The 57,671-nt window shown below is 65.7% G+C and carries 51 protein-coding genes (2 of these 51 running past the window's edge); 24 read left to right on the forward strand and 27 right to left on the reverse strand.

Translation table 11 applies throughout. The annotated features are described in order from the left end of the window. Window positions 1-899, forward strand: partial view of an MFS transporter gene (locus C8J40_RS07695; RefSeq protein ID WP_132896495.1) — the 3' portion only. It extends 307 nt beyond the left edge of the window; only the last 899 of its 1,206 coding nucleotides appear in the window; its start codon lies beyond the left edge, outside the window; the stop codon is at window positions 897-899. Between the two features lie 53 nt (window positions 900-952). Here the strand turns inward: C8J40_RS07695 and C8J40_RS07700 are convergent, their stop codons facing one another. Together C8J40_RS07700 and C8J40_RS20715 are read right to left on the reverse strand one after the other, a co-directional pair. Continuing rightward, a complete protein-coding gene (locus C8J40_RS07700; protein WP_132896496.1) occupies window positions 953-1,864 on the reverse strand; it encodes an acyltransferase domain-containing protein in 912 nt (303 codons plus the stop codon). Continuing rightward, window positions 1,861-2,163, reverse strand: a complete 303-nt coding sequence (locus tag C8J40_RS20715; protein WP_243693263.1) for a triphosphoribosyl-dephospho-CoA synthase — start codon at window positions 2,161-2,163, stop codon at window positions 1,861-1,863. Before C8J40_RS20715 ends, C8J40_RS07700 begins: the two co-directional genes overlap by 4 nt. 59 nt (window positions 2,164-2,222) lie before the next feature. On the opposite strand from C8J40_RS20715, the gene C8J40_RS20720 reads away from it, so the two are divergent. Further along, window positions 2,223-2,573 carry an FCD domain-containing protein gene (locus C8J40_RS20720; protein WP_243693284.1) on the forward strand — a complete coding sequence of 117 codons (351 nt, stop codon included), beginning with the start codon at window positions 2,223-2,225 and terminating at the stop codon, window positions 2,571-2,573. A 137-nt stretch (window positions 2,574-2,710) separates the two neighbouring features. Here C8J40_RS20720 and C8J40_RS07710 read toward each other — a convergent pair whose 3' ends face one another. Together C8J40_RS07710 and C8J40_RS07715 are read right to left on the reverse strand one after the other, a co-directional pair. Then, complete coding sequence (locus C8J40_RS07710; protein ID WP_132896498.1) at window positions 2,711-3,787, reverse strand: LLM class flavin-dependent oxidoreductase; 1,077 nt, start codon at window positions 3,785-3,787, stop codon at window positions 2,711-2,713. Then, the gene (locus C8J40_RS07715; protein ID WP_243693264.1) at window positions 3,784-4,614 is read right to left on the reverse strand and encodes an aldo/keto reductase; all 831 of its coding nucleotides are present in this window, start codon (window positions 4,612-4,614) and stop codon (window positions 3,784-3,786) included. Before C8J40_RS07715 ends, C8J40_RS07710 begins: the two co-directional genes overlap by 4 nt. A gap of 104 nt (window positions 4,615-4,718) precedes the next feature. Between C8J40_RS07715 and C8J40_RS07720 the strand changes: the two genes are divergently transcribed. From C8J40_RS07720 to C8J40_RS07730, 3 genes are all read left to right on the forward strand, one after another. Then, entirely contained in the window at window positions 4,719-5,807 is a 1,089-nt protein-coding gene (locus C8J40_RS07720) for a Gfo/Idh/MocA family oxidoreductase (RefSeq protein ID WP_132896500.1), read from the forward strand. Window positions 5,808-5,906: 99 nt separating this feature from the next. Then, window positions 5,907-8,222, forward strand: coding sequence for a TonB-dependent receptor (locus C8J40_RS07725; protein ID WP_132896501.1), 2,316 nt, complete (start codon window positions 5,907-5,909; stop codon window positions 8,220-8,222). A gap of 71 nt (window positions 8,223-8,293) precedes the next feature. Further along, window positions 8,294-9,469 (forward strand): MFS transporter, encoded by a 1,176-nt coding sequence (locus C8J40_RS07730; RefSeq protein ID WP_279432585.1) that lies wholly within the window; start codon window positions 8,294-8,296, stop codon window positions 9,467-9,469. Here the strand turns inward: C8J40_RS07730 and C8J40_RS07735 are convergent. The 8 genes from C8J40_RS07735 to C8J40_RS20215 all read right to left on the reverse strand — a co-directional run bounded on the left by C8J40_RS07735 (window position 9,441) and on the right by C8J40_RS20215 (window position 20,992). Then, window positions 9,441-10,448 (reverse strand): LacI family DNA-binding transcriptional regulator, encoded by a 1,008-nt coding sequence (locus tag C8J40_RS07735; RefSeq protein WP_132896502.1) that lies wholly within the window; start codon window positions 10,446-10,448, stop codon window positions 9,441-9,443. The genes C8J40_RS07730 and C8J40_RS07735 overlap by 29 nt on opposite strands. 185 nt (window positions 10,449-10,633) lie before the next feature. Then, entirely contained in the window at window positions 10,634-11,950 is a 1,317-nt protein-coding gene (locus C8J40_RS07740) for an MFS transporter (RefSeq protein WP_132896503.1), read from the reverse strand. Continuing rightward, window positions 11,947-13,743, reverse strand: coding sequence for an alpha-amylase family glycosyl hydrolase (locus C8J40_RS07745; protein WP_165911381.1), 1,797 nt, complete (start codon window positions 13,741-13,743; stop codon window positions 11,947-11,949). The genes C8J40_RS07740 and C8J40_RS07745 overlap by 4 nt, the downstream gene beginning before the upstream one ends. Before the next feature lie 199 nt (window positions 13,744-13,942). Beyond that, on the reverse strand, window positions 13,943-16,426 hold the full coding sequence (locus C8J40_RS07750) for a TonB-dependent receptor (RefSeq protein WP_132896505.1): 2,484 nt from the start codon (window positions 16,424-16,426) through the stop codon (window positions 13,943-13,945). A 153-nt stretch (window positions 16,427-16,579) separates the two neighbouring features. Next, window positions 16,580-17,602, reverse strand: a complete 1,023-nt coding sequence (locus tag C8J40_RS07755) for a LacI family DNA-binding transcriptional regulator (protein ID WP_132896506.1) — start codon at window positions 17,600-17,602, stop codon at window positions 16,580-16,582. 112 nt (window positions 17,603-17,714) lie between these two features. Next, a complete protein-coding gene (locus C8J40_RS07760; protein ID WP_132896507.1) occupies window positions 17,715-19,031 on the reverse strand; it encodes a nitrate/sulfonate/bicarbonate ABC transporter ATP-binding protein in 1,317 nt (438 codons plus the stop codon). A 17-nt stretch (window positions 19,032-19,048) separates the two neighbouring features. Then, window positions 19,049-20,794, reverse strand: a complete 1,746-nt coding sequence (locus tag C8J40_RS07765) for an ABC transporter permease subunit (protein ID WP_243693265.1) — start codon at window positions 20,792-20,794, stop codon at window positions 19,049-19,051. Window positions 20,795-20,851: 57 nt separating this feature from the next. Beyond that, entirely contained in the window at window positions 20,852-20,992 is a 141-nt protein-coding gene (locus tag C8J40_RS20215; RefSeq protein ID WP_165911382.1) for a hypothetical protein, read from the reverse strand. A gap of 288 nt (window positions 20,993-21,280) precedes the next feature. Here C8J40_RS20215 and C8J40_RS07770 point away from each other — a divergent pair, with 288 nt between their 5' ends. Beyond that, on the forward strand, window positions 21,281-21,559 hold the full coding sequence (locus tag C8J40_RS07770) for a metal/formaldehyde-sensitive transcriptional repressor (protein ID WP_132896508.1): 279 nt from the start codon (window positions 21,281-21,283) through the stop codon (window positions 21,557-21,559). Window positions 21,560-21,566: 7 nt separating this feature from the next. On the opposite strand, the gene lysA is transcribed toward C8J40_RS07770, so the two are convergent. From lysA to C8J40_RS07815, 9 genes are all read right to left on the reverse strand, one after another. Then, window positions 21,567-22,799 (reverse strand): diaminopimelate decarboxylase, encoded by a 1,233-nt coding sequence (gene lysA / locus C8J40_RS07775; protein WP_132896509.1) that lies wholly within the window; start codon window positions 22,797-22,799, stop codon window positions 21,567-21,569. A 20-nt stretch (window positions 22,800-22,819) separates the two neighbouring features. Then, window positions 22,820-23,083, reverse strand: coding sequence for a hypothetical protein (locus C8J40_RS07780; RefSeq protein WP_132896510.1), 264 nt, complete (start codon window positions 23,081-23,083; stop codon window positions 22,820-22,822). Beyond that, entirely contained in the window at window positions 23,080-23,583 is a 504-nt protein-coding gene (locus C8J40_RS07785) for a methyltransferase domain-containing protein (RefSeq protein ID WP_132896511.1), read from the reverse strand. Before C8J40_RS07785 ends, C8J40_RS07780 begins: the two co-directional genes overlap by 4 nt. Window positions 23,584-23,596: 13 nt before the next feature. Continuing rightward, window positions 23,597-23,860, reverse strand: coding sequence for a hypothetical protein (locus tag C8J40_RS07790; protein ID WP_132734429.1), 264 nt, complete (start codon window positions 23,858-23,860; stop codon window positions 23,597-23,599). Window positions 23,861-24,043: 183 nt separating this feature from the next. After that, window positions 24,044-24,367, reverse strand: coding sequence for a hypothetical protein (locus C8J40_RS07795; RefSeq protein WP_132896512.1), 324 nt, complete (start codon window positions 24,365-24,367; stop codon window positions 24,044-24,046). Between the two features lie 29 nt (window positions 24,368-24,396). Further along, window positions 24,397-25,923 carry an insulinase family protein gene (locus tag C8J40_RS07800; protein ID WP_207901161.1) on the reverse strand — a complete coding sequence of 509 codons (1,527 nt, stop codon included), beginning with the start codon at window positions 25,921-25,923 and terminating at the stop codon, window positions 24,397-24,399. Window positions 25,924-26,145: 222 nt separating this feature from the next. Then, entirely contained in the window at window positions 26,146-28,692 is a 2,547-nt protein-coding gene (locus tag C8J40_RS07805) for a TonB-dependent receptor (RefSeq protein ID WP_132896514.1), read from the reverse strand. A gap of 102 nt (window positions 28,693-28,794) precedes the next feature. After that, the gene (locus C8J40_RS07810; RefSeq protein WP_132896515.1) at window positions 28,795-29,424 is read right to left on the reverse strand and encodes a hypothetical protein; all 630 of its coding nucleotides are present in this window, start codon (window positions 29,422-29,424) and stop codon (window positions 28,795-28,797) included. Window positions 29,425-29,447: 23 nt separating this feature from the next. Further along, the gene (locus C8J40_RS07815) at window positions 29,448-29,720 is read right to left on the reverse strand and encodes a PadR family transcriptional regulator (protein WP_132896516.1); all 273 of its coding nucleotides are present in this window, start codon (window positions 29,718-29,720) and stop codon (window positions 29,448-29,450) included. A 240-nt stretch (window positions 29,721-29,960) separates the two neighbouring features. Between C8J40_RS07815 and C8J40_RS07820 the strand changes: the two genes are divergently transcribed. The 9 genes from C8J40_RS07820 (at window position 29,961) to C8J40_RS07860 (ending at window position 39,763) form a co-directional block, all read left to right on the forward strand. Beyond that, the gene (locus tag C8J40_RS07820) at window positions 29,961-31,310 is read left to right on the forward strand and encodes an alpha/beta hydrolase (protein ID WP_132896517.1); all 1,350 of its coding nucleotides are present in this window, start codon (window positions 29,961-29,963) and stop codon (window positions 31,308-31,310) included. Beyond that, window positions 31,310-32,845, forward strand: a complete 1,536-nt coding sequence (locus tag C8J40_RS07825; RefSeq protein ID WP_132896662.1) for a GMC family oxidoreductase — start codon at window positions 31,310-31,312, stop codon at window positions 32,843-32,845. The genes C8J40_RS07820 and C8J40_RS07825 overlap by 1 nt, the downstream gene beginning before the upstream one ends. 227 nt (window positions 32,846-33,072) lie before the next feature. Beyond that, a complete protein-coding gene (locus tag C8J40_RS07830; RefSeq protein ID WP_243693266.1) occupies window positions 33,073-34,032 on the forward strand; it encodes an alpha/beta hydrolase in 960 nt (319 codons plus the stop codon). A gap of 23 nt (window positions 34,033-34,055) precedes the next feature. Beyond that, window positions 34,056-35,126: an alpha/beta hydrolase gene (locus C8J40_RS07835; protein WP_132896519.1), complete on the forward strand. Its 1,071-nt coding sequence runs from the start codon at window positions 34,056-34,058 to the stop codon at window positions 35,124-35,126. Between the two features lie 160 nt (window positions 35,127-35,286). Beyond that, window positions 35,287-35,565 (forward strand): hypothetical protein, encoded by a 279-nt coding sequence (locus C8J40_RS07840; protein WP_132896520.1) that lies wholly within the window; start codon window positions 35,287-35,289, stop codon window positions 35,563-35,565. After that, window positions 35,565-36,014: a periplasmic heavy metal sensor gene (locus C8J40_RS07845; protein WP_132896521.1), complete on the forward strand. Its 450-nt coding sequence runs from the start codon at window positions 35,565-35,567 to the stop codon at window positions 36,012-36,014. Before C8J40_RS07840 ends, C8J40_RS07845 begins: the two co-directional genes overlap by 1 nt. Window positions 36,015-36,031: 17 nt before the next feature. After that, window positions 36,032-36,574: an RNA polymerase sigma factor gene (locus tag C8J40_RS07850; protein ID WP_243693267.1), complete on the forward strand. Its 543-nt coding sequence runs from the start codon at window positions 36,032-36,034 to the stop codon at window positions 36,572-36,574. Window positions 36,575-36,656: 82 nt separating this feature from the next. Further along, window positions 36,657-38,582, forward strand: a complete 1,926-nt coding sequence (locus C8J40_RS07855) for a copper resistance system multicopper oxidase (RefSeq protein WP_132896523.1) — start codon at window positions 36,657-36,659, stop codon at window positions 38,580-38,582. After that, window positions 38,579-39,763: a copper resistance protein B gene (locus C8J40_RS07860; protein WP_132896524.1), complete on the forward strand. Its 1,185-nt coding sequence runs from the start codon at window positions 38,579-38,581 to the stop codon at window positions 39,761-39,763. The genes C8J40_RS07855 and C8J40_RS07860 overlap by 4 nt, the downstream gene beginning before the upstream one ends. A gap of 52 nt (window positions 39,764-39,815) precedes the next feature. Here C8J40_RS07860 and C8J40_RS07865 read toward each other — a convergent pair whose 3' ends face one another. The 3 genes from C8J40_RS07865 to C8J40_RS07875 form a co-directional block, all read right to left on the reverse strand. Beyond that, entirely contained in the window at window positions 39,816-41,588 is a 1,773-nt protein-coding gene (locus C8J40_RS07865) for a chloride channel protein (protein ID WP_132896525.1), read from the reverse strand. Between the two features lie 316 nt (window positions 41,589-41,904). Then, window positions 41,905-42,753 (reverse strand): PhzF family phenazine biosynthesis protein, encoded by an 849-nt coding sequence (locus C8J40_RS07870; protein WP_132896526.1) that lies wholly within the window; start codon window positions 42,751-42,753, stop codon window positions 41,905-41,907. Beyond that, on the reverse strand, window positions 42,750-43,088 hold the full coding sequence (locus C8J40_RS07875; RefSeq protein ID WP_132896527.1) for a UrcA family protein: 339 nt from the start codon (window positions 43,086-43,088) through the stop codon (window positions 42,750-42,752). Before C8J40_RS07875 ends, C8J40_RS07870 begins: the two co-directional genes overlap by 4 nt. A gap of 103 nt (window positions 43,089-43,191) precedes the next feature. On the opposite strand from C8J40_RS07875, the gene C8J40_RS07880 reads away from it, so the two are divergent. The 6 genes from C8J40_RS07880 to C8J40_RS07900 all read left to right on the forward strand — a co-directional run bounded on the left by C8J40_RS07880 (window position 43,192) and on the right by C8J40_RS07900 (window position 52,174). Further along, window positions 43,192-44,589 (forward strand): PLP-dependent aminotransferase family protein, encoded by a 1,398-nt coding sequence (locus C8J40_RS07880; protein WP_132896528.1) that lies wholly within the window; start codon window positions 43,192-43,194, stop codon window positions 44,587-44,589. Between the two features lie 183 nt (window positions 44,590-44,772). Beyond that, entirely contained in the window at window positions 44,773-44,973 is a 201-nt protein-coding gene (locus C8J40_RS20220; RefSeq protein ID WP_165911384.1) for a hypothetical protein, read from the forward strand. A gap of 577 nt (window positions 44,974-45,550) precedes the next feature. After that, entirely contained in the window at window positions 45,551-48,763 is a 3,213-nt protein-coding gene (locus C8J40_RS07885) for a TonB-dependent receptor (RefSeq protein WP_207901162.1), read from the forward strand. 40 nt (window positions 48,764-48,803) lie between these two features. Next, window positions 48,804-49,613 carry a SapC family protein gene (locus C8J40_RS07890; RefSeq protein ID WP_243693268.1) on the forward strand — a complete coding sequence of 270 codons (810 nt, stop codon included), beginning with the start codon at window positions 48,804-48,806 and terminating at the stop codon, window positions 49,611-49,613. A gap of 65 nt (window positions 49,614-49,678) precedes the next feature. Continuing rightward, window positions 49,679-50,650, forward strand: coding sequence for a cupin-like domain-containing protein (locus C8J40_RS07895; RefSeq protein WP_243693286.1), 972 nt, complete (start codon window positions 49,679-49,681; stop codon window positions 50,648-50,650). Between the two features lie 9 nt (window positions 50,651-50,659). Further along, window positions 50,660-52,174 carry a tryptophan halogenase family protein gene (locus C8J40_RS07900; protein WP_132896530.1) on the forward strand — a complete coding sequence of 505 codons (1,515 nt, stop codon included), beginning with the start codon at window positions 50,660-50,662 and terminating at the stop codon, window positions 52,172-52,174. Between the two features lie 308 nt (window positions 52,175-52,482). Here the strand turns inward: C8J40_RS07900 and epsC are convergent, their stop codons facing one another. From epsC to C8J40_RS07915, 3 genes are read right to left on the reverse strand one after another with little or no spacing between them, the layout of a single operon-like run. Next, a complete protein-coding gene (gene epsC, locus C8J40_RS07905; protein ID WP_132896531.1) occupies window positions 52,483-53,436 on the reverse strand; it encodes a serine O-acetyltransferase EpsC in 954 nt (317 codons plus the stop codon). A 19-nt stretch (window positions 53,437-53,455) separates the two neighbouring features. Next, window positions 53,456-54,280: a PhnD/SsuA/transferrin family substrate-binding protein gene (locus tag C8J40_RS07910; protein ID WP_132896532.1), complete on the reverse strand. Its 825-nt coding sequence runs from the start codon at window positions 54,278-54,280 to the stop codon at window positions 53,456-53,458. After that, window positions 54,277-55,170 carry a fatty acid desaturase gene (locus C8J40_RS07915; RefSeq protein ID WP_132896533.1) on the reverse strand — a complete coding sequence of 298 codons (894 nt, stop codon included), beginning with the start codon at window positions 55,168-55,170 and terminating at the stop codon, window positions 54,277-54,279. Before C8J40_RS07915 ends, C8J40_RS07910 begins: the two co-directional genes overlap by 4 nt. 348 nt (window positions 55,171-55,518) lie before the next feature. On the opposite strand from C8J40_RS07915, the gene C8J40_RS07920 reads away from it, so the two are divergent. From C8J40_RS07920 to C8J40_RS07930, 3 genes are all read left to right on the forward strand, one after another. Continuing rightward, window positions 55,519-56,097, forward strand: a complete 579-nt coding sequence (locus C8J40_RS07920) for an ANTAR domain-containing protein (RefSeq protein ID WP_060525221.1) — start codon at window positions 55,519-55,521, stop codon at window positions 56,095-56,097. After that, the gene (locus tag C8J40_RS07925; RefSeq protein WP_132896534.1) at window positions 56,097-57,311 is read left to right on the forward strand and encodes a CmpA/NrtA family ABC transporter substrate-binding protein; all 1,215 of its coding nucleotides are present in this window, start codon (window positions 56,097-56,099) and stop codon (window positions 57,309-57,311) included. Before C8J40_RS07920 ends, C8J40_RS07925 begins: the two co-directional genes overlap by 1 nt. A gap of 349 nt (window positions 57,312-57,660) precedes the next feature. Then, window positions 57,661-57,671 carry the 5' portion of an MFS transporter gene (locus tag C8J40_RS07930; protein WP_132896535.1) on the forward strand. The gene runs 1,372 nt beyond the window's last position, so 11 of the gene's 1,383 nt are visible here — the first part of the coding sequence; the start codon lies at window positions 57,661-57,663; its stop codon lies beyond the right edge, outside the window.

Genomic DNA, 57,671 nt, shown 5'->3' on the forward strand with positions numbered 1-57,671 from the left:
CGTCGTTCAACCACGGCGCGTTCTTCGGCGTCGGCGCGATCGTTGCAGCCAGCCTCGTCCCGGCCGAGCGACGCGCGGGCGCGGTCGCGGCGATGTTCATGGGACTGACCATCGCCAACGTGGTCGGCGTGCCGCTTGCAACCTGGGCCGGTGATCATCTCGGATGGCGTTCGGCGTTCTGGGGGATCTCGGCGCTCGGCATCGCGACGATGGTGGCGCTCCGCCTGACGCTGCCGGCGCTGCCCGCGCCCGTGGGTAGCGATCCGATCGCGGAACTCCGCGTGCTGACGCGGGGACCGGTGCTCGGGGCGCTGGGCCTTACCGTCATCGGTGCGAGCGCGATGTTCACGGTCTTCACCTACATCACCCCGATCCTGCGCGAGGTGACTCACGCCTCGCTCGGCTATGTCACCGCGATGCTGGTGACGTACGGCGTCGGCCTGACGATCGGCAACTGGCTCGGCGGACGCTTCGCCGATCGCTCGGTCGACCGGACGCTAATCGTGACGCTCGCTGCGCTGGCCGCGATCCTCGTCGGGTTCGCGATGCTGATGCCGTTCAAGGGACCTACCGCGATCCTGATATTCCTGTGGGGCATCGCAAGCTTCGCGCTGGTCCCGCCGCTCCAGGTCCGGGTGATGCACGCTGCCGCGGACGCGCCCAACCTCGCGTCGGCGATGAACATCGGCGCGTTCAACCTAGGCAACGCGATCGGCGCAGCGGTGGGCGGCGGCGTGATCGCGGCGGGCATCGGCTATCCCGCCGTGGCGCTGGCGGGAGCCGCCGCCTCCGGGCTGGGCTTGGTCGCGGTGATCGTCGCACGGCACCGCGCGTCGAAACGCGATCGCCGACCGCCAGACGTGACGATCGAGGCGGCGGCTCGGTCTGCCAATGCCTGACGATCGGGGCTGGCTTCGCGCCCTGTGCTCGGGCGCGCTACCGGTCCCGGCGGTCACCGCGCCAGCCAGTCCCTGATCCCCGATACGCTGCGAAAATCATCGATGGCGCGGACCTCGAGCGCCGGATCGACCGCACGCACCATATCGGCAAGCGCGGTGCCCGGCCCGAGTTCGAGTATGCGATCGACACCGCGTTCGAGAACCGCCTCAAGGGTGGCCGCCCAGTCGACCATCGTGTCGATTTGCCCCGCCAATCCGGCGATGCCGCGCCCCCCGCTTACGATCGACGCGTCCGCGGCACCGATAAGCGTGCGGCCTCGCGCAGGTTTCGCGGGTTCCGAACTGTCCAGTGCGGCACGGAACGCTGCGACCGCGGTCGAAAGACGTGGCGTATGCGAGGCGACGTGTACCGCGATCGATCGCGCGGACGTCGCCCCCTGCTCCAACGCCGCGCTGCAACACTGCGCGACGTGGGCCCGCTCGCCACCGATGACGAACAGCAGATCGGGATTGACGATCGCGATGGCGCAGCCGAACCCGGCGACAAGCGCATCGACGCGCTCGCGTGGCAGACCCCGGATAAAGCCTAGCCCGTCGTCGGTACCGCTCGCGGCATCCATCGCTTCGGCGCGCGCGGCGGTCAGATGCAGCGTGCGTTCGGATGACCAAATCCCCGCAATGCCCCATGCGGTCATCTCGCCGACGCTGTATCCTGCGACGACAAACGGCATCGTCGGCGCGAGACAGGCCGCCGCAACGAGTCCGCGGGTGACGCAGAGGATCTGGCTCGTCCGGTTGGCGAACAGCGTCGCCTCATCTTCGGTGCGCAAAACCGTGAAGACGTCTCGCCCCAGCACGTCGCTCGCCTCGGCGAGGATCGGTGCGGCGCGCGGATCGTCGGCGAACAGGTCGAGCATCGCGCGATCCTGCCGGCCCTGCCCTGCGCAGAGAAGCGCGAGCGTCATAGCGCGTTGGTTTCGATGAACAGCGCCATCGCGAGCAGATCGGCACAACCGCCGGGGCTGAGCCGTCGTGCCGTGAACGCGTGATGGATCTTGATTGCACGCTCGCGCCAGTCGGCGGCGTCTACCCCCCCGGCGTCGAGGAACGCGCGCGCCTGCCGTTGCGCGAAGGCGAGCCCTTCTGCACCACCGCGGTAGAGGAGATTGGTGTCGTCGACCCCGACGATCAGCGCCATCAGCGCGTGGACGCGACAGGCTTCTTCGTCGGCGCTCCGACGTCGCGCTTCGGCGAGCGCGGGCAAGGCGATCCGGTAGAGCGAGGGAAAGCCGCCCGCCGCTTCGGCGCAGCCGCCTGCTCCCCATCCACGAAGCCAGCGAAGCGGCGGTCGATGCAGGCGACGTCGATGCGTATGATGCGCTCAACCGCGTTTTCCACGAGGCGATCTACCGCGCCGAGCACAACGACTTCCTGGCGGAGCAGGCGATCGCGGTCCGCATCCGCCTCAACGCGTTCCGCCGCATGCAACTGCGCCAGGACCGCCGCCTCGCCAAGTCACGCGCGGAACATGATGCGGTGATGCGCGCGATCGCCGAGGGCGACGGCGACGAAGCCGCGCGCCGGATGCGCGCGCACATGCTCAACGCGGCGAGTGCGCTCGACAGCTACATCGCGCATCAGGACGCGTTGCATATTCAACCGGCCAAAACCTGAGGTGAGCAATTCCTCGGCGTGCTGGCCCCCGTCGCCGCCCGCGCCCGGCGCCTGGGGATTAGTGCTGGAAACGCTGTAACATTCGCACGTTCGTGCCGCACGCTAGCCGGAGTCCGGCCATCGCACGGCGTCCTGACCTAGAGGGTGTTCGCGACCGATAGCGGCGCGTGCGTCATCCTGGGCAACACATGACGCGCGAACAGGTCGGCTTCCGCGGCGTGGGGGTAGCCTGAGAGGATGAACGCCTCGATCCCCATCTCCTGGTACATGGCGAGCTTGGCGAGCACCTGATCGGGATCGCCGACGATCGCGGCACCGCAGCCCGAGCGTGCGCGCCCGATGCCGGTCCATAGATTGTCCTCGGCATAACCATCGGCCGAAGCGCCTTCACGTAATGCCGCTTGCGCCGCGACACCGGCAGACCCGGAATCCAGCGACTTGGCACGGATCGCCGCGCCCTGTTCGGCATCGAGCTTCGAGAGCAGGCGATCGGCGTACACCCGCGCCTCGTCCTCGGTCTCGCGGACGATGACGTGCGCACGGTAGCCGAAGCGCAGCGTGCGGCCGTGGCGGGCGGCGCGTGTGGTCATGTCGGCGATGATGTCGGCGACCTTCTCGCGCGTGTCGGGCCACATCAGATATACGTCGCATTCCTTCGCTGCCGCCTCGCGCGCGTCCGGCGACAGTCCACCGAAATACAGCAACGGCGCCTTGCCCGACACGGTGCCGATCCGCGGCGGGTCGAGCTTCAGCTTCCAGAACTCGTCGTCATGATCGAGCGGCTCGCCGTTCAGCAGCGTCTTGAGGATGCGCATGAGCTCGACCGTGCGGGCATAGCGCGGGCCGGATGCCAGCGTCTCGCCGGGGAGGTCGGACGAGATGATGTTGATGTTGAGCCGTCCGCCGAGCATCCGGTCGATCGTCGCAATCTGGCGTGCGAGTTGCGGTGGCCAGCTTTCGCCGACGCGCACCGCCATCAACAGCGCCAGCCGACGGAGCATCGGCGCGATCGCCGCGGCGAACGCGGTGGTGTCGAGCCCCAGCGCATAGCCCGAGGGGAGCAGGATGTTGTCGTAGCCACCGGTCTCCGCCTGGAGGACGATGTCGCGGCAATGCTCCCAGCTCGATTGCAGCCGGGGATCGGGCACGCCGAGAAACTCGTAGTCGTCGTCGCACAGCGCCGAGAACCAGCTGACTTCGCAGGATTTGGTCACGGCAACGCCTCGCCGCGCGCCGCGACCAGGACATCGTACCAGTCCTGCCGGGTCCAGGTGATCGCGAACGCCTGCGCGAGTTCGGCGATCCGCGCCGGGTTCTGCGTGCCGACGATCGGGATCGCCCGCACCGGATGCGCCATGATCCAGCTATACGCGGTCGCCGCCCGGCTCGCGCCCGTCTCGGCTGCCTTGCGATCGAGCGCCGCCGCCACCCCTGCGCTGCGCGCGTCTGCGGGCACACCGAGCCGGCCACCGCCGAGCGGCGACCAGGCGAGCACCGCCATGTCGCGCTCCATCGCCTGATCGAACAGCCCGTTTTCGAGCGGTTCGAGGTGGAGTGGCGAGAACTCCGGCTGATGGCTGACGAGCGGAATGGTCAGGAACGACGCCAGCGCCTGCGCCTGCGCGGGCGTGTAGTTCGACACGCCGACCGCGCGCACCTTGCCCGCCGTGACCATATCCTCGAGCGCGCGCGCCGCTTCCTGCGGGTGCGTGAGGATGTCGGGGCGATGGATCTGGTAGAGGTCGACCTGCTCGACACCGAGCCGGGTCAGCGAGGCATCGAGCGCCTTCGCCAGATAGGCCGGACTGGAATCATACGGCAGCGGCGGGAGGATACCGCCCTTGGTGGACAGGACCATCCGCGCGCGCAGACCGGGCGAACCTGCGAAGATGCGGCCGAGCAGCACTTCCGCATCGCCGAACCCGCCAGCGCCGTCGAAACCGTAGATGTCGGCGGTGTCGAACAGCGTGACGCCCGCCTCGAACGCCGCCTCGATCAGCGCGCGTCCTTCGGCGACGCCGACTCCGGCGAACCGCCACATGCCCCAGGCTATCGGGCTGACAAGGATTCCGCTCTTGCCGAGGGGAATGGCTTTGGGTGTAGGATCAAGCTGCGACATCGCTGTCACGAATAGGGGTAATAGGCTTGGTCGAGCAAGTACGTTATGGTTTGGTCGGAACCGGCATGATGGGGGTCGAGCATCTCCAGAACCTGGCGGTCACCCCCGGCGCGGTGGTGACGGCGATCGCCGATCCGGTGAGCGCGTCGCTCGGCTGGGCGCGCGATGCGCTGGGTCCGCGCGGCGACGGCGTGCAGGAATTTGCCGATGCGGCAGCGCTCGCACGCAGCGGACTGGTCGATGCGGTAATCGTCGCGAGCCCCAACTATACGCACCGCGACGTGCTGGCGCCGCTGTTCGATGCGGACGTCGCGATCCTGTGTGAAAAGCCGCTGGCGACGACGCTGGAGGACGCGCGCTGGGTTGTCGACCGCGCCGCGCAGATGACGCGGCCGTTCTGGACCGCGATGGAATATCGCTACATGCCGCCCGCCGCAGCGTTCATCGACCAAGTGCATGGCGGCCGGATCGGGCGCTTGCGGATGCTGTCGATCCGCGAGCACCGCTTTCCGTTCCTGCCCAAGGTCGGCGACTGGAACCGCTTCAGCCGCAACACCGGCGGGACGATGGTCGAGAAATGCTGCCATTTCTTCGATTTGATGCGGCTGATCGTCCAGTCGGAACCGGTCCGGGTCTATTGCTCGGGCGCGATGGACGTGAACCATGTCGACGAGCGCTATGACGGCGAACGGCCCGACATCATCGACAACAGCTATACGACGGTGGATTTCGCCAACGGCGTGCGCGCGATGCTCGACCTGTCGATGTTCGCGGACGGCGCCGAGAACCAGGAGGAGATCACCGCGGTCGGCGATGCCGCGCGGCTTGACGTGTTGATCCCCGAGGGCGCGCTGGTGTTCAGCCCGCGCACCGGTTTCCTCAATCCGAAACGGGTCGAGCGTCAGGTGATCGCGGTCGACCAAACCGCGCTCGACGCCGGCAGCCATCACGGCTCGACCTTCTATCAGCACCAGAAGTTCATCGCTGCGGTGCGCGGCGAAATCGGCGTCGAGGTTACCGCGCGCGATGGGCTCATGGCGGTCGCGATCGGCACCGCAGCGGAGGTCAGCGCGCGCACCAAGCGCGTGGTGGAGATGGCCGAACTGGGGTTTTGAATGAAGCGGTACTTTGCACCCTCCAAGGCGAATTGGTGTATGACAGCGCAGGACACCGTTTAACCTACCATCGAAGTAGGAATTGTGGAGGGGACGCGCATGAAAACGCATTGGTTGCTGACGGGGGTGGCCTTGGCCGCGGGGCTGAGCGCACCGGCTTGGGCACAGGATGCGCAAGCGATCCAGGCCGCACCGGACACACCGAACGACCAGGCCACCGCCGGCCCGCCCGATACGTCCGTGCCGGGCGAGATCGTCGTGACCGCGCAGAAGCGCTCGGAGCGTCTGCAAGATGTCCCGGTTGCGGTCTCCGTGATCTCGGGCGCGCAGATCGCCGCGCAGGGCGCGGTGAACCTCGAAGGCGCGCAGTACCTCGTGCCGACGCTCAACTTCCGCAAATCGGGCACGACGATCAACCAGTCGCTGTTCCTGCGCGGCGTCGGCACCTCGACCTTCTCGGTCGCGGGCGAGCCATCGATCTCCACGGTCGTCGACGGCGTCGTCTACAGCCGCGCGGGCGAGGCGTTCAGCGACCTGATCGACATCGACCGGATCGAAGTCCTGCGCGGTCCGCAGGGCACGTTGTTCGGCAAGAACACGAGCGCCGGCGTCATCAACATTGTCACCCAGCGTCCCGGCAACGTGCTCGCCGGGTCGGTCGAGGGCTCGTTCTTCACCGGCAACGGCAACGAGTATCGCACCCGCGCCGCGCTCGACATTCCGCTGAGCGAGACGATCAAGAGCCGCTTCACCGGGTTCTACGGCAATTACGCGGGCAACATCCGCAACGTCGCGCACGATAACCGGCGCGTGAACGGGTACGAGCATTACGGCTTTCGTGGCATGGTCGTCGCCGATGCGACGCCCGACCTGACCTTCACGCTGATCGGCGACTATCGGCGGAGCAACGACGATTGCTGCGCCGAGGTCATCGGCACCACGCCGACCACAGGCCTAACCGCGAGCGTCCTGCCCGATCGCAACGGCAACAAGTCGCGCACGGTCAACCAGGACCTGATCACGCATACCGACGAAAAGAGCTGGGGCGTTTCGCTGCAAGCCGACGCGACGCTCGGCACGCAGACGGTGACGTACATCGGTTCCTACCGCGAATACGACAATACCGAGATCCGCGACGGCGACTGGCTCCCGACCGCGTATGTCGGCGCCAACCAGCTGCACGATTTCGGGCCGCAGACGAGCAACACCTTTACGCAGGAAGTCCGGATCGCGTCGCCGTCGAACCAGTTCTTCAGCTACGTCATCGGCGCATTCTACTCGCGCGCGGAAACCGAACGGACGTTCCGTCGCGACGACGTCGTCTGCACCGCTACGCCGACGCCGACCGTGCTCACCCCGTGCTCGACCGCGGGCACGACGGTCACCCGGCCGACCGGCACCGCGGTGTTCGGCTCGACCTTCAAGAACCTCGCCTTTTTCGGGCAAGGGGTCTTCAACCTGACCGATCGGTTCCGCGCGATCGCCGGCGTCCGCTATACCAGCGACCAGCTCGACGTCTTCCACAGCCGCGTCACCACGCTGGCGGGGCCGGGCATCAACCCAAGCTTCGGGCCGTTCGCGGGCAAGACGACCAATACCAACTGGTCGGGCAAGGGCGGCGTGCAGTTCGACGTCACGCCGCACTCGACCAGCTACGCGACCTATTCGCGCGGCTATAAGGGGCCAGCGTTCAACATCTTCTACAATCTCGGCGCGACCGGCACCAACGTCATCGATCCGGAGACCGCGGATAGTTACGAAATCGGCCTGAAGAACACGCTGTTCGGCGGCAAGCTGGTGGTCAACCTCGCCGCCTATTACGCCAAATATCACAATTTCCAGGCCAACAACCCGGACGTGGTCGCCGGCGTGCTCGTCACCCGCTTCACCAACGCGGGCGACATCTCGACCCGCGGCGGCGAGCTCGACCTGCTCTACCGCCCGGTCCGCGATCTCAACATCTCGGGCGGGCTCGCCTATACCGATGCGCATGTCGACCAGTTCAAGATCCCGACCAACGGCTCGACCACCGGCGTCGTACCCGCGGGCACGCAACTCGGCTACGCGCCCCGGTGGAAGGGGTCGCTCGGCGGCGACTACCGGATCCGCACGGGCAGCAGCATCGATTTCACGCTTGGCGCGCAAGGCTCCTACCAGTCCAGCCAGATCTCGCAGTTCGACGCGAGCGCCGCGATCCGCGACGCAACGACGATCAAGGCGTACGGCCTGCTCGATCTTTCGGCCGGCATCGTCGACGCGAAGGATGCATTCAGGATCATACTCCAGGTGAAGAACGTGCTCGACACCAGCTTCGCTTCGTCGATCGTCAGTGGCGGGCCCGGTGGCGCCTATCGCTACATCATCCCGCGCGAGGCCGATCGCTACGCCGGCATCACCGCAAGGCTGAACTTTTGACGGAAACGGTACAGAGCCCCACCCCGGCCCCCTCGCCCGTCCCCGCGCCCGCACAATCCAAGGCGCGCTGGGTGGTCGTGGCGCTCGTGTTCTTCGCGATCATGCTGAATTATGTCGATCGGCAGATCCTGGCGTTGTTGAAGCCGACGCTGGAACTCGAGTTCGGCTGGTCGGACCAGGATTACGGCAACATGGCGTCGGCGTTCCAGTTCGCCGCCGCGGTCGCGTTTCTCGGGACCGGCTGGTTCATCGACCGGGTCGGTCTCCGGATCGGCTTTGCGGCGGGGGTCTTCGTATGGAGCGTCGCCGGCATGGCGCACGCGTTCGTGTCGGGCGTGAGCGGATTCATTGGCGCGCGCGTCGTGCTCGGCGCGGCGGAGTCGATCGGCACGCCCGCCGCGGTCAAGTCCGCCGCGACCTATTTCGGCCCCAAGGACCGCTCGATCGCATTGGGGATCGGCAACACCGCGCCCAATGTCGGTGCGGTCATAACCCCGCTCGTCATACCGGCGCTGGCGATCGCGTTCGGCTGGCGCGCGGCGTTCCTCGTCGCCGGCGGCCTCGGGCTGGTCTGGGTCGTCGCGTGGTTCGCGTTCAAGATGCCCGCTGCGATCGCGGAAACCGGTGGCCCCGCGCCGATCCGCTGGATCGACCTGTTCAAGGACCGCCGGACGCTCGCCATCGCGGTCGCCAAGGTGCTGTCCGATCAGGTCTGGTTCTTCATGCTGTCGTGGCTGCCCGATCTGTTCCACCGGCTTTTCGGACTCCCGCAGGGTCAGGTCGGACTCCCCGTCGCGCTCGTCTATGCACTGGCGGCTTGCGGCGCGCTCTCCGGCGGCTGGTTGCCAACCCGGTTGATGGCGCGCGGCTGGAGCCTCGACCGTGCGCGGAAATCCACGCTGCTGCTCTATGCGCTGCTAATCCTGCCGGTGCCGATCGTGCTGTCGCTGCAAAGTCCGTGGACCGCGGCGCTGGTGCTTGGGCTCGGGCTGTTCGCGCATCAGGGGTTTTCGACCAACGTCTTTGCGCTGACCACTGACGTCATGCCGGCACGCTCGGTCGGATCAACGATTGGCATCGCCGCGTTCTGCGGCAATATGGGCTCTATCGGGATGATCCAGCTGTCCGCCTGGTCGCTCGGGCACGGGTTCGGCTATGCGCCGATGCTGGCGATCTGCGCGGTCAGCTATCTATTGGCGCTGGGGTTCATCCAACTGCTCATCCCGCGGATCGAACCGGCCCGGTAGAGTCGCGGCGGATCAGTTCGAACGGGACTTCGATCCGCTTCACCGCGAACTCGGCGGCGAGAAGCAGGTCGGCCGCCGCGTAGCCGAGCGTCCGCGTCGGCTGGCGGATCGTCGTCAGCGCGGGCCAGACGAAGCGCGAGATTGCGTCGTCGCCAAAGCCCGCGATCGACAGGTCGGCCGGCACCGACAGCCCGCGGCGGTGCGCGACGCTGAGCACGCCGGCGGCCATGTCGTCGTTCGAGGCAAAGATCGCGGTGGGCGGCAGGCGGAGCGCGAGCAGCGCCTCGGCCGCGTCGGCGCCCGATGCGAAGTCATAGTCGCCGGGGCGGACCAGGACGGGATCGAACGCGATCTCGGCTTCGTCGAGCGCGGCGCGATATCCCGCAAGTCGCTGCACGCTGGTCGCATAGCTCGCATGCCCCGAGACGAAGCCGATGCGGCGGTGGCCCAGCGCCAGCAGGTGCCGCGTCATCACGGTCGCGGCGCCGATATTGTCGATGAACACCGATGCGGTGAGATCGAGGTCGGTGCCCGGCGAGACGCGGACGAACCGGACGTTGCGACGCGCCATGAGCGCCAGCACTTCGGGATAGTCGGTAGCGGGCGGCGTCAGGATCAGTCCGTCGACACCCGACCCGTCGATCAGGCTCTCGATATCGTCGATCAGCCGGTCGGAATCATGGTCATAGGGCTGCGCGATCATCCGCACACCATCGAGCAGGCAGCGGTCGCGGATGCCGGACTGCATCTCGTACACGTAATAGGGGCTGGGATTGTCGCAGGCGAGCGCGATCTGGAAGCTGCGATGCCCCGCCAGCGTTCGCGCCGCCATGTTCGGCCGGTATTTGAGCGTCGCGAACGCCGCCGTCACCCGCGCGCGCGTCGCATCCGACACGCGTGCTTCGTTGTTCAGGACGCGCGACACCGTCTTGATGGACACGCCGGCAAGTCGTGCGACATCGTTGATCGTTGGCCGCACGCAGTCCCCTTCCCTCGCTGCCCGCGCTTCGGAAACTCCGGTCCGACATGCCGCGGGCTTAAGGCTGTACGGTCTTCCTATCGACCTTCCAGCCGCGCACCACGAAAATCCTTCGTTCTTGTCGACCAGGGTCGTCGACCATCGGTAATAGGATTGCAGGGCAGCCCTTGTGCGTGCCGATAATCTTACCGATCGGCGACAGCCCGCCTCGGCCCCCCGGCGTTCACGCGCAGCGTCGCGACCGTTCCGGCGAGCATCAGCGCCCCCGCAACGTACAGCATCGCGCGCGCATCGCCGCCCAGCAGCGACCGGTAGAATAACGGCACGGTCAGGCTCTCGATCATCATCGGCACGACGATGAACATGTTGAAGATGCCCATGTAGATGCCGAACCGCGCCGACGGGACGGTATCGGTCAGCATGACATAGGGATTGCCCATCATGCTCGCCCAGCCGAGCCCGATGCCGATCATCGGCAGGTACAGCCAGCCCTCGACGCCGATGCCGGGAATCGCCAGCATCGCCGCGCCCGACGCGGCGAGACATACCGCGTGGACGACGCGCGCGCCGTAGCGCTTCGTCACCGGGACCAGCATAAGCGCGCTGACGAACGCGACCGCGTTGTAGAATGCGCCGATCTGCCCGACGGTCAGCGCGGCGTCGCGAAACCCCTGGCTCGCAGGATCGGCGGTGCCGTGGAGCGAACGCGCCAGCGCGAACGCGATGAACTGCCAATAGGCGAACATCGCATACCATTGGCAGAGCATCGCGACGCCCAGTTGGCGCATTGCCGGCGGCATGTCGCGGATCGCGGCGACGACGTCGCGCAGCGCACTGCCCAACGTGACCTTGTCGGCCTGCATCGCCGCACGCTCCTCGGCAGACAGCGGCAGTTCGGGGACGCGGATCACCGACCAGACGATCGTCGACAGCGACAGCACCGCACCAACGAGGAAGGCGATCCGGGTGATGTCGGGAATGCCGTTGGCATCGACCGCATCCTTGTTCATCCCCCACCACACCAGCAGCGAGGGCGCGAGATAGGAGAGCGTCTGCGCCAGCCCGGTGAACGCGGCCTGGATCAGGAAGCCGGTCGGTCGCTGGTCCTCCGACAGCCGGTCGCCGACATAGGCGCGATAGGGCTCCATCGTGACGTTGTTGGCTGCATCGAGGATCCACAACAGGCTGGCGGCGACCCACAGGGCCGGGCTGTACGGCATCGCCAACAGGCACAGGCTGCACAGGATCGCACCAACCAGGAAATACGGCGTACGCCGGCCCAGCCGGCTGGTGGTCTTGTCGGACAGTGCGCCGATCAGCGGCTGGACAAGAAGGCCGGTCATCGGTCCCGCCAGCCACAATAGCGGCATCGACGCCTCGTCGGCGCCGAGATAGCCGTAGATCGGCGCCATGTTCGCCTGCTGCAAGCCGAACGAGAATTGCAGACCGAGGAACCCGAGGTTCATCTCGATGATGCGCGCCAGCGACAGACGGGGTTTCATGCGCGATCTCCCATGAGCCACACGGCCTGCCAGGGTGCGAGCGTTGCAGCCGCGGCGCTGCCGGACAGGCGGTCGGTGCCGGTATCCGACAACGGCACCGCACGATCCGAGAAGTTGAGATACACGCGATCGGTGCCGCAGCGGATCCCGAGCAGCGCCGGAACCGATGCATCGGTCGCCAGCAGGGTCGGTGCACCCGCTCCCGCACCGGCTACGCGCGCGGCACGCAACCGGGCGAGATCGCCGGCGATCCGCATCGCCGCGGGGGTATCGAGCGCGGACCAGTCCATCTGCGGCCGGTGGAGCCAGCGTCCCTCGTGCGCCCGGTCGGGGTCGTCGCGATACGCATAGTCGTTCAGCATCCCCACCTCGTCGCCCATGTAGATCGTCGCGACGCCGCCGCTGGCGACGGCGAGCGTGTTGAGCAACGCGATACGCCGGAACGCCGTCTCCCGCGATACGTCGTCGGTGGCCGCCTCGAGCCCGGCAAGCGACGCCAACGTGCCGTTGGTGCCGTGCAGCACCGAACCATCCGACTGGAACGGTACGCCGCGCGCCCAGCTGTCGCCCGCACCTTCGATGAAGTGCGCGGCGTCGGTCAGCCGCGCTTCGGGGTCGGAGTCGATACCGCGTAGATCGCCCAGTACCGCGCCCCAGCCGATATCGTCATGACAGCGCGCATAGGTCAGCCAGTTCGCACCATGCGGCAGCCCGCCGCTGACGTCGACGATCGCGGCGGGCAACGCCGCCGATTGCTCGGCCAACGCGACCCAGCCGGCGACCATCAGCGAATTATTGTAGACGAGGTGGCATTCTGGTTCGAACCCCTCGCCCTCGTCCGCGCCGAAATAGGGCGGCACGAACGCGGTCGGCACGATCGCCTCGGCCTTGAGCAAGGTCGCCGGCGCGACGATGTCGAGCGCAGCGCGCAACGCGCGGACGATGAAATGCGACTGCGGCAGGTTGCGGCAATCCGTCCCCGCCTGCTTCCAGAGGAACGCGGTGGAATCGAGCCGGAACGCCTCGAACCCGTGATTGGCGAGTCGCAGCATCGTGTCGACCATCGCCAGCATGACCTCGGGGTTCGCCCAGTTCAGGTCCCACTGGAACGGGTAGAACGTCGTCCAGACTTCGCCGCCCATCTCGGGCACGTGCGTGAAATTTCCGGGCGCGGTGGTCGGGAATACTTGGGGCAATACGGTTTCGCGCGCCGCCGCCTCGGCCTCGTCGAGGACGATGTAATAGTCGCGGTAGTGCGGATCGCCGGCCTTGGCCTTCAGCGCCCAGACATGGTCGTCCGCGGTGTGATTGAGCGCGAGGTCGACGCACAGGCTGATCCGGCTGGCACGCAGGCTGCCGCAGAGCGCCTCGACATCCGCCATCGTCCCGAGCGTCGGTTCGATGCTCAGATAATCCGCCACCGCAAAGCCGCCGTCGCTGTCGCCGGTACGCGCCTTCAACAACGCGAGCAGGTGGAGATACCGGACCCCCAGCGTATCAAGATACTCGACCTTTTGGGTCAGGCCGGACACGGTTCCGGCGAAGCGATCGACATAGGTCGAATAGCCGATCATGTCGGGCGCGACGAACCAGTCGCGATCGGCGATACGCGCGACGTCGAGCGCCTGCATCACCGGGGGGCGCTCGGCCATGCGGTCGCGGAGCACGGCCTCGATCCGCGACCACAAGGCGTCGCCGTCGTGCGTGGCGCCGTACAGCCGCTCGAGCTGACGACGCAGCGTGGTACCGTGCTGGCGCAGTCGGGTGTCCAGATCGGACGATGTGGTGGCCATGACGGTCACGCCCCCCGCACGAGACGGGCGGCGCCTGCCGGACCGAAGTCCCGGCATGACGCCCGACATGACGGGTGCAAGGCTGTCTGCTGTTCCAATCCGTCCACCTCGTATTCGCGCGGCAGGACATCGCCCGTGCAGCGGCAGTCTAACGATGGTCCCGGATGCCGTCCTTGGCATCCGGGGCCACGGCCTGTCATCAGAACTTCAGGCCGATCGTCGCGCTGATGTTGCGGCCGGGGAATGCCCGCGCGGTGTTGATGCCGTTCGTCGGCAGCGTGTCGGTCGCCAGCCCCAGCTCGGTGATCGCCAGTACGTTGAACAGATTCTGCGCATTGACCGATACATGGACCGCAGGCGTGATCGCACAGGATGCGAACGCACCGGTCAGGACATAGCCGGGCATCTTCAGCTGGTTGAGATCCGACGCATAGGACGACGTCGTGCCGATGACGTTGGCGCCGACGGTCAGCTTGTCCACGATGATCGACGGCGACGCCTGGAAGATCAGGTCCGCCTGGCGATACGGCGTATTCCCGTTCAGCGCTGGGGTCAGCTCGCTCTCGATGATGCGGGCGTGCGTGTAGGTCGCGCCGCCGGTCAGGTGGAACACGCCGTAGTCGACGCCCGCTTCGAGCTCGACGCCGTAGGAGCGGTAGCGATTGTTGATCGTGCGCTGCTGCGGGATGATGATCTCGTTCGACTCCGCGGTCGTCGCGCGGAAGCCGGTGACGTTGGCGAAGAACGGACCCGAGCGGAACTTCACGCCCGCCTCCTGCTGGTTGACGAAGTTCACCGCGACGTCGTCGGCGATGCTGCCGTCATCACGGACACCGCCGCCGAATAGCACGCGATCCGCGTTGAAGCGCGCACCGCGGCTGACTCGGGCGAACAGCGCGAGATCGTTCTTGATCTCGTAGTTCGCACCGACCGACCACGTGAAATAGTTCTTGCGATAGTTCACCGGCTTGGCGGCGGACAGGCTAACGACCGGGACGGTCTGTTCGGGAACCTGGATGACGCCGTCCTGATTGACGTCGAGCACGGTCAGCGCGTTCGACGCGTAAATGCCCTTCGCCTTCGAGCTGTTGTAGCGGACGCTGCCGTCGAGGTTGAGACGACCGGTCTTCCACGTCGCCGCCAGATACGGCGCGTCGATGGTGTAATCGACATCGTAATAGCGCTGGCAGCAATTGCCGTACACCGGCTCGCCATAGGCGATCAGCCCGTTCTGCGTAACCGGCTGGCCCGCGGCGTTGTAGACGTCGAGCAGCGCCGGCTCGTTGCCGTTGACCTCCTGCAGATAGCTGTTCCAGTGCCAGTCCATCTTCACCGCCTGGCGCGACTTGAAATAGCCTGCGGTGAGCGAGCCCGTGCCGAGGCTGCCGCCGTTGATGTCGCGACCGATCGTCAGAATGTTTGTGATGTTCGTGAAGTCTTCGAGCGTCGCATTGAACAGCAGCGAGTTGCTGGCCAGGCCGTTGCCGTTCAGCGCCGCCGGGTTGGCGATCGTCTGACCGGCATTGGGACCGGTGGCATAGCGCAGCGTGGCGCCCGCGCCGCCGATCGAGTTCGCGAACGACGCGGCGGTGTTCACGTTTGCTGCGTAAGGCGAGGTGAAGCCGCCCGAATTCTTGGCGTAGTTGAACTTGTCGTCGAACGTCCAGCCGCCGCCGAGATCGAACGACGCCTCGCCGCCGATGCCGCGCACCTTGGTCCGATAGCCATCGGCGATATCGGTGCGGATACGGCGACCGTTCAGGCCGACCGACAGATCCGAGCGGAAGTTCGGCGACTGGAGCGTGTCGCTCTTCGGGTTGAAGTTCGCAAACCCACCAAACTTCGGATCGCTGTTCGTGCCAGTGTTGCTGACCGGGACCGGGATATAGACCGGTGCCTTGTCGTCGAGATACTTGGCGTTGATCCGGACGAAGCCGTTCGAGAAGGTGCGCGTGACGTTGGCCTTGATCTGGCCGCCCTTCTCGGCGTTGTAGCCGATGTCCTTCACGCCGTCGCCGATCCGGTAAAACCCGCCGACATGGAAGCTCCAGTCGTCGCCGATCGGGGCACCGTAATCGGCGTCGATCCGGGTCCGATCGAAATCGATGCCCTTGGTCAGCGAAATGTTGCCGCCCGCGGTCTTACCGGTCTTGCTGATGAAGTTGATGATTGCGCCCGGCGCGTTGCTGGTGAAGGTCGATGCCGAGCCGCCACGGACGACCTCGACGCGCTGGACGTTGTTGTCGGGGCGCACGAACGCGTCCGCGGTCGCAAACGCGATGTCGCCGAAGTCGAGGACGGGCAAACCGTCTTCCTGAAATTGGACGAACTTGGCGCCACCGCTGGCGACCGGCAGGCCGCGCACCGCGATGTTGGCATTGCCTTCGCCGCCCGAGGCCTCGGAACGCAGACCGGGGATGTTGCGGACTAGATCGGCGCTGCCGAGCGGCGCGGCCTGGGCGATCTGCGTCGCGTCGAGCGCGCTGACCGTGATGCTGGTGGTGAGACGACGCTCGGGGCGCGAGGTGCCGGTCACGACGATGTCGTTGCCGGCCTCGGCGGTGTCAGTGGTGGTTTCGGCAACCGGCGCAGGCGCCGATGCGGGCGCGACCTGTGCGGCGGCGGCAAAGGGCAAAACCGTGCCGAGCGCTGCGCCGACGAGCCAATAGGATGCTGTCTTCATATACCCTCTCCTGCAGGATCCGCCGTAACCGCGGACTGATATGCAGAGCCGGTATGCGCCAATGCAATGGATTGCAACAATCGATTGCGGTGCGGTGGTCAAACGTTTTCGGTGTGGCTTTTTCGCATCATTATTACTGGCAGTAGGCGGCGGTCAGGCTGAATCGCGCAGGATCAGATCGGCCGGCATGACGACCGATGGCGCGTCTTCGCCCCCCAGTCGGGCAAACAACGCGGCGATCATCGCTGATGCACCCTCCTGAATGTCCTGGCGCACCGTCGTCAGCCGCGGGACGATCGTGCTGGCAAGCGGCAGATCGTCAAACCCGATCACGGGCAGGCCACCCGGTACCGCAATGCCACGGTCCGCGAGCACCCGGATCGTGTGCATCGCGATGACGTCCGACGCAGCGGCGATGCCGTCGATCCTGCCGCGGAGACGATCGAGATGGCCCGCGATTTCGTCCGACATCACATCGGAGGCGAGATGGGTGGCGCACTGGATCGGTTCGCCCAGCCCGGCCTCCTGCGTCGCCTGTTGCAGCCCGGCGTAACGCTCGCTCAGTTCGAGCGTGCGGATCTCGCCGAAGAACGCGATCTGGCGACATCCGCGTTCGATCAGCCGTCGTCCCGCACGCAACCCGCCGGCGCGGTTATCGACGCCGACGGCACAATGATGCTGGCCTTCGATATGGCTGCCCCAGACCACCAGCGGCCGATAGCGCTGCGCCACCCGCTCGATCGCCTCGAACTGGTCCGACTGCCCGATCAGCAGCACGCCGTCGAGCATGCCAGAGTCGACGATCCGCTCGAGCCAGTCGCTCGCATCCGGGATGACCCGCGACAACATGATGTCGTACCCGGCCTCGGTCAGTGCGTCGGCAAGATACCCCAGGATCGCCATGAAGAACGGATCGGACACGTGCTGGCGGCGCTCATGGCCGAGCGGCACGACGACGCCGATCACGTTGGTCTTCTGCGTCCGCAATCGGCTCGCCATCTGATTGAGGCGAAAATCATGCTCATGCGCCAAGGCCTGGATACGCGCCCGCGTTTCCGGGTTCACGAGCGGATTGTCCGCCAAGGCGCGCGATACCGTCCCCGGGTGCACGCCCGCCAATTTGGCAAGATCGCTGATCGTTCGTGGTTTGGTCGACGGAATGATGGGGTCGGTCATCCCGTCTTATACAAACGCCTCTCCGAGCAACCCAACTGAAAACGGGTACCCGAGGCTCATGCCGTCCCCGCGGTCCCTTGAACCGCCACGCGTACCGCAGCGAACCGCCGGATCACACGGCATCGTCTAGGCTGAAGCGGTCCGCATCCTCGTCATACGCGAACACCTCGGCATAACGGCCCCAGTGCGTCACCGTCCGCAACGTCTCGTCGGCGTAATCCTCCGACATATGATCCTCCAGCTCGTCGCGGAACCGGCGCGCGGGGGCGACATGCCCGCTACGCTCGTCGAGGATCCGGCGGATGTGCTGCGCGAGCGGGACATGCGCGAGCAACGCCTGCGCGAACAGCGCTTTCCGCGCGTCGACATCGGCCTGCGCATAGCGTCGCGCGGCCGGCGTCAGCAGGATATCGGCCCCCTGCAACTCGGCGAACCGCAGCAACTGGAGCGTCTCCGCCATCGGGAACAGATCGTCGACCTCCAACTGAAGCTGATCGGCGAGGTCGGCCATCGCCGCGCGACCGTCGAACGGGCTGGCGTCGACTTCCTCGATCAACCCGGCGAGCGCGTTGGTCGAAACGCGCGGCAACACCATCTGGATACCGGTGCCGGGGAACAGCCCGTCGCGGACCGGCTCGACCGGCGCACGCGCGGTCATCTGCGCGTAGATGTCGTCGACCAGCTTGCGGAAGGCGGGATCGAGCCGGTCGCGGGGCTGCGGCAGCTCGACCTTGATCTCGGCAGCGACGCGGCCGGGGTTGGACGAGAACACGAGGATGCGGTCGCACATCAGCACCGCCTCCTCGATATTATGCGTGACGATCAGAATCGACTTGATCGGCATCCGCCCTTCCGCCCACAGATCGAGCAGGTCGGTGCGCAAGGTCTCGGCGGTCAGCACGTCGAGCGCGGAGAAGGGTTCGTCCATCAACAGCAGCGACGGATTGACGACGATCGCGCGCGCCAGCCCGACGCGCTGGCGCATCCCGCCCGACAGTTCCTTGGGATAGGCGTTCTCGAACCCGTCGAGGCCGATCAGGTCGATCGCCGCCAGCGCGCGGGTGCGGCGCTCGTCCGCCGGAACGCGCTGCGCTTCCAGGCCAAGCTCGACATTCTGGAGCACGGTCAGCCACGGGAACAGCGCGAAGGTCTGGAAGACCATGCTGATCGTGTGCGCAGGCCCATCGGGGACGTCGGCGAAGTGCACGCGGCCCTCGTCCGGCCGGATCAGCCCTGCGATCGATCGCAGCAGCGTCGACTTGCCCGAGCCCGAGCGACCGAGCAGCCCGACGACCTCGTCCTCGTGCAGCGTCAGGCTGACGTCGTCGAGCACCGGCGCTCCGCCATCGCCGCGGCCATAGCGATGACTGACATGCTCGACCCGAACGAGCGGGCGGCTGGCTGGGGCGCGGAGAAATGCTGTTGCCATGTCTTGTCCTTTCGACATCAGGCGAGCCGGAGACGGCGTTCGGCGAAGGCGTACATCGGACGCCAGACGAGACGGTTGAAGGCGATGACGAACATCGACATCACCGCGATGCCGAGCGCGACTCGGGGATAGTCGCCGGCCTCGGTCGCCTTGGCGATGAAGGTGCCGAGCCCGTGCGCCTCGACCTTCTGCGTGCCCCACGACACTGCTTCGGCGACGATGCTGGCGTTCCACGATCCGCCCGACGCGGTCAGCGCGCCGGTGACGTAATAGGGAAACACGCCGGGCAGCGCGACCTGTCGCCACCATTGCCAGCCGCGGACGCCGAACATCCCCGCCGCCTCGCGCAGGTCGGTCGGGATCGCGCTGGCGCCGGCGATGACGTTGAACAGGATGTACCACTGCGTCCCCAGGATCATCAGCGGCGACAGCCAGATGTCGGGCGAAAGCCGCCAATGGACGATGCCGATCACTGCGAACGGGAACAGGACGTTGGCGGGGAACGCCGCGAGGAACTGTGCGACGGGTTGCAGGCGCTCCGCCCATTTGGGGTTGAGGCCGATCCAGACGCCGATCGGCACCCAGACGAGGCTGGCCAGCGCGATCAGCACGACGACGCGCAGCATGGTGATGCAGGCCAGCCCGAACACTGCGACCGCATCGCTGAGCCGCAGCGTCGCAAAGACATAGCGTCCGGCGAGCCAGAGCGCGGCGACCACCGATACCAGGACCACCGCCTGCCACAGCCGCTCCAGCACGATGCTCGGTTCGCGGACGCGGCGCTCGCGCGGGCGTGCCCTGCCCCGGTCGAGCGCCAGCAGGAGCCGGCCGAGCGCGGTAACCGGCGCGAACAGCACCGGCAGCAGGCGCGTGCGGCGGAAGAGGTCATAGGCCCAGGACTGCGGCCGCTCGGTGCTGGCGGTCTGCTCGAACCGGAAGCGATCCGCCCAGGCGACGACCGGCCGGAAGACGAGCTGGTCGTACAGCAGGATGACGATCCCCATCGCCACCACCGCCAGACCGATTGCGGTGAAGTCCTTGCGCGCGATCGCGAGTGCCAGCCATGAGCCGACCCCGGGCAGGGTCACAGTCGTGTTGCCGACCGTGATCGCTTCGGACGCGACGACGAAGAACCAGCCGCCCGACATCGACATCATCGCGTTCCAGACCAGCGACGGAGTCGCGAACGGCAAGTCGAGCCGGAGGAAGCGCCGCACCGGCGACAAGGCGAAACCGCGCGTGACCTCGTCCAGGTCGGACGGCACCGCGCGCAGCGACTGGTAGAAGCTGAACGCCATGTTCCACGCTTGGCTGGTGAAGATCGCGAACACCGCGGCCAGCTCGACGCCCAGGATCTGGCCCGGGAACAGTCCCATGAACGCTGTCACAGTAAAGGTCAGGAAGCCGAGGATCGGCACCGATTGCAGGATGTCGAGCATCGGCACGATGATCTGCCCGGCACGGCGGCTGCGTGCGGCGAGCGTCGCGACGACCAGCGTGAAGACCAGGCTCGCCGCGAGTGCCGCGAACATCCGGATCACGGTGCGCAGCCCGTAATAGGGCAGATACCGCGGATCGAGCGTTACCGGCTCGACGCGCAAGCGCGACAGCGGCTCGGCCACGCCTTCGGCGCCGCGGACCAGCAGCGCGGCGATACCGATCAGCAGCACGAAGGCGATGACGTCGGCGCGGTTGGGCTGGGTCAGGCGGAGAATGCGCGAAACCGAGCGGACCCGGCCGCCTGTCGCTACGATATCAGTCACGACGCCATCCCTCCCCGCCGACGAGACGCGCTAGCGTCGCCGCGTGACAGGCGTGCGTCATGCCGACGGCTCGGCCATGGCGCGGGCTCCGCTCGCCGCCCATCCGCGAAGGATACGGCCGCGGTGGAGCGGCGCGGCGGCAAGCGCGGCGTGAATGGCACAATCATGCTGGATCGTGCGGAAAACTACGTTGGTCATCAGGCGTCTCTTCCGGGCTCGTGGGCGAGTCCGGGACAGACGCTCAGCCGGATCGCACTCGCGATTCGTGAACGGCGTGCCCGAACCCAGGACGTCCAGCCGTGATCGTCAGCAGGGCAAAGCCGCTACTGTCGCCATCGCCGGACAAGGGGGTAGATCGGGGTTTCATGTGCGTCCTGTTCGTTACCGGTGCCGCGATTGCGCCACCTGCCGGGCGCCCTTGGCGTCGCGACGAGCGCCCGCTATACCCTAGGGGGGTATAGATCAAGAGGGTGATGCATTTCGGCCATGAGCCATGTCGAAAAAGAGAAAAAGAAGCTGCTCAACCGGCTCAAGCGGCTGAAAGGACAGATCGAAGCGCTCGAACGCGCGATCGAGGAAGACCGCGAATGCGCGCGGGTCTTGCAACAGGCGACCTCGTGTCGCGGTGCACTCGACGGGTTCATCGCCGAGGTGATCGAGGATCATATCCGCGAGCACATGATCGATCCCGCACACGCGCGCGACGATCCGCGCACGGTCGCGGCCGAGGAGTTGGTCGAGATCGTCCACGCGTACCTCACCTGACACCTCCCTACGCCGCGAACTCCTCGGGCAGATAGCGATCGGCGACGATCTCGAACCGATCGCCATCGACCAGCACCTGCGGGCTGAGTGCGCGGCAGTTGTAGGTTGACGCCATCGCCGCGCCATAGGCTCCGGTAGCGTGCAGCACGGCGAGGTCGCCGCGACGGACCTGGTCGATATCGCGCGCGACTGCGAACACATCGCCGCTTTCGCAGACCGGGCCGGCAATCGTCGCGACCATCCGCTCACCGTCGGGCATGACCGCCTCGAAGCGGTGAAAGGCATCGTACAGCGCCGGTCGCGCGAGATCGTTCATCGCGGCATCGACGATCACGAAAGGATGGTCGGCGCCCGGTTTCACCCAGATCACCCGCGTCAGCAGCACTCCGGCAAGACCGGCGACCACCCGCCCCGGCTCGAACGTGAGTTCGACGTCCCAGTCGCGCGTGACCCGCGCGACCATCGCGGCATAGGCGTCGAGCGTCGGAACGACGTCGTCGGCGCGATAGGGGATGCCGAGACCACCGCCGAGATCGACGCGGCCGACAACATGGCCGCGCGCACGCAAGTCCGCCACGAGCTGACCGATCCGATCATAGGCCTCCTCCAGCGGGGCGAGATCGCGCAGCTGGCTGCCGATGTGCAACGCGACTCCGACCAGATCGAGACCGTCGAGGCGGGACAGGCGATCGTACATCGCGGGGACGTCGGCGATCGCCACGCCGAACTTGTTGCCGCGCCGCCCCGTCGAGATCTTGGCGTGCGTGCCGCCATCGACGTCGGGATTGACGCGCAGCACCGCGGTCGCCCGCCTGCCCTGCGCACGGGCCAGCGCGGCGAGCACCTGTCCCTCCTCCTCCAGTTCGAGGTTGAACTGCCCGGCGCCGGCAATGAGCGCGTCGGCGAGTTCGCGATCGGTCTTGCCGACGCCTGAAAAGACGATGTCCGATGCCGCGATCCCCGCATCGAGCGCGCGCCGCATCTCGCCACCCGAGACGATGTCGGCGCCGAAGCCGCATCCGCCCAGCAGGTGCAGCACCGCGCCGTTCGGGTTCGCCTTGACGGCAAACGCAACGCGCACGCGTGGCAGGATCGACAACGCCGCCCTGAACCGCTGTGCAGCATCGCGCAGCGCGGCGGCGGAGTAGACGTGGACGGGCGTGCCCACCGCCTCGGCGATGACGGGCAGCGGCACGCGCTCGGCGCACAACACGCCGTCCCGTGGACTGAAATAGGTCATGGGTGTTCGGTGTCCGATAATCAGGAATGGGGCGGATCGGCGCGCCGGCGGGTGCGACGGAGGCGCACGGCATGGATCGCTTCGGCGGTATGTCCATGCCCGTGACGTTCGGCGCGCAGCACCACTACCACGCGCTTGCCGTTGATCATCAGCGTCAGGCCGAGCAACGCGATCGGAAACACCAGCATCGCCAGCGCCGACCCGTTCATCGCCGCGACCACGCCGCAAGCCCCGGCCGCCATGACCAGCCCGACCGTACGCCACGCAATATCGCGCCTGGTCATGCCGCGATATCCCGATCATGCGAACCGGCCTGATCGTCGATCACGATCCGCCCGGCCTTGCACAGCGCAAGCCGCGCGTCGGGCTGCCGCGCCCGCGCGGAGTCGTGGCAGATCACGATATCGGCGGGCAGGTCCTGCTCGTCGCGCAAGGCCGTGACCATGTCCGCAGCGTCGAAATCCAGGCCGATCGCAGGGTCGACGACGCGAAGCGCGGCGGACCGCGCGCGACCGATCAACAGCGGCGATCGGTCAATGCCATGTCCCTCGATCGCGGTAAAACCAAGCCGTCGCGCCTCCGCCAGGGCGTGCAACAGTAGCGTCCCGGCACCGCATTGGGCATCGACGATACGCACTGCGTGTCGGCCATTCGTCCGCAATGCCGACAAGGCGGCCTCGATCTGGGGCCAGCGCGGGTCCTGCACGGCGGCCTTTGACGGGTGCCGCGGCGTGTTACCGCCGACCGCCGTCCGCAACCGGACGGGAATAGCATGAACGTTCATCGCAATCTCCCGATCAAGCCGCACGTGGCAGCGCCCGCTCGTCGCGACCGACGGGGGCAAAGGACACGAGCGGCGTCAGCGGCAGGTCGGCGATCTCGACGCTCGCATGGTAGATATCCCGTTCGGCCTGCGCATAGCGCATTGCCGCGCCGTAGGAGATGAAGCGACCTTCCAGGCTGCGCCTGCTGTCCTGGACCAGCCAATGGCCCGCGCGATCCTGGCCGACATAGATGACGAGCCCGGTAGGATCGGGCTCCGATATGGGTTCAGACGACATCTCGCCTCGGTACCTTTCGTATCGCGAGCGTCCTGCCCGCCCCCGGGATTTACGGGGTACGGCATAGCGCTTCGAGATCGATCTGCGACGATCGCATAGTACCAGCATAGTATTGCGCGCAGGCGGGGCGGCAGTCGATCTAGCGGGGCCGACCCTGCGCCAGGCGGTCGTGATCCGGCGGCGTTAAAATCGCCATTTGAAGGTGACGGCGGCGGCGGGCGTCGTGGCTACCGGACTTGTCTGCTGGATCGCGTGAATAGTGGTCTCGGCTTTCAGGGGGCCGGTGAATTCCGCGCGAACGGGCTTCGCCAAAAAACCTCGTACATCGCCGAGCCAGATATCCATCCCCTTTGGCGCGCACACGACGACGTCGTCAGAGGCGGTTCGATCCGCGCAGGTCACTTCTTTGGGGCGAACCTTGGCGAGGTCGAATTCCAGCGCGAGGGGAACAACCGTTTGTGACCCGGCCGATGCAGCGATGGCCATGACGATCAGATCGCCCACCATGTCGACCTCCTTTCCCAAGTCCCGAAAATTCAGAGACCGTTGCAGCCGGTCTTGGATGCCTCGGCAATCGATGTCCGTATCGCGCTCCCGTCACCGGCCATTGGAGCAAGATCGGGCGATTCCACCCGGACATGGCGAACCCCGGCACGCCATTGCTGACGCCACCAATAGTTGCCCGCCTGTGCATCGATCGCTGGAAGACGGGTCTGCGCGCGTCGCAATAATGCGCTGGGCGGGATCAGCGCCCTGCCCGCGGCAAAAGCGTGCGAAAGGTCCTTGGCGAGTTCGACGTTCTGAACTTGGCCCATGGCGCTGGTACGCCGGTCGAGATCCTGGATCAGAGCGCGCTGTGCCGCGTCCCATTCTTGATCGGAGAAGCCGCCACTATCAAGCGCGCACCTCACCCGGGCCAGACCGGCAATGGCGGGGTGCCATGCGTCGCCCGCGAAATTGTCCCAGAGCATGATCAGCCGGTGACCCTGCTCACCGTTCTCGATGTAGAGCCCGACCTTGCCCGGTGGACTGTCTGGTTGCATTGCGCTCAGCCGCGTGTTGACCGCGCGGAGCACCAGCATCTCCAGCAGCATAGCGTCGATATGTTGTCCGCGGGTCGGCAGCGGCAGAGCCGTCGGCATCACCACCGTCATCAGCGCGGTCCTTCGCCCTTGGGGCAGCGCTGCGACGCTGATCGGTGCGATGCGGTCGGATTGAAACGCTGGCACGGCGACATGCGCGGTAGCCTGCCCGGCGTGCCGCCAACTGCCGAAATGCTCGCGGATCAGCGCCTTCGTCTTTACCGGATCGACGTTTCCGACGATCACGATCATCATGTTTTCGGGCTGGTATAACCGCTGATAGAGAGCCCTGATCGTGGCGATGCTTGCTGTCGGTACGTCGTCCGAATTCTGGGCGTCGATCACGTCAGTCGGAGAGCCAGGTGCGACGGCTGCGATATACCTGGCGTAGATGTCGTTCCCGAGCGTTTTTTCGCCCATTTCACGGGTCACGTCCGCGCGCTGATCGTCCACCGCGTCCGCACGGAACGTCAAGTCGGTCGCCACCTCGCGGAATAGCCCCAGCAGCGTGTCGAGATCGGTCATCCTGGTCGTTCTTGTCGATACGAAGTAATTGGATTCGCGCCAACTCGTCGTCGCGGCGGAGGGCGCGGGAAAGGTCAGTGGCAAGCCGACTTTGGGAAAATGCCGAAGTTCGTCGGGCGCATCGATCGTCGGGCTCGTGAAGACGAGATGTTCGATCAGATGGGTGAGCCCGCGTTCGCCCGGGCGGTGTTCCTCGATGAAGCCACCCTCGTTCCGCATCAGCACGCCGATGCCGGGTTCGTCCCCGCGCCGGGGCAGAATAGCGAACCGCACGCCGTTCTTCAGGCGTCCGGTCATCACCGGCTGCCAATCGGCCGAAGACGATCGCGTCACGCTCGCCTGCGCCATCGTCTCGGGGACCGCGAGGCTACGGCGCTCGTTCGCCTGTGCAACGGTAGCGGCAAGACTAAACAGGCCCAAGTGCAATGGCACTGTCGAGACGTTCCTGAAACGCACGCCTGATCTCCCGCACCTATCCGAACGCCGCGTGACATCGGATTTTAGGGATGATGCGGGGCATTTGCGGCAACACGGTGGCGCCAGTCGTGACGTGCGCGACCAGCGGTATTTTACTGGCATACGACATCGAACCAAGGTGATCTTCCGTTGATCGGCGCGCTGCTACCGGGACGTTTGTCTAGCGGTCCTAAATCCCCAGCCGGACGACTGCCCTGAAGGTCAAAAGAGTTTGCGGAGCGACAGGACTACACTGCGGCCGACGGCATCGAGCAGATCCGGCTGATAACGATAGGGAACGGAGCCGCTCGCATCACGCACGCGTTGACGCGCATCGGTTATGTTGGCGACTTCGAGCTTGAAGCCGAGATGCCGGGTCCAGTTCTGGTGCGGCAGAAAATGGTGGATGCTCAGCGAACCGCTGAGATTGATCTTGCACAGAGGCGCGAATGTCAGGGTCGATGCGGCGACCGTCCCGCGAACGGTGGCCGGACCGGTGCAGTAGAAGTCGAACGTGCCGCCATTGCCGAGATAGCTCAAACCCCCATAGCCATAGCCGGCCAGTCGCTGCGTCGTGCCACCCGACAGCGTGTCGCCGGCCAGCAGGTCGAGCATCGGCGCCCCCGGCCTGAGCGCGATCCGGTCGGCAAAGCGGACCGTCGGGCCGATCCCGCCGTAGAAGGTCGGGCGGTCGGGCGGCCGACCATCCGGCGTCGTGGGAGGCTTGGCGCGACCGAGTTGGCCGTTGGCGGCGAGCGTGATGTTCAGCGTCCGCTGACGCTCTCGGAAGACGTTAGTCGGACGGAAAGCGACCGATACCAATGCGCCGGCGCCATCGCGGACGAACAGGTCGGGCAGCGCCGCCTGGATGGCCGGGGTGAGCGCGTAGACGGTCTGGATGCCATCCCGTATCTCGGTTGCCTCGTAGGTTGCGCCGATCCGAAGCTCGCTCTTGGCGAACGGTTTGACGGTCGCGCCGATCGAACGCGTCCGGCGACGCTCCGCGGACAGCGCCGGGTTGCCGCCCAGAAACAGCGTGACGAGCGTCGAGCGGCCGGTAGCGAAGTCGAACAACGAGACCTGTGGCGCCGAAATCTGCGGCCCGGCAAGCTGGTCCAGCGTCGGCGCAACGGCCGACCGTTTGAACTGCGCCAACAGCTGCAGACCGGTGAACGGCGCCCAGTTCACGCCCAGCGTGGAGTCCGATAGACTGCCGAAACCGCCGACGTGGCGGACGCTGGCGGAGGTGTTGGCCGACAGCTCGCCGATCCAAGGCAGGACATCCTCGCGGCGTGATGCGATCGGCAGGTCGAGCGCGACTGCGCCCTCGACCCGGCTGCGATCGAAGGCGATCGCGGAGGGCGTGGCGCCGCGCGTCCTGCTGTCCGTACCGATCTGCTCGCCCTCGACGGTGGCGGTTAACGTGACGCGGCCCGCGGGGAGGCGCAACGGGCGGTTGGTCGCAACGAATTTGGTCCCGGCACCATAGGTCGATTGCACGGTATGATCGACAAGCCGGGTGGCAAGGAGCGCGGAATCGAACGGCCGGAACGGATCGGCGCCGGCGGCAATCGCGGCATTGGCGGCGGTGATGTCGATCGCCTTGGCGACGATGCCGTCCCGGTGCTGCATATCGAGCGTACCGGTCCAGTCCCATTGCCAGCCCCGCCATGCGCCACGCACCACGGTACCGGCATGAAGCGTGGTGATATCGGTGCGCTGGCTGAGCGGCGGCGCCTCGACGAGGTAGCGCTGGAGCAGCACGTCCCGGCTGAACGGTGAATACGGATTGCCACTGGGCAGCATGAACGTCGCGCTGGCGGGGCCGAACACGGTCCGCTCGCGACTATGGTCCGCGGTCAGCGTCAGAGAACCGGACATCTTTCGGCCGATCCGGTTGGCGATCACCGCCTCGCCGTGGATCGTGTCGTTCGCGGGTGCGAGCGTACGCAGCGGCGACAGATCGAACAGCCGCGGCTGGTTTGCGTTCGCCGCAAAACTGTCCAGTCCAACCATGCCGACCGATAGCGGCCCCGCCGGCACCGGGACGATCGTCACGACCTGCCCCACCATTGCGGACAATGCCGGGTCGATCTCGCCCCCTGCCAGCACACCGGTGATGTTGCCCCTCGCGTCAAACGGCACGTCCGGATCCGGCAGGACGCGACGCCGCGATTGCAGCAGCGCATCGGTATGACGCGCATCCAGCGACAGAGTCAGGCGACCGTCGCCGCGCAGCCGCGTAAAATCGAGATGCGCGTCGGCATTGTCGGCACCACCACGTGTCGACGTACCATCGGCCTGCTTCAACGACAGCTGGCGAAACCGGCGCTTGGTGATGAAGTTCACGATCCGCCGGGTCGGTGGATAGCCATATTGAAGCGCGACCGGCTCCGGAAACACCTCGACCTTCTCGATCGCCTCCGGCGGCAGATTGCCGATCTCCTGATATCCCGACACGCGTTGCGCATTGAGCAGGAAGATCGGCTCCTGCCCGTCGCCCGATTGCGTCACCCCGCGAATGGTACGCAGCAACTCATCGATCGAGGTCGCGCCAGTCGCGGCTATCGCCCCCGCATCCAGCGTCGCCAGCGGTTGGATCGCGGTATCGACCTGCCCGCGCCGGCCGACGACAATGATATCGTGACGCGTATCCAATGCGTCGGGCCGGGCGGGTGTTGCATCGGGATCGGCGTTGACCGGCGCAGCGGGAAGCGCCCTAGACTGGCAAATACCCGCCACCGACCAGTTAAGGGCGAGAACCGTCAAAGAAAGACGACCAGCCCGTAGAGTATCGCAATACATATTGTCGGGTGATCTCACGGGTGCTTCACCTTTATGAGGCTTCGGTAATCGGCGACACCAAACGGATCAACTATACCCGGAATCGTACTGCGTATTTGCGGTGTCTCGATCTATGCACCATTGCCACCGCACGAGCACCAGGATCGCAACATGCTGCGCGACAAACGCCAGGATCGGCAGCGCCATGCGAGTCTCATCGAACCCGAGCAGCGCAACGAATACTATCAGGGTCAGTGTCGCCGCGGCGGTGAACCGCTCAAGCGCCGCAACGCGATCCCAGTTACGGTCCAGGATCGCCCAGGCGATGAGGACACTCGCGCCGGCCAGCAGGAACACGGCTAGCGACAGTGACGATGCCGCCGCTCGGTTACCGTCGTCGAGAAGATTCGGGCGCGCACCACCGAATGACAGGATACCAACAACGTCGTCATGCCCAAAATCGAGATACGGGAAGCCGACAATCGCGCCAATCGTCAACACGGCGGCGAGGGGAAGGATCAGGCCTACCGCGAGCGCGTAACTCGTCAGCGCAAAGCGCCCGTCCGGGTCGGTGAGCATCATCCGCCACGCGCCGTGCAGGCAGCCAAGCGCAAAGGACAACGGCTTGCCATCGGCGATCGACGCCTCGAACTCGCCCAGCATCGCAAGCCCCCAATCGCGACGACGAGCACCGACGCAGCGGATCGCGATTTTCATCAGGCACCGGGACAACGCGACAGTCATATCCAGAGCATTTCCCCGACGGGTTGCGCACGGTCATTCCCGATCGAGCGCGCAAGCGATACTCCCGCGGCGGTCAGGCGATAGACATGACGCGGGGGCCGCCCGGCCTGTATCGGTTCGCGCCACTCGGCCTCCAACAATCCCTGCTCCGTCATCCGTACGAGCAACGGGTAGAGCGTGCCCGACGAGATGCCGGTATCCTTCATCAGGTCATACCCATGCCGCCAGTTCTGAGGATGATCCGCCATCGCCGCGAGTAGCGTGAGCATCTGTTTCGAGGGTCGTCGATCGCGCACCATTCGCTTTTTCAACATATGTAGATTTAAGAGTCAACGGTGATACGGTTCAGCTCGCTGCTGATGATCGGGTTGAGTTTGCGCGGTCCACGATGTTCCCTACAGCAACGCGCAAAGTGCGAGCGAATTGATCGAGATTGCCTTCCTTGCGGCAAGCCGAGGGAACGGACACGGTCCTGCAACGTCCGGCAAGGACGTATCTCGCGAGGCTTCATGACCGGACTGACATTGGTGTTTCTTCACGCGCTAGGCGCCAGCGCGCGTGAATGGGAGCAGGTCATCGATCATCTCCCGGGGTACGAATGCGTGGCGCTCGACCTGCCTGGGTTCGGCGACGCAGCAAAAACTGGCCATGCCGATGTCGTCACGATGACAGACTGGCTGGCAGACGAAATACGATCTCGCCAGCCCAACCCGTGCGTCCTTGTCGGGCACAGCATGGGCGGCAAGATCGCGACGCTGGTTGCAGCGCGTGCAGCGTCCGGAGAGATCGGGCTGTCGAGTGTTCTGGGCGTCGTTCTGGTTGCCGCGTCGCCCCCCAGTCCAGAACCGATGGAAGAGGATCGCCGGGCCGAGATGATCGGCTGGTTTGCCGATGGTCAGGCGTCACGCGAGGACGCAGCGACCTTTGTCGATGCCAATACCGCTACGCCGCTGCCGGACGTGTTGCGCGACAGGGCGATCGACGACGTTTTGCGCTCGAACAGAGCGGCGTGGCTGGGATGGCTGGAGCGTGGCAGCCGCGAGGATTGGAGCGCGGATGCCGGACGGATCACTCTTCCGGCGCTGATCGTCGCCGGTGCCGAAGACGGTGATCTCGACGCGGATGCACAGCGCCGGCTGAACCAGCCGCATTATGTCACCGCCGAATTGCGGGTGGTGGCAGATGCGGCACACCTGATCCCCTACGAACAACCCGAAGCGCTTGCCGCCCTGATCCGCGAACACGCGGCATCGGTTGCAGGCGCAATCCTGCCAGCGCATTTTGGCCAGATCCTCGGCTCGGATCGGGTCAGCCAGAGAGCACGAAGCGCGATGCTTGAAAGGCTGCGTCCTGTCCGCGATGCAGCGAACTGGACCGACGATCACTATGCCACGCTTGCCATCTTGATCGGGCAGATTCTGCCGGATTGCGGCGTCGACCACGACCTGGCGCGTCGTATCGCATTCGGCGTTGCTCAGGGTGATGGCGATGGGTGGCGCTTCGCTGCGTTGCCCGCCGATGGCGAAGCCTGGATCCGCGGCTTGGCGACCTTGCACATGCTGATGGACGGTCTTGCGGCGCAGGATCACGCCTGGACCAGCCTCCTCGAAAATGTTGCCGAGGGAGAGGCTGGCCGGGCAGACGACGACGCGTATCTTTCCCCCGCGCAGATGAAGCTGTGGTTCGATGACGTTCGCGCGGAAGTCGTGCGTGTCTGGATGTCGCTGCCGACGACAATGGCTGAAATCGGATATGATGGGTTTGCCGTGGGCGGCGATGCACATCGCAAGCAGGGCTATATACGAACAGCGGCGGACGACTTGGAACCTTGGCAACTTGCGTCGGGGAGCGCGTCGTGATGCGTTATCGACACCGCGAGGCGGACGTCGTCGATGCCGTCGTGATCGGCACGGGAGCCGGTGGAGCACCGCTCACCGCACGTCTCGCCAAAGCAGGCCTGTCGGTCGTCGCGCTCGAGGCTGGCCGCGTATTCCGTCCGGAAGACCATGTCGCCGACGAGGTCGCTGCCGATATCTACTGGATGGAAGAGCGACTGAGCGGTGGCGCCAATCCCACTGCGTTCGGGTCGAACAATTCGGGTATGGGAGTTGGCGGGTCGACGCTGCACTGGGGCGCGTTCTGCCCCCGCCCCGACCCGCGCGACCTGCAATTGAAGACGCTGACCGGCGAAGGTGCCGACTGGCCGATCGACCATGCCGAGTTGATCCGCTACATCGAAGAGGTGGAGCAGTTCACCGGGGTATCGGGCCCGGCGCGGTATCCGTGGGACGAGCACCGCCGCTACGAGTATCCGCCCGTGGCCCGCAACGCTCCGGCCGCCGCGATGGCGCGTGGCTGTGCGGCAGTCGGCATCGTCGCAACCGACGCACCGGCGGCACTGGTGTCACGCGACCGGGACCAACCGCATTGGGGCCAGCGACAGGCTTGCGTGAATTGCGGCGCCTGTCATCAAGGCTGCCGCAACGCCGCCAAGACGAGCATGGACACGACCTATCTGCCGCTCGCCGCTGCCCATGGCGCAGAGATGCGCGCTGGGTGCCGCGTGCTGTCGTTCGAATTCGACGCCGCCGGCCGGATCAGCGCGGTCGTGTACCGGCAAGGTGACGCGGAACGCCGCCAGCGCTGTTCGGCGGTCTTCCTGTGCGCTGGAGGTGTCGAAACACCGCGCCTGCTGCTCAACCTGGGTATCGCCAATTCGAGCGGTCAGGTGGGACGCAACTTCATGGCGCATGTCGCGACACAGGTTTGGGGCCGGTTCGATGCCGATATGCGGATGAATCGCGGTTACCCCTCGTCGCTCATCAGCGAGGATATGCTGCGCCCCGACGATGCCGACTGCGCCGGTGGCTATCTGATCCAGAGCTTGGGGGTATTGCCAGTCAATCTTGCCACCGGTCTCGCACGCGGCGCAGGCATGTGGGGCGAACGCCTCCAGACTATCTTGCGCGGCTACAATCATATGGCGGGGATCGGCATCAACGGGGAATGCCTGCCCCATCCGGACAATCGCTTGACGCTTGCCGACGAGACCGACGCCTTCGGCCACCGCAAGGCGCGGATCGACTTCAGCTACCACGCCAACGAGCATGCCATCGATCGCCACGCCCGCCGCACGCTTAGCGACATCTGGGCGGCGGCGGATGCGAAAGACATCTTCGCCGTCGATCGCTCCGCGCATACCATCGGCACCTGTCGCATGGGGCATGACGGCGACGAGGCGGTAGTCGACGCGGATGGTCGCAGTTTCGACATTCCCAATCTGATGATCTGCGACAACTCGATCTTTCCAAGCGCGCTGGCGGCGAACCCGGCACTGACGATCATGGCGCTGTCGCTGCGCACCGCCGACCGGTTTATCGCATCCCGTCGCTAGGTGGGTGAGCATGCGGCTGGCACCAAAAATCACTTCGCGATGATCCGGTATGCTGGGTCGACGACACGCCCGAATAGCAGGCGCCAAGGCGACCGGGCGCGCCGTGGCCTCGCTCAAACCTGGGCGCGGTTGGCAAGGCCGATTGCTCACATCGTGATTGCCGCATAGCGTCTATCGTTCATTCTTACCGGAAGGCCGCGATGTCACCCCCCATGGATCGAACCCCTATGAGTCGTCGCAGCATCCTGATCGCCGCCGGTGCTACATCGGCAGCGTTGGTGGCGAGCACACCCGCGCTGGCGGCGACACCGGGCCTGCCGGCGTCATGGGATCAGCAGCCGCGGATACCGTTATGGCCGAAGGGCACGCCCGAAACCGGCTTTGCCGCGCAACCGCAGCCAGCCGACTACCCCAAGAATTTCGTACGCAACGTGGCGCAGCCCGAGTTGCGCGTATTCGTCCCCGCGCGCTCGAACGGCCAGGCGGTGCTGTCGATCCCCGGCGGCGCCTACACGTTCGTCTCGGTCATCAACGAGGGCATCGACGTCGCGCGCCGGATGAATGCACTCGGCTACACGGTGTTCGTGCTCATCTACCGCCTGCCTGGCGAAGGCTGGACACACCGCGCCGACGTGCCGTTGCAGGATGCGCAGCGCGCAGTGCGCGTGATCCGGTCGCGCGCTGCCGAATATCGTCTCGATCCCGCGACGCTGGCGGTGGTCGGCTTCTCGGCTGGCGGGCACCTTGCCGCAAGCCTTGCGACCGGGTTCGGCGAGGCGGTGGCGCCGGTGCGCGATGCGATCGACCGTCTGGACGCCCGCCCTGCGCATGTCGGGTTGATCTACCCGGTCATCAGCCACGTCCCCGGCATCGGCCATGCCGATTCGAGCCTGAAGCTGCTTGGCCCCTCCCCCGACGCCGCGCTGATCGCCCGCCGCTCACCCGCCGAGCACGTCACCGCGGCGACCCCGCCGATCTTCCTCGCCCACGCACTGGACGACCCCGCGGTGCCTGCGGAGAACAGCGTCATCATGATGCGCGCGATGCAGGCGGCGAAACGCCCGGTCGAGGCGCATTTCTTCCAGCGCGGCGGGCACGGCTTCGGCACCGGCGAGCCCGACCTGCCCGCCAGCGCCTGGCCCGACCTGTTCCTGCGCTGGATCGCCGACCGCGTCGCTGCCGCTTGACCCGACACGGAATGGAGACCGTCATGACCGGATGGACCAGGCGCGACATGCTCCGCACCAGCAGCGCGGTCGTCGCCGGCACGATGCTGGCGGACGTGGCCGGCGCTGCCGCAACGCCGCAGCCATCGAGCGAGGCGCTGGCGCATGTCGCGCCCGAACTGCGCCCGGCCGCGCGGCAGATCATGCTGCTCTCCGCACAGGGTGGCCCGTTCACCGACGCCAAACTGCCCAAGCTGCGCGCGACGGGCGCGGCCGGCGCCCAACCGCCACTTGCCGACATACCCGTTCAGACGCGGCAAATTGTGGTCGGTCGCGGACAGCCCGACGTCACCGTCTATGTCGTCAATGCGAGGCCCGGTGGTCCAGCGCGCCCGGCGATCCTGCATACGCATGGCGGCGGTTTCATCGTCGGGTCGGCAAAGCAGGAACTCGCTTATCTCCAGCAACTGGCCAAGGACATCGACTGCGTCATCGTCACCGTCGAATACCGCCTGGCGCCCGAGACGCGCTACACCGGCTCGATCGAGGAGAATTACGCGGGGTTGCGCTGGCTCCATGCGCAGGCCGCGATGCTCGGCGTCGACCGCAGCCGGATCGCGGTGATGGGCGAAAGCGCGGGCGGCGGCCACGCCGCGCTGCTCGCGATCGTCGCGCGGGATCGCGGCGAGGTGCCGGTCGCGTTCCAGTCGCTGATCTATCCGATGCTCGACGATCGCACCGGCGGCGCAGTCCGGCTGCCGCCGTTCATCGGCGCGGTCGGCTGGGATGGCCCGGCCAATCAATATGGTTGGCGCTCGTTCCTCGGCATGGCGCCCGGCACCGCGCAGGTACCCAGCGCCGCCGTCCCCGCGCGCGTCGCCGACCTGCGCCGCCTGCCGCCCGCCTTCATCGCGGTCGGCGGCGTCGACCTGTTCGCACTCGAGGACATGACGTACGCGCGACGCCTCACCGAAAGCGGCGTCGCGACCGAATTCCTGCTCGTCCCCGGCGCGTTCCACGGCTTCGACCGCGTTGCACCGGAGACGCCGCAAGCGCAGCAGTTCACCCACGCCAAACTCGCCGCACTACGCCGCGCGTTTGCCACCGGTGGATGAGACTCTCGCCCCTCCCCAGTCGTGACAGGATCTGCATCGCCAGTGCGCATAGGAGCACGCGGTCTGATAGGCCTCATTGCCCTGAGGTAACGATTTTTGATCGCCCGCGAGGGGCCGGGCAACGGCACGCGTAGGTAATGCATTGGGCAAAGGAACGATGATGATCGACGACCTGGACGTCCGGCTGGCGCGTATCGCCTCGGTGACGTTGACCGACGAACTCGAGGGTCTCGAACACGCCGTGCTGGGTCGGATAGCGACCGAACGGGCCCAGACCGACACAATGCTTCGTCTCGGCGTCGCCGCCGTCACTGGCGCATTGCTGCTCGGCGGACTCAGTTCGCTTGACCAGACACGACCGACGCAGGCGGTCGGCGCGTTCGAGATGCTGGGCGGGGCAAGCGCCCTTGCGCCGTCCACCCTGCTGGGCGGATCGTGATGAGGCCGCGTACCGGCGTGCTGCTCATCATCCTCGCAGCGTTTGTGGCCGCGATCGCGGGTGTCATCGCGGGCCGCGTGTTGACCGTTCCAGCCGCGACGCCCGCCGCCGAATTGCACGCCGTCCTGCATGACCGGATGGATCTGAATCCCGATCAGACGACGAGGCTCGACGCGCTGGAGCACGTTTATGCGGTCCGTCGCGCGGCGATCGAACGTCGGATGCGGGCCGACAACACGGTGCTCGCCGCCGCGATCGAGACCGAGCACGGCTATGGTCCGGGCGTCGCCGCCGCTGTCGACCGCACGCACGCCACGATGGGGGAACTGCAAAAGGCGACACTCGCGCACATCTTCGCAATGCGCCAAGTGTTGACGCCTAGACAGGCCCCGCAGTTCGATGCCGCGGTGGTCAAAGCCTTGACCGACGACTCCCATGCCGCGAAGTGACGACCGCGTTCACTTCGATGTCCGATGCCGAGCTGGTCACGCTGGCGCTCGCACGCGAGGACGCCGCATTCGCCGAAATCGTCCGTCGGCATCGTGCCCCCCTCTACCGGCTCGCGCGCGCGAGCCTGGGGGATGCCGACGACGCACTCGACGCGACCCAGGACAGTTTCGTACGCGCGTATCGATCGCTCAGCCGGTTCGATCTCGAACGACCGCTGCGCCCTTGGCTGGTACGGATCGTACTGAACGCCTGTCGGGACCGCATACGACGGCGGATGGTGCGCCGCTATATGCTGCCGTTCGCCGCCGAGGCGCATGATCGGGTCGCCGACGACTCCCCGCATCAGGGCGTCGTAGCCGGCGACCGGCAAGACCTTGAGCGAACCCTGCGCGCGATCGCCGCGCTTCCCGCCGCCACGCGCGAGCCGCTGGTCCTCTGCGCGATCGACGGCATGAGCCAGGCGGACGCGGCGACGATTCTTGGCATAAGCATCAAGGCCGTGGAGACACGTGTTCGGCGCGCTCGGGAGGCTTTACGAACCGCGCTCGATCGCGTCTGACGAGGAAAATCACGCGCCGTCGAGGGGGCGACGTCCGGCGTGCGTACCATTATCACCACCCATGCGGTACTCTGGAGCCTGAATGCACGACCATCTTACCCGCCGCACGGTGTTGCGCGGTGCCGGCCTCGCTGGCGGGGCCGCTGCGTTTGCAGCCTGGATGCCGGCATGGGCGCAGTCGGTCTCGTCCGGGCTGATCGCACCGCTACCAACGGTGTCGGGCGACGACATCCGCCTGACGATCGCGCGGCAACGCATGACGATCGATGGACGTCTAATGAAGGCAATCGGGATCAATGGCACGGTTCCGGGCCCGTTGATCCGCCTGCGCGAAGGCCAAACCGCGCGCCTGTCGGTCGTCAACGACCTCGACGAGGACAGTTCACTGCACTGGCACGGGCTGCTCGTACCCGCGCAATATGATGGCGTACCCGGCGTCTCGTTTCCCGGTATCGCCCCGCGATCGACCTATGTCGCGGAGTTTCCGGTCCGACAGGCAGGCACCTATTGGTATCACAGCCATTCGGGTTTGCAGGAGCAGCTCGGGCTCTATGGTCCGATCGTCATCGATCCCGCGGACATCGATCCGGTCGCGTCGACCCGCGAGCATGTCATCGTGCTGTCGGATCACAGTCCGTCGTCGCCCGCCGCGATCTTCCGGCGGATGAAGCTTGGCGATGGCTATTACGACTTTCAGAAGCAGACGCTCGCGGGAACGCTGGCAGGCCGCGACCAGCCGCTGAAGGACCGGCTGAATTGGGGCGGGATGCGGATGTCTCCAACCGACATCGCCGACGGGACCGGCGCTGCTTATGTCTATCTCGTCAACGGCCACGGCCCCCGCGACAATTGGACGGCATTGTTCACACCGGGCGAACGCGTCCGCCTGCGGATCATCAACGCCTCGTCGATGACGACTTTCAACGTCCGCATTCCCGGCCTGCCGATGACGATCGTGCAGGCCGATGGGCAGAACGTCCGGCCCGTCGCCGTCGACGAATTCCAGATCGGCGTCGCCGAAACCTATGACGCGATCGTGGTTCCCGGTGATTTGGCCTACACGCTGGTCGGTGAAAGCGTCGATCGATCGGGCATGGCCCGCGCGACACTTGCGCCCCGCGCCGGCATGACGGCCGCCGTTCCACCGCTCCGTGCACGACCATTGGCGACGATGATCGACATGGGCATGGGCGGAATGAGCCATGCCAGCATGGAGAAAGGCGACCCACACCGCGGGGTCGATCCGACCGCCGAACGGAATGCATCGGCGCAAGTCGCGACGCCCGGAACGCCCGCAAGGGCTACGCGATCACCCGCCATGCCCGGACCGACGGCGAAAATGCCCCCCACCGTGGATCATGGAGCGATGCCGGGCATGGACCATTCGGCCATGGCAATGGGGCAGCCCTCGGCCATGCACGGGAGCGACATGGCCGACATGGCCGACATGATGATGTCGATGCGCGACTTCTCGAACGCGCCGGCGATCGATCGGAACCCCGGCGTTCAGACGGTCGCGATGGCCCCGATCGATCGCACCGATTATCCGGGCCAAGGCTTGGAAAATGTCGGGCATACGGTGCTGACCTATCGCGATCTGGTCGCCCTGGAGCGCAACCCCGACGTCCGCGCGCCGACCCGGCAGCTCGACATACACCTGACGGGCAACATGGAGCGCTTCATGTGGTCGTTCGACGGCGTGAAGATGTCGGACACGATGGACCCGTTTCCCTTCACCCTCGGCGAGCGTGTCCGCGTGACGCTTATCAACGATACGATGATGGCCCATCCCATCCATCTCCATGGTCATTTCTTCGAACTGGTGACCGGACACGGCGACCATGCACCGCGCAAGCATACGGTGATCGTCCAGCCGGGCGGCAAGGTAAGCTGGGATCTTACCGCCGACGCGGTCGGCGACTGGGCGTTTCATTGTCACATGCTCTACCATATGCATGCCGGGATGATGCGGACGGTGAGCGTCCGTCCGGCGGGAGACACGGCATGAACCGCGTCCTCGCACTACTGCTTATCGGAAGCGCAACGATCGCAACGCGTGCCCTTGCGCAGGATCACGCGATGCACGGCATGACCATGCCAGGTATGGCGATGCCCGCAAAACCGAAGCGCGCTAAACCCGCGCCTCCCAAGCTTCAGCCTGCCAAGCGTGCGACTGCAAAGACACCGACGCGCTCTGCCACAGCGCGGAAGGCTTCGACGGTTCGCCCGACGGCCCCAGCTGCGCGCCCGTCTGCGGAACCCGCGATGCCGGCCATGGATCATGCGCATATGCCCGGGATGGCGATGCCAGGTACGACGGCGCCCGGTATGACGGCCACCGGTATGACGGCGCCCGAGATGGACATGCCCGGCGGACATGCCGGTCATGACATGACTGCGCCCGCGATGGCCACCGACACGATCGCGCCGACGGGTACCGCGCTCCCGGCAGGCAATGCCCCTGCCCCGCCCTTACCAACCGGTCATTTTGCCGATCGTCAGTTCGGAGCCGCCGCTATGATGCCGGCCCGCGCGCAGATGATGCGGGAGAGCGGTGCGCAACGCCTGGCGCAGGTGATGTTCAACCTCGCCGAATATCAGATCCGCAACGGCAAGGACGGCTATCGCTGGGACGGCGAAGGCTGGTTCGGTGGCGATATCGACCGCGCGGTCATCAAGACCGAGGGCTCTGGCGCAGTCCGAGGCGGTGTCGAGGCCGCCGAGGTACAGGCGCTCTACAGCCATGCGATCGGCCCTTATTTCGATGTGCAGGCGGGTATTCGCCACGACTTCGCACCATCGCCGACGCGGAGCTATGCGACGATCGGCGTCGAGGGTCTCGCGCCGTACATGTTCGATACCGAGGCGGCGGTTTTTGTCTCGACCAAGGGGGACGTGCTCGGGCGGCTCGAAGGCTGGTATGACCAGCGCCTTGCTCAGCGGCTCGTGCTGCAGCCCCGGGTCGAATTCAATCTGGCCGCGCAGGATATTCCCCAAACGCGGGTCGGTGCAGGACTATCCGACGCCGAACTCGGCCTGCGGCTTCGTTACGAGATCGCGCGCGAGTTCGCCCCCTATGTCGGGATATCCTATGAGGCGAAGACCGGTCGCACCGCCGATTACGCGCGGGCCGACGGCAAGGATGTGACGACGACCAGCCTGGTTGCGGGTGTACGATTCTGGTTCTGATGGTGGTGTACGCGGCGCCGCGCAGCCACGTCGGCCTTCGCAGCGCTGTGCTTCACCGCTCCCCGAACAGGTCCCGCTGTGCCTTTTCGAGTTCCTCGGCATAGCGTCGTCGGACGAAACTTTCCGACAAGATGCCGAGCACTCGCCGGTCGTCGTCGAGCACTGCGAGTTCGTCTGCGCCCGATGCGTCGAAGCGACGCATGATCTCGGCAATATCCATGGTCGGCGTCAGCGCGGAGTCGATGTTGATCGCCAGCGGGCCGACCGGCGACTGCGGATCGAGCCCTTCCGCATAGGCCGTCGGGGTCTGGACAATGCCTGCATACCGATCCTCGCCATCGATCAGCACTGTACGGCTGGTCGCACCGAGCGGCACGCGGCGTCGGAACTCGGCGATCATGATCCCCGCCGGCAACGGCTTGGCATCACGCCGCATCATCCGCCCCGCGGTCAATGTCTTGACCCAGCCGACGTCGCGCGCGCTCTTGATCGTCTCGCCGCGCAAATGCAGTCGCCAGGTCGAGAAGCTGTAGCCGAAGGTCTCGCGCACGATGGTCGATGAGACCAGCGCCGCCGCCAGTACCGCGCCGGTGAGCGCGAAATCATGCGTCGCCTCCAGCACCAGCATCGCCATCGTCATCGGCCCGCCGACCACCGCGACCGCGAGCGCGGCCATCCCGACCAGCGCGGCATTGCGCGGATCGACCACGTCCTGCCCGGCCAGCGCAGCCAGGCTGCTGGCAAACAAATGGCCGACCAGTGTGCCCAGGAACAGCGACGCGAAGAACAGCCCACCACGAAAGCCGAAGCCCAGCGACACGATCGACGCCGCGCATTTCGCGAGGAAGATCATCGCGATGAACGCCAATGATGCCCCCAAAGCGAGATCGGCATGAAGCGCGCCATGTCCTGCAGACAGGACTTGCGGCGAGACCAGCGCGATGGGGACGAGCAAAAGGCCGCCGATTGTCGGCCGCGACCATTCCGGCAGTTTTGCGCGCCGCGATGCGGTTTCGACCAGCGCCACCGCGCGCATCAGGACGATACCGATCCCGGCACACAGCGCGCCGAGCCCTGCATAGATCAGATAGTGATGCGTCTCGGTCGGCATCGTCGAGACCGAATCGATAACATAGGGCTGGATCCCGAGAAGCTGCGCGACCAGCGTCCCGGCCAGCGCCGCCGCCACCACCGGGGCGAGCGCGGTCGGCGTATAGGCACCGATCACGATCTCGAACGCGTAGAACGCGCCGGCAAGCGGTGCACCGAAGGCTGCCGCGATCGCCGCGCCCGTCCCTGCGCCGACGAGATTCCGCAGGTCGGCACGGCGCAGGTTGAACACACGACCGGCGACCGATCCGATTGCGCCGCCCAGTTGCGCATAGGCCGCCTCAAGCCCGACCGACGCGCCGAACCCGTTGGACAGCATAGTCTGTACCGAGATGACGAGGCTGTCGGACACCGACATCCGACCACCGTGCAGCGCGTTCGCTTCGACCGCATCGACCATCCGGCGCTTGCGCGATCGGACGGCCAAGGAAAAAGCCGCCAGCACGACCCCGCCGATCGGCAGCACGACGAGTGCGCCCGCCGGTAATGCCGGCAGCGCGCTCAAACGCCCGGCCGACGACAGGCCGAACAGCACATGCTGCAACGTCCGCGCAATCGCGCCCTGTAGAACACTGAGCAGCCCCGCCCCCGCCCCGACGAGCGTCGCCAGCACGATGAAGGCAGCCTCGCTCGCGCGGACACGGCGGCGAATCCATTTGAGGAAGGAAAGAGCGTGCAGGGTCGTGCGCCAGGCCGGGGATTCGGTCTTGCTCATCTACGTCGGGACGCGCCAATCATGACAGGAATTTCGTTCGCCATTCGACCAACACACCGACCGCAGGTTCAGGACCGGGTTTCTGCTCCTCCCCCGCCGCAGTCCGTGCGACGACGGAATGCTTCGAGGACAAGCTGCCGACGACTGCGGCGCTGTTCCAAATCGACAAGACCAAACATAGTGACCACCTTCGACATCCCGTCGGCGGTGAACAGCGTGCGCACAAGGCGTTGATCCGACCATCTTGAGCCAAGTCGAGCCGGTCATCGCGCACGCCAGACACGCGCGAACGCGTGCTTCGATGGGCATTTCAATACTAGCGTTCGCGTCGGACTTGCCCGTCGAACATCGTCGTCGTCCGACCGCCGACCCAGACCTGTCCGTTCCCATCCTGTGCGACGTCGATGCGTCCATCGCGACCGATGCACGAGCCCTGCGCAGCAACATAGCGATCGTGCGCACGGCCGCTGGCGAACAGCCATTGGCCGACCGAGGCGTTGAGGCTGCCGCAGACCGGGTCCTCGATCAGCGCGCCGTGCGCATCGCTGAAGATCGCGCGGATCTCGAACGCGGCGTCGCTGCCAGCCGGGTGCGGGCCGACGATCCCGATGTCGATGCGCCGGGAATGATGGCGGGCAGGCTCGACCGCCAGCACGTCCGCAGCGGTCGCGAGCATCACCGCGATCCAGCCGGGACCGTTGTCGACCCACTGCGCATCGACGATCGCGGCGCGGTCGATCCGCAGCAGGTCGGCCACTTCCAAGATTTCCACTTCGGTCGGCATGCCGCTGCGGATCAACGGCGGTGCGGCGAACGCGAGCCGGTTGTTGTCGCGGCGGACCTCGACGAGACCAACGCCGCATTCCTGCACGATCACGCCCGCGCGTTTCGGCGTGCCCCCCGCCTCCAGCCACGCATGGCATGTCCCCAGCGTCGGATGCCCGGCGAACGGCAGTTCGCGCGCGAGCGTGAAGATGCGGACGCGGTAGTCGGCAAGGGTATCGGTTGTAGGTAACAGGAACGTGGTTTCCGACAAATTGAGCCAGCGCGTGATGCGCTGCATGTCGTCGGTCGAAAGGCCTTCCGCGTCGGCGACGACCGCGAGCGGATTGCCGGTGAACGGCGCGGTGCCGAACACGTCGACCAGCTTGAAGGACTTGGTCATGAGCGAGTCTCCGGTTGGCGGCGGTATTGCCAAGCTCGAGTCAGGAGCGGTGCGTCGATCCGGCGGACCGTATCGCCGACCGCCCCGCGCCAGCAGGCGGAAGCCTGGATCGCCTGGGTAACTACGCGCAGGCTCCCGCCCGCCCCGCCGCACGCCGCGGTCGCCGCGCGATCGATCCGGCGCAGCGCATGGCGTGCCAAGGCCGGCGTGGGCGATGACAGGTCCGCGCGCGGCACCGTGACGGCGTACCGCTCGGGGCCGATACGCATTTCGCGCGCGATGCTTGGCGCGGACAGCGTGGCTAGCATTAAGGCGGCGAGAGTTTTGGTCGTCATGAGAACCTCCTGTGCAGGCGCACCGATGCCGATTTACGGCTGGCCAGGACAGGGACGGATGCGTACGATCGGGGTGAACTGTATTGGTCAAGAGAGCGGTACGATGGCGACGAACATGCTCGAGACGCGGACCGGACAGGTCATGCACGTCATTCGCGATCGGATCGAGCGGCGGACGCTGACACCCGGCGCGCGGCTACCGTCGGTGCGCGCAATGGCCGAGACGATCGGGTTTTCCAAATCCACCGTGGTCGAGGCGTATGACCGGCTCGCCGCCGACGGGACGATCCGGTCGCGACCCGGATCTGGCTTCTACGTCGCCTCGCCGCTCGCCCCGCTGGCGCTTAACCGATTGGGTGGCGCGGTTGAGCGCGAAGTTGATCCGCTGTGGATGCTGCGCCAGTCGCTCGCCGATGGTGGCAAGCGCATCAAGCCTGGCTGTGGCTGGCTGCCGGACGAGTGGCTGGCCGGCGATGCGATCCGCAAGGGGCTGCGGGCCGCGGCGCGTGACACCCGCGATCGCGCGCTGACCGGTTATGCCTCGCCGCAGGGATCGTTGCCGCTGCGCGCGCTGCTCGCCCGGCGGCTCGCCGGACAGGGCGTCGATGCCGCGCCCGATCAGATCCTGCTAACCGACAGCAGTACGCATGCGCTCGACCTCGTCTGCCGCTTCCTGCTCGAACCGGGCGACACCGTGCTGGTCGACGATCCGTGCTATTTCAACTTCCTCGCGTTGCTCCGCGCGCACCGCGTCAAGGTCGTCGGCGTGGCGATGACGCCGACTGGGCCGGACGTGACGGCATTCGCCGCCGCACTCACCGAGCATCGCCCGCGTTTCTATCTGACCAACTCCGCGGTCCATAATCCGACCGGCGCGACGCTGGCCGCCGCGACCGCGCACAAACTGCTGAAGCTTGCCGACGCGCATGATCTCGTCATCGTCGAGGATGATATCTTCGCCGATTTCGAACATGCGATCGCACCCCGGCTGGCCGCGTTCGACGGTCTCGACCGCGTGATCCGGATCGGCAGCTTCTCCAAATCTGTGTCAGCCGCCATCCGCTGCGGGCATATCGCCGCGCGACCGGACTGGGTCGAGGCGCTTGCCGACCTGCGGATCGCGACGTCGATGTCGGGCAATCCGCTGTCGGCCGATCTGCTCCACGGCGTACTGACCGACGGCAGCTATCGCCGGCATGTCGAGACCCTCCGCGCTCGGCTGGCGCGCGCGATGGCGCGGACGGTGAAGCGACTGCGCGCGGTCGGGATCGAACCGTGGATCGAGCCCGACGCCGGCATCTTCCTATGGGCGCGGCTCCCGGATGGCATGGACACGGTCAGGCTCGCCCGCGCGGCGCTGGCGCAAGGCATCGTGCTCGCGCCCGGCAACGTGTTCAGCACCGGCGGTGCGTGGAGCGACTATTTGCGGTTCAACGTGTCGATGTGCGACGACGAGGCGCTGTTCGCGTTTCTGGGTGACGCCTGCCGGTCGGTGGGTTGAGGACAGCCTAGCGCGATCGATGCCGGAACGGATTGTCTGCCATGTGATCGACGGATACGCGAACCTTGAGCGCGACGTGACGGCACGCCGCTCGGGTTGCGGGAAAGTTCCTTGGCGGCGCGCTCACGCTGTTTCAGACGGCCTCTACGCACGCTGCAGGCTCGGCTGCGGACGTTGCGGTCGATGATCGTCACCGCCTGGAATGTCGCGATCACGGTTGGCGGGTATGGGGTCGAGACGCGGGGGGCCGGCGTGTTGCCGTGGAGCCTCTGCATCCTGTCGGTGCCATGCTTGGTGGTCGTGTCGATGACCCGGCTGCATGGTTTCTTGTCCCGCCGCGCTACGTCAATCCTGCAAGGTATAGCGAAAGCGATCAGGGTGTGACCGGATCGCCAGCCCAGACCCTCGCTAGCGATGCCCCATCGGCACGTCTGGGTCCGCGTCATCCGCGCGTGGTATAGGCCCTACCGAGATATCGCTATCATAGAGGCCCCCCCCGGCACGCTTGCGCACGCGGATTTTAGCGTACGCACAAGGATCGCGATGGTCAGGACAGGAGCGATTTTCGTCAATGAGACCTGGATTTAGGCATTCGCAGCCTTTCTTGCAGGAGGACTAACAGTCTGGTCACACAGTTGTTGATCTATATTGCTGATTATTGAATACTATATTCGAGATCAGCTGTGATCCCCCGCTGGAGGTAGTGCTAATTATGTCACAAAGCGGAAATACTGATAAGAAAAGTAAAACTGCTTCGCGTCGGATTCGGGCGTAATCAGCAGTCGCCGTTCCGCAAACCTCTGTAACGGAACGAGATGCTCCACCGTTCCTAGTCGTTTTGGATCTAAATTACGACGTTCCCGCCGTTGACACGATCTCTCTGAATGGTAGCCCTATCATAAGCGGCAACGACCGTGTGCACTCTGGCCTGATCAGGGCGGCCGGAATTAGGGGAGGGACTATGATCAAATTTCCGCGCGCGTTGGCGCATTCGGTATCTACCATCGCCGTCGTGGCCGGGCTGGCAGCCTCCAACACCGGCAGCGCGCAGACAGGTCCGGCGCAGGCGGGTCCAGCGCAGACGGCCCCCGCTCCTACCGGCCAAACGGCTCAAACCCCCAGCGCGCAGACGGCGCCCGGCGCGACGCCCGCGGCCGACACGCTTGGTGAAGGCACGACCGAAGACATCGTCGTTACCGGTATCCGCGCCAGTCTCAACCGCGCGATCGACATCAAGCGCACGTCCGCAGGTGTCGTCGACGCCATCTCTGCCGAGGATATCGGCAAGTTTCCCGACACCAACCTGGCTGAGTCGCTGCAGCGGATCACCGGCGTGTCGATCACCCGCGCCAATGGCGAAGGTTCCCAGGTCGCAGTGCGCGGGTTCAGCGGTGGCTTCAACCTCGTGACATTGAACGGCCGTCAGCTGGCGTCGACGAGCATCGATACGAGCACCGGCAACGCCTTCGCGGTCGGCACCGGCCGTTCCTTCGACTTCCAGAACCTGGCGTCGGAAGGCGTCGCAACGCTGGAAGTCTACAAGACCGGCCGGGCCAACATCCCGTCAGGCGGCATCGGCGCGGCCATCAACGTCGTCACGCGCCGGCCGCTCGACTCCCGCGAGGACGGCTTCTCGGGCTCGATCGGCGCCAAGGCCTTGTATGACAGCTCGGTCGAGAACGCGGAGGCCAATCTCAAAACGGTCACTCCGGAACTGTCCGGACTGATCAACTGGAAGAACCCGAGCGAAACCTTCGGCGTCAACCTCTTCGGCAGTTACCAGCTGCGTGAATCGACCTCGGTCCAGTCCAATCCGAACTATTGGAACATCGTGCCGCTCGCCGATTTCATGGCGCGCAACGGCGTTTACACCGATGCGGCGACGAAGATCACGAACACGCCGACCACCGCCTATGTACAGATCCCGAACGACAGCCGGTACCAGTTCTCGGAAAACCGTCGTGAGCGGCTCAACGGCCAGGCGAACATCCAGTTCAAGCCGACCGACCGGCTCGAGATCACGATCGATGGTCTCTATGCCCGGAACAAGCTGAGCGACGAGCGGAGCGAACAGACCAACTGGTTCCAGCGGCCCTTCACCGAAGTCACGTTCGACGACAACAAGCAGATGCAGACTGCTGTAATCCTGGCTGAATCGAAACAGGCGGACAAGGGCTACGAGCAGCAGCGGTTTGCGACGAAGACCGAGCTCTACTCGTTTGGCGGCAACGTGAAATGGAACTTCACGGACGTCCTGTCGCTGAAGCTCGACGCGAACCATTCGAAATCGACGACCGATCCGGACAATGCGAACGGCACGTCGGCAACGACGATCTCGATTGGCGCCCCGGTCCGTGCGACGCATAAGGTCGACTTCACCAACGGCTTCCCGCAACAGTCCGAAACGCTGAACGACTGCAACGCCACCAACGGCGGCCGCGGTGGTAACTGCAACAACATCCTGGATATCGGGGATGTCGGCACGCAGATCGCACGCGAAATCTTCTCCGAACAGCAGTCGCGGGTCAATCAGTTCAACGGGGAATTGGGCTGGGATCTCGGCAACGAGAGCCGCTTCGTGTTGGGTGGCAATTATGTGGATGCGAAGACCCGCTCGGCCAGTTCCAACACGCAGCAGCTTCTGGGTGACTGGGGCATCACCGACACCGGTCTGGTCAGCCAGCTCGCCGGCGACCTCGTCAGCACCTATTGCCTGACCTGCAAATTCGACAAGTTCGACCCGGCGTCGACCGGATCGGCGCTGGTTGCGTTCCGCGGTAATGCGGTCGACCTGTTGAACGTCTTCTCACCCTATTATGCGAATGTCCCGGGGCGTGGCCGGGTGTTGCAGGGCGCCACGGATGATACCGTCGGCGAGAAGACCTGGGCCGTCTATGGTCAGATGAAATGGGCCGGCGACATCGGCGGCCGTCGCGCGAACGCGCTGATCGGCGTTCGCTACGAGCAGACCCGGGTCGACTCGCTAGCTATCCAGTCGATCCCGACGGCGCTGGAATGGCAATCGGACAACGACTTCGCCATCCTCGGCGGAGCGACCGGTGGCGCCGTCAACGTCAAGGCGAAGTATAATAACCTGCTGCCGTCGCTCGATTTCAACATCGAAGTGCTCGACAATGTGGTCGCGCGTACGTCGTTCAGCCGGACGCTTGCGCGAGCCGACTATGGCAATCTCTTCGCCTCGGTCACCGCAAACGCCCCCAACCGCCCGACCGCGCTGGGTGCGGGAGCAGCGCCGGCCTCACGCCAGAACCCAGCGCTGTTGCCGCTGATTTCGGACAATTTCGACGTGTCGGTCGAATGGTACTACAAGCCAACAAGCTTCGTGTCGGTCGGCTTCTTCAAGAAGAACGTGCGAAACTTCGTCGGTAACCAGGTGACGAGTGGCAATCTGTTCGGGCTGCGCGATCCGGGTTCGGGGGTGGCGGGATCACGCTCGGGGACGGCGCTCGACTATCTGCGCACCAACGGGATCGCCCAGACCGACGAAAATCTGTTCGCCTACACCGCGTTGCTGCAGAAGAATGCCGGTAACCAGGCAGCGGCAACGGCGGCTTTCCAGGGCGCGCTCGATCCGGCAACGGGTAAACTCAACGGTGCATTCTACAACCAACTTGCACTCGACGTTAACCTTGTCGGCGACGTCAACGATCCGCTGGTCAATTTTGCGATCAGCGAGCCGATCAACAATCGCGAGGCGGACATTCACGGCTTCGAAGTCGCCTGGACCAACTTCTTTGGCCAAACCGGCTTTGGGTTCGCCGCCTCGTATACCAAGGTCAACGGCGATGTGAATGTCGACCCCTATGCCGATCCGAACGTCAACATCTTCGCACTAAGCGGCTTGGGCGACAGCGCAAACTTGACCGCCATCTACGACAAGAACGGAATCTCGGCCCGCGTGTCGTATAATTGGCGCGATAAATACCTCGCCGCTACCAACCAGGGTACCAACCGCAACCCGCTCTTCACCGCGGCGTTCGGCACCCTGGACGCGAGCCTGAGCTACGACGTGACGCAGAATATCTCGGTGTCGCTCGAAGCGGTCAATCTGACGAGCGAGCCGTTCCGGCAATATGCCCGCACCGAGACCAACCTGGTCTATGTGCAGGAGCTCAAACCGCGCTTTTATCTCGGCGCGCGCTACCGGTTCTGACGAAGGCGGGCGTGGATCTCGGTCCACACCCGACACTATAATGGGCCGCCGCGACGTCGTGCGGCGGCCTTTTTCTTTTGTTGGCCGCCATCGCGCTGATAGACCTGATCCAACAACAGGACCGGAGCGGATGAACCCCGTACAGATCAATAATATCGACCATGCCAATCTGCGCGTCAGCCCGAGAGCAGGTAGTGCGTTTGGCGACGCCGCCAATCAGGCACTGATATTCCCGGCCGAGTTCGAAGAGGCACAGCGCGAATTCGCGATCATATTCCGTCGCCGCGACGAAGGGTTGCAGGCCTACGCCTTGTTGGGACTGGACCGCGACGAGAATCTGTTTCTCGCCGGCGACTATTGGACGAGCCGCTATGTCCCAGCCAGTCACCAGCGTGGCCCCTTCTCGATCGGAATGGTCCGCGCATCCGGGGACGAAGTGGGCGAGCCGATGCTGCACGTCGATCTCGACGATACGCGGGTCGGCGATAGTGCAGGCCTGCCGCTGTTCCTCGAACATGGTGGCAACACACCGTATCTCGATCATGTCACCAGCGTGCTGCGGCTGCTGTACCAGGGAATCGAAACCGCGCCGGCCGCCTATGCCGCGCTCGACGAGGTAGGTCTCCTCACGCCGGTGACGCTGACCGTCGATGTCAGCGAAGAGCGCCGCTATACCATTCCCGACGTGCTGGTCGTGGACATCGAGCAGCTTGCTGCGCTGACCGGGGAACCGCTCGAGCGGCTGCATAGATCGGGTGTGCTGCGCCTCGCCATTCTCGCCGCGGCGTCGCTCGGCAACATCCAGCAGTTGATTGCCCGCAAGCAACGACTGCTGAGCCAGATCGGTTAAGCGCGGTGGCGGATATCACACGCCGTACGCGGGTGATCGAGGGGGCGGACGCGGCTGGCGTGCCCATTGCCGATCTGATCGCCGACGGCCTTCCGGTGATCCTGCGCAGGATCGCGCGCGACCTGCCGCTGGTCGCGATCGGGCTCGAGGGTGCAGAGCCGGCGATGACGTGGCTCAAGCAGTTCGACGCCGGGCGTCCGGTTACCGCGTATCTCGGCGATCCGGCGATCGGCGGCCGCTTCGGCTATTCCGACGATTGCACCGCGCTGAACTTCAAGCGGGAGAGCGGTTCGCTGTCCGGCTATCTGGATCAGATCCTCGCCAGCCTCGACGATCCGGATGCGCCCGCCATCTATATCGGTTCGACCGACATCGATCTGTATCTGCCCGGCCTTCGTGCGCAGGCGGCGTTGCCGTTCGGCGATCCGCAACTCGTCGAGAACCCGCCGCTCGTCAGCATCTGGATCGGCAATCAGACGGTCGCCTCAACGCATTACGACATGTCGAACAACCTGGCGTGCTGCCTCGTCGGCCGACGGCGCTTCACGCTGTTCCCGCCGGATCAGGTTGCCAACCTCTATCCCGGGCCGCTCGAGCCGACGCCGGCCGGACAGGTGGTCAGCATGGTCGACCTCCGCGCCCCCGATCTCGATCGCTACCCGCGCTTTGCCGAAGCGCTGGCGCATGCCGAGGTCGCCGAACTCGAACCGGGCGACGTGCTGCTCTACCCGGCGTTGTGGTGGCACAATGTCGAGGCGCTCGACGCGTTCAACGTGATGATCAATTATTGGTGGAACGCGGTGCCGCGGTTCATGGATACGCCGATGAACACGCTACTCCACGGGCTGCTGTCGCTGCGCGACCGGCCCGATCACGAGAAGCGGGCATGGCGCGCGATGTTCGACCATTATGTCTTTGGCCCTGTCGATCAGGCCAGAGCGCACCTGCCCGAGCACGCGCACGGCGAGCTTGCACCGCTGGATGCGCTGTCGGCGCGGCGTTTGCGCGCCAAAATTCTCCAGCGCATCAACCGATAGGAGCCGATCATGGTCGAGCAGCGCATCAGGAAAGTGGTCATCGCCGGCGGTGGCACCGCGGGCTGGCTCACCGCCGCCGCCCTGTCACGCCAATTGGGGCAGCTGCTCGACATCACGCTGGTCGAATCCGAGGAGATCGGCACGATCGGCGTCGGCGAAGCGACGATCCCGACGATGCGCTCGTTCCATGCGATCCTGGGGCTGGACGAGCGCGAGTTCATGCGTGCGACGCAGGCCACGTTCAAGCTCGGCATTGCGTTCGAGAACTGGGCACACGAGGGCGATCGGTACATCCATTCGTTCGGCGACCTCGGGAAATCGACCTGGATGGGCGACTTCCACCATTTCTGGCTGGCCGCCAAAGCCGCCGGCGATCCGAGCGAGATCGGCGACTATTGCCTCGAGCTTCAGGCGGCCAAGGCGGAGCGGTTCGCGTTGCCGTCCGAAGGCGAGATCAACTACGCCTATCACCTCGATGCAGGCCTTTACGCCCGGTTCCTGCGCGCCCGCAGCGAGGCGAACGGGCTGAAACGGATAGAGGGACGGATCGCCAGCGTCGATCGCGATGGCGAAACCGGCTTTATCCGCGCGCTCGTCCTCGACTCCGGCGAGCGCGTCGACGGCGACCTGTTTATCGACTGCACCGGCTTTCGCGGGCTGCTGATCGAAGGCACCTACGCCGCCGGTTACGAGGATTGGTCGCAATGGCTGCCGACCAACAGCGCCTTGGCCGTGCAGACCGCTTCGACGGGTCCGGCGCATCCTTACACGCGCGCGATCGCGCATGACGCGGGCTGGCGCTGGCGCATTCCGTTGCAGCACCGCGTCGGCAACGGGCTGGTCTATGCCAGCGAGCATCTGTCCGACGACGAGGCGCACGCCCGTCTGCTCGGCGCGATCGGCAGCGCGCCGCTGACCGAGCCGCGGCTGATCCGCTTCCGCACCGGTCGCCGGCGGCAGGTATGGAAGGGCAATTGCGTCGCGCTCAGCCTTGCCAGCGGGTTCGTCGAACCGCTCGAATCGACCAGCATCCACCTTATCATGACCGGCGTCCTGCGGCTGATGAAGAGCTTCCCGTTCGGCGGTATCGCCCCCGCGGTGGTGACGCGGTTCAACGATCAGGCGCAAGCCGAGCTGGAACACGTACGCGACTTCATCATCCTCCATTATCACCTCAACAATCGTCCCGAGCCGTTCTGGGCGGCGCGCAGAGACATGCCCATCCCCGACACACTGGTCGAACGGATCGCGCTGTTCGCCGAAGGCGCGCAGGCGTATCAGGGCGGTGAGGACCTGTTCCGTGTCGCCAGCTGGGTGCAGGTCATGCTCGGCCAGCATCTCGTTCCACACGACCACCATCGCCTGGGCAGCATCATGGGTGGCCCACAGCTCGCCAGCGTATTGACCAAGATCCGCAGCGACATCGCCGGCATGGTCTCTGGCATGCCGACGCACCAGCAGTTCCTGGATCGCTACCTCGCGCCACCGATCGCGGCCGGGTCCGGGATCCGATCGATGAACTGAACCGCTCGGAACGATGCGGTCGAGCACCCTATCCTCCTCCCGAGCGGTGAGCCTTGCGATCTGCAGCGCAAGACGGGGCGCAACACATGCGAGCTTGATCGCCGTCCACGCCATATTCGACCAGAACAGCGCCAGATACGCCCCCTTCGTCATACGCTTGTGAAGGAGGACGCTAAGCCCAGATCGACAGCATGATGGGGGTGAGCACTAGACGTAAAAGCGGGCAATCGGGGCGGACGATACCGGATCGGATAAGGCGGCATCTAAGCACCCGGCGAGCCCTCACCTCTAGCGGGCTTGAACCTGCCCTATCCCGAGCGACCTCTCAGCGCTTCGTGCAGATGCCCCGCGGCATCGCCTGACAGGATCGTCGCCGTTGGCTGGGCGACGACGCTGCCCGCGGGCACGTCCTCCAACAACCAGACATTGCCGCCGATCGTCGCGCCCCGACCGATCGTCACCCGGCCGAGAATCGTCGCACCCGCATAGATCACCACGTCGTCCTCGACGATCGGATGCCGCGCCAGCCGCTCGCGCGCCGAGACATCGGTCACGCCGAGGGGGCTGCGGGCCCCCAGCGTGACGTGCTGATAGATCTGCACGCGGTCGCCGACGATCGCGGTTTCGCCGATGACGACACCGGTGCCGTGGTCGATAAAGAAGCTGCGCCCGATCGTCGCGCCGGGATGAATGTCGATACCGGTGCGGTTGTTGGCGAGTTCGGAGATGATCCGGGCCACGATCGGCGCTCCCAGACCGTAGAGCGCGTGGGCGATCCGGTGATACAGGATCGCGACGATTCCAGGGTAGCAGATCAGGATCTCGTCGGCGCTGCGGGCCGCCGGATCGCCGAGAAACGCCGCGCGGACATCGTCGTCGACCAGTTCCCGGATCGGCCCCAGTTCGGCAGCGAAAAGCCCGACGATCATCGCGGCCTGACTGACGTCGAACGCGAGAAGCGCCTCGCCTTGCCAATAGTCGAACTCGTTCTCGATCTGTCGCTGCAATCCCGACAGCGCGCGTCGCAAATGCGTCTCCACGAACGCATCCTCCATGCTTTCCGGCCCCGCAAACGCGCCAAGCCGCCCAGGGAAAAGCGCTGCAACCAGGTCATCGATCATGCGCACGGTCTCGTCCCGCGACGGAAACCGCGCGACATTGTGCCCACCAATGGCGTCCAGTCGCCACGACGTCCTGGCCGCGCGCAATTCGTCGAGGGTGGGTGCGAGATCGAGTGATGCATCCGATGCAGTCAACGACATGATCAAATCCTTGTTAGGCTCAGCGCAAGTCCGGGTATCCGGCGCGTGCGGCATTTGACTGAAGCCTCATTATCGGTACCGAAATGGCTTCGTCGGCTGGCGCGGTGCCCGCCAGGAACAGGCATGCCCGTACGGCGGCCAGTTCCGGGTCGAGCATCACGTGCCGAAGCGCGCATTCGAGCGCGACGACCGTGGCGGCGCTGGTCGAGGCGGCGGTCACGAACGGCAATGTGGGCGACTCCGGACTGCTCATAAGGATTCGCAGTCGCGCGGTCAGTTCGGGCTCGAACCGGGCGATTGCCGCGTAGGTGACGCAGTCGATCGCGGCGATGTCCGCATCCCCCGCACCGACCGCGACGATGCTGCCACGGTGCGATCCCGTCGCGATCACGGTTTGGAAAAAGCCGCCGGTAGCCGATGACTGCCCCGCGATCGGCGCCAGCGTCGCTCGAAACAGATTCATGCCGGTATTGGAGTGCGCATCGTTGATCGCCGCGCGGGCGCCGCGAAACGCCTCGATCGACACCCGCTCATCATTTGCGCGCGCGACAAGGATGCTGGTGTGCGTCGCGCCGACGCAGCCCGGCGCATCGTAGACCGGAAGTGCGACCACCCGGAGTGCCAGCGTCGTATCTACGGCCAGCGGATAGCCACAGGCCTGCGCCAATACAAGCCGAGGATCGCGCCAGGTCGCCTGCACGTCTTGCGTCCGATCGAGGTGGGGCGGCACGTCCTCCACGCCCCGCTCGCGAAGCAGGCGCGAGATCGCGGTCCAGAGCTGATCGTTGGCGTTCCTTTGTGCTGGATGATCGTACATGCCCAGCGAAGCAATCCGATGGGTCACGATAACGGTATCCGGTGCGATGGATGGATCAAGTCGTCATGCGGATGGAACGCGAACCGTCGCACGATCTCGCCATATCCCCGGTAGATCGGCGCGCCCTGTGCGGCAAACCGTGCTCGGTGGATTCGATGATAGGCCGGCAAGTCATGCCAGGCGAGTGCCGGGCGCTCATGATGCGCCGCATGCAGATTATTGTTGAGAAATAGCAGCGCCAACAGGCCGCCCTCCTCCACGCTGGCCGCTCGACCGGGACTGCCAAGATCTGCTCGGTGTTCGGCGTAAGACCGCAGCATCGTCAATGCCATGCCGGGATAGACGAACGTCACGCCATACCGGATCACGCTCAGCCCGACATGATCCAGCCACCAGAGCACTGCGATGACCGCCGCGAGATGCGGTAGCCAGTCGCGAACCACCTGCACCGGTTGGTGGATCGCACGGCGCCCTTCCCCGGCAAGAAAACGCAGAATCAGGATCGGCGGGCCGAAGACCATCTGCCCGAGCAGCGTCGATTGCAGCCTGCCACATGCTGCTCCCATACCATCGGTCGCGCTACGATACCGGGACTCGGGATCATGCTGGGGATCTGTGATGACCTCCGCCGCGTGATGCGCGCGGTGGCTGCGACGGTAGAGCCGGTAGGGTAGCCAGAGCGACAGGGGCACAGACCCGATCGCGTCGTTGATCGAGCGATTGCGCGTCGGGTGCCCGTGGATCGTCTCGTGCTGCAACGATCCCTGCCAGGCAAGCAACCAGCCGCCGACAAGGACGAGCAAGGGCAACGGAAGGACGGCATGAAACGCCGTTACGACAAACCAACTGCTGTATATCGCGGCTGCGACGAGCACCGTCCGCCACTGTACCGCTTCGCTGAGATCATCTCGCTGCATCGCCACCTCCAGTTGGAAATCGAATATCTATCGGGCTGGTAGGATTTGACAGTCGATTGCGCTTTAGAATGAGAAAATTCTGCTTGCGTGCTCGGCGAGGCCGGCCGGACCGTCACGGCTTTTGGAACAGGCATGGCCCATACTCGTGCCCGGATAGGGTACCGGCCGCCGCGATGGTCGCCGCGATCGGGAGCGGTTCATTTCGCTGAATCCGGACTGGTCGCAGCGGGCTTGCCGACGGGAGGGTCGATGGTCGTCATCGAATAGGTAGTGAAATGCCGCTTGGCATCGGCTGACCTGGACCGATGCGCCCTCGCCATCGGAAACGGTACTGCATAAGACGATGGCATGCGGATCGCGATCATCGACACGAGCACCACGCGAGCGGCGATCATCTCTGATGGCCTACGCGAAGCGGGGCTCGATGATATCGTCGTGATCGACGGGACGTTGGGGATGGTCGCGGCGCTCGAGAAGGCCGCGCCCGAGGTGGTGCTGATCAACCTCGAAAATCCCAGTCGCGACGTGCTCGAGGAGTTTTTCGCGGTGTCGCGCGCGCTGGCGCGGCCGATCGCGATGTTTGTCGACCAGAGCGACGCGGAGTCTACCGCCGCGGCGGTCGACGCAGGGGTGTCGGCGTATATCGTCGACGGGTTGGCCAAGCAGCGGATCAAGCCGGTCATCGACCTTGCGATCCGGCGGTTTCAGGCGTTTGCGCGGTTACAGGCGGAGTTGCACGAAGCGCGCAGCGCGCTGGCCGATCGGACGACGGTCGACCGCGCCAAGGCGATCCTGATGAAACGCCGCGGGATCGACGAACCTACCGCGTACGGCCTGCTCCGCGCGCAGGCGATGCGATCCAACCGACGGATCGCCGAGATCGCCGATGCGATCATCACCAGCGACGCGCTCATGGGAGATTTGTAATGGCGCTCGACCGGGTCCGCATCGGATTCCTGCCGCTGGTCGATGCGGCGCTGCCGATCCTCGCGCGCGAACGTGGGTTCGCGGAGGCCGAGGGGCTGGAGATCGAACTGGTCCGCGACATGACCTGGGCGACGGTGCGTGATCGGCTGCTGTACGGGCATACCGACGCTGCGCATATGGTCGCGCCGCTGGCGATCGCGACGGCGCTGGGGCGTGAGCGGCCGGCGGTGGCGATGGCGGTGCCGTTCGTGCTGGGGCTGAACGGCAATGCGATCACGTTGTCGTTGCCGCTCGCCGCGCAGGTGATGGACGGCGATGCGCTTGGCGATCCGGTCGTGCTCGGCGCGCGACTGAAGATGGTCGCGGTGGCGCGTGCTGCGGCGGGGCGGCGGTTGCGGTTCGGTGTGGTGCATCGCTATTCGAGCCATAACTACATGCTGCGTTACTGGCTCGCGGCGGTCGGCATCCGGCCCGATACCGATGTCGAGATCGTAACGACCAGCCCGACCTTCGCCGCCGATGCGCTGGCGGCAGGCGAGGTCGACGGGATCTGCGTCGGTGAGCCCTGGAACGGCGTCGCGGTGGATCGCGGGGTCGGGCGGATCGCGCTGGTGACGGCGCAGGTCTGGCGGCGTGGGGTCGAGAAGGTGCTGGCGATGCGCGAGGCGACGCTGGTCGAGCGCGGCGACGTCGTCCACCGGCTGATCCGTGTACTGCACGCTGCGGCTGCGCAGTTCGTCGATCCGGATACGCTTGAGGCGAATGCGGCGATACTTGCTCGTCCGGACTATCTCGATGCGCCGGTCGATGCGGTGTCGCGCGCGATCGGCGACCGGGTGCGGCTGGTGAAGGATGCGGCGCCGATCCACGTTCCGGACTTCATGTTCCAGTACCGCGAGGCGGCGAACTTCCCGTGGCGGAGTCAGGCGGCGTGGCTGTATTCGCAGATGGTGCGGTGGGACGGCACGCCGTTCTCGGCCGAGGAGGCGGATGTCGCGCAAGGCGTGTTCCGCCCGGACGTGTACCGCGCGGCTCTGGCTGGGTCGGGCGCGCCGTTGCCCAATGCGAGTTCGAAGCTGGAGGGGGCGATCGGCGCGGACAGCATCGGTGCGGGGTCGACGCAGGGGCGGTTGATCCTTGGGCGCGATGCGTTCTTCGATCGGCGCGCGTTCGATCCGGATGATATCGAGGGATATCTGGCGGGGCTGCCCTGACGGCAAGCGGCCCTGCACCTCCTTGTTCTCCCGCGAAGGCGGGAGCCCAGTCTGGGTCCCCGCCTTCGCGGGGAAACACGGTAGGGAAGGCGACGATAATTCGGACGCCAAACCCAAATCTGCTGCACCCGCGAAATGCCGCTTGCTCGATGGGGCCACTTCGGTCATCTTCACATAGTCCGGCATTGGAGTCGGACACGAAATCATCGCGAGACCGGTTCCAACGACGGGACCTGACCGCGTAGGACGATCCACCGATCGTCCAGAGGCAACGAAGCCGCTCCGATGCGTCCGCAAGGTCGCCGTCGGGGCGGCTTTTTCTTTGTCCATCGCAGATGGGGAACCGACCATGTTGTTCGC

This window comes from Sphingomonas sp. PP-CC-3A-396 (assembly GCF_004343105.1).
GTDB lineage: Bacteria > Pseudomonadota > Alphaproteobacteria > Sphingomonadales > Sphingomonadaceae > Sphingomonas.

Bases quoted from the DNA above. Each gene is read 5' to 3' on its own strand.
- C8J40_RS07890 (WP_243693268.1), top strand. From the start codon at position 48,804: ATGGGCCGCCGCGACGTCGTGCGGCGGCCTTTTTCTTTTGTTGGCCGC.
- C8J40_RS07920 (WP_060525221.1), top strand. From the start codon at position 55,519: ATGCGGATCGCGATCATCGACACGAGCACCACGCGAGCGGCGATCATC.
- C8J40_RS07840 (WP_132896520.1), top strand. From the start codon at position 35,287: ATGATCGACGACCTGGACGTCCGGCTGGCGCGTATCGCCTCGGTGACG.
- C8J40_RS07795 (WP_132896512.1), bottom strand. From the start codon at position 24,367: ATGGTGGGCGATCTGATCGTCATGGCCATCGCTGCATCGGCCGGGTCA.
- C8J40_RS07750 (WP_132896505.1), bottom strand. From the start codon at position 16,426: ATGAAGACAGCATCCTATTGGCTCGTCGGCGCAGCGCTCGGCACGGTT.
- C8J40_RS07760 (WP_132896507.1), bottom strand. From the start codon at position 19,031: ATGGCAACAGCATTTCTCCGCGCCCCAGCCAGCCGCCCGCTCGTTCGG.
- C8J40_RS07780 (WP_132896510.1), bottom strand. From the start codon at position 23,083: ATGACCAGGCGCGATATTGCGTGGCGTACGGTCGGGCTGGTCATGGCG.
- C8J40_RS07880 (WP_132896528.1), top strand. From the start codon at position 43,192: ATGGCGACGAACATGCTCGAGACGCGGACCGGACAGGTCATGCACGTC.
- C8J40_RS07850 (WP_243693267.1), top strand. From the start codon at position 36,032: ATGTCCGATGCCGAGCTGGTCACGCTGGCGCTCGCACGCGAGGACGCC.
- C8J40_RS07825 (WP_132896662.1), top strand. From the start codon at position 31,310: ATGCGTTATCGACACCGCGAGGCGGACGTCGTCGATGCCGTCGTGATC.
- C8J40_RS07900 (WP_132896530.1), top strand. From the start codon at position 50,660: ATGGTCGAGCAGCGCATCAGGAAAGTGGTCATCGCCGGCGGTGGCACC.
- C8J40_RS07820 (WP_132896517.1), top strand. From the start codon at position 29,961: ATGACCGGACTGACATTGGTGTTTCTTCACGCGCTAGGCGCCAGCGCG.
- C8J40_RS07915 (WP_132896533.1), bottom strand. From the start codon at position 55,170: ATGCAGCGAGATGATCTCAGCGAAGCGGTACAGTGGCGGACGGTGCTC.
- C8J40_RS07875 (WP_132896527.1), bottom strand. From the start codon at position 43,088: ATGACGACCAAAACTCTCGCCGCCTTAATGCTAGCCACGCTGTCCGCG.
- C8J40_RS07855 (WP_132896523.1), top strand. From the start codon at position 36,657: ATGCACGACCATCTTACCCGCCGCACGGTGTTGCGCGGTGCCGGCCTC.
- C8J40_RS07785 (WP_132896511.1), bottom strand. From the start codon at position 23,583: ATGAACGTTCATGCTATTCCCGTCCGGTTGCGGACGGCGGTCGGCGGT.
- C8J40_RS07715 (WP_243693264.1), bottom strand. From the start codon at position 4,614: ATGTGGCGGTTCGCCGGAGTCGGCGTCGCCGAAGGACGCGCGCTGATC.
- C8J40_RS07770 (WP_132896508.1), top strand. From the start codon at position 21,281: ATGAGCCATGTCGAAAAAGAGAAAAAGAAGCTGCTCAACCGGCTCAAG.
- C8J40_RS20215 (WP_165911382.1), bottom strand. From the start codon at position 20,992: ATGACCAACGTAGTTTTCCGCACGATCCAGCATGATTGTGCCATTCAC.
- lysA (WP_132896509.1), bottom strand. From the start codon at position 22,799: ATGACCTATTTCAGTCCACGGGACGGCGTGTTGTGCGCCGAGCGCGTG.
- C8J40_RS07745 (WP_165911381.1), bottom strand. From the start codon at position 13,743: ATGGCCACCACATCGTCCGATCTGGACACCCGACTGCGCCAGCACGGT.
- C8J40_RS07725 (WP_132896501.1), top strand. From the start codon at position 5,907: ATGAAAACGCATTGGTTGCTGACGGGGGTGGCCTTGGCCGCGGGGCTG.
- C8J40_RS07815 (WP_132896516.1), bottom strand. From the start codon at position 29,720: ATGCTCACGCTACTCGCGGCGATGGCGGATCATCCTCAGAACTGGCGG.
- epsC (WP_132896531.1), bottom strand. From the start codon at position 53,436: ATGTCGTTGACTGCATCGGATGCATCACTCGATCTCGCACCCACCCTC.
- C8J40_RS07700 (WP_132896496.1), bottom strand. From the start codon at position 1,864: ATGACGCTCGCGCTTCTCTGCGCAGGGCAGGGCCGGCAGGATCGCGCG.
- C8J40_RS20220 (WP_165911384.1), top strand. From the start codon at position 44,773: ATGATCGTCACCGCCTGGAATGTCGCGATCACGGTTGGCGGGTATGGG.
- C8J40_RS07830 (WP_243693266.1), top strand. From the start codon at position 33,073: ATGAGTCGTCGCAGCATCCTGATCGCCGCCGGTGCTACATCGGCAGCG.
- C8J40_RS07755 (WP_132896506.1), bottom strand. From the start codon at position 17,602: ATGACCGACCCCATCATTCCGTCGACCAAACCACGAACGATCAGCGAT.
- C8J40_RS07925 (WP_132896534.1), top strand. From the start codon at position 56,097: ATGGCGCTCGACCGGGTCCGCATCGGATTCCTGCCGCTGGTCGATGCG.
- C8J40_RS07865 (WP_132896525.1), bottom strand. From the start codon at position 41,588: ATGAGCAAGACCGAATCCCCGGCCTGGCGCACGACCCTGCACGCTCTT.
- C8J40_RS07740 (WP_132896503.1), bottom strand. From the start codon at position 11,950: ATGAAACCCCGTCTGTCGCTGGCGCGCATCATCGAGATGAACCTCGGG.
- C8J40_RS07870 (WP_132896526.1), bottom strand. From the start codon at position 42,753: ATGACCAAGTCCTTCAAGCTGGTCGACGTGTTCGGCACCGCGCCGTTC.
- C8J40_RS07790 (WP_132734429.1), bottom strand. From the start codon at position 23,860: ATGTCGTCTGAACCCATATCGGAGCCCGATCCTACCGGGCTCGTCATC.
- C8J40_RS07860 (WP_132896524.1), top strand. From the start codon at position 38,579: ATGAACCGCGTCCTCGCACTACTGCTTATCGGAAGCGCAACGATCGCA.
- C8J40_RS07810 (WP_132896515.1), bottom strand. From the start codon at position 29,424: ATGAAAATCGCGATCCGCTGCGTCGGTGCTCGTCGTCGCGATTGGGGG.
- C8J40_RS07885 (WP_207901162.1), top strand. From the start codon at position 45,551: ATGATCAAATTTCCGCGCGCGTTGGCGCATTCGGTATCTACCATCGCC.
- C8J40_RS07835 (WP_132896519.1), top strand. From the start codon at position 34,056: ATGACCGGATGGACCAGGCGCGACATGCTCCGCACCAGCAGCGCGGTC.
- C8J40_RS07845 (WP_132896521.1), top strand. From the start codon at position 35,565: ATGAGGCCGCGTACCGGCGTGCTGCTCATCATCCTCGCAGCGTTTGTG.